This is a genomic window from Arthrobacter hankyongi, from assembly GCF_022012395.1.
Taxonomy (GTDB): Bacteria; Actinomycetota; Actinomycetes; order Actinomycetales; family Micrococcaceae; genus Crystallibacter; species Crystallibacter hankyongi.
Map to the genome: position 1 here is coordinate 1 of NZ_JAKLTQ010000030.1, position 44,923 is coordinate 44,923.

Annotated in this window: 43 protein-coding genes, 2 pseudogenes and 1 riboswitch; of the genes and pseudogenes, 14 read left to right on the forward strand and 31 right to left on the reverse strand. The window is 65.2% G+C overall.

Going from position 1 to position 44,923, the window contains the following annotated elements:
- The first annotated feature begins 364 nt into the window (after positions 1-364).
- From LVY72_RS22735 to LVY72_RS22750, 4 genes and pseudogenes are all read left to right on the forward strand, one after another.
- Positions 365-589, forward strand: coding sequence for a hypothetical protein (locus tag LVY72_RS22735; RefSeq protein ID WP_237826996.1), 225 nt, complete (start codon positions 365-367; stop codon positions 587-589).
- Positions 590-649: 60 nt separating this feature from the next.
- Positions 650-1,400: pseudogene (locus tag LVY72_RS22740) on the forward strand (thiolase family protein); the annotation flags it as partial.
- A 257-nt stretch (positions 1,401-1,657) separates the two neighbouring features.
- Entirely contained in the window at positions 1,658-1,933 is a 276-nt protein-coding gene (locus tag LVY72_RS22745) for a type II toxin-antitoxin system Phd/YefM family antitoxin (protein ID WP_237826999.1), read from the forward strand.
- Complete coding sequence (locus LVY72_RS22750; protein WP_237827002.1) at positions 1,930-2,223, forward strand: type II toxin-antitoxin system RelE family toxin; 294 nt, start codon at positions 1,930-1,932, stop codon at positions 2,221-2,223. Before LVY72_RS22745 ends, LVY72_RS22750 begins: the two co-directional genes overlap by 4 nt.
- 277 nt (positions 2,224-2,500) lie before the next feature.
- Here LVY72_RS22750 and LVY72_RS22755 read toward each other — a convergent pair whose 3' ends face one another.
- The 10 genes from LVY72_RS22755 to LVY72_RS22800 form a co-directional block, all read right to left on the reverse strand.
- The gene (locus LVY72_RS22755; RefSeq protein ID WP_237827005.1) at positions 2,501-3,895 is read right to left on the reverse strand and encodes an NAD-dependent succinate-semialdehyde dehydrogenase; all 1,395 of its coding nucleotides are present in this window, start codon (positions 3,893-3,895) and stop codon (positions 2,501-2,503) included.
- Positions 3,896-4,023: 128 nt separating this feature from the next.
- Positions 4,024-5,193: an NADH:flavin oxidoreductase/NADH oxidase gene (locus LVY72_RS22760; protein WP_308190865.1), complete on the reverse strand. Its 1,170-nt coding sequence runs from the start codon at positions 5,191-5,193 to the stop codon at positions 4,024-4,026.
- On the reverse strand, positions 5,190-6,107 hold the full coding sequence (locus LVY72_RS22765) for an NAD(P)-dependent oxidoreductase (protein WP_237827008.1): 918 nt from the start codon (positions 6,105-6,107) through the stop codon (positions 5,190-5,192). Before LVY72_RS22765 ends, LVY72_RS22760 begins: the two co-directional genes overlap by 4 nt.
- 65 nt (positions 6,108-6,172) lie before the next feature.
- On the reverse strand, positions 6,173-7,042 hold the full coding sequence (locus LVY72_RS22770) for an ABC transporter permease (protein ID WP_237827011.1): 870 nt from the start codon (positions 7,040-7,042) through the stop codon (positions 6,173-6,175).
- Positions 7,039-7,860 carry an ABC transporter ATP-binding protein gene (locus tag LVY72_RS22775; protein ID WP_237827014.1) on the reverse strand — a complete coding sequence of 274 codons (822 nt, stop codon included), beginning with the start codon at positions 7,858-7,860 and terminating at the stop codon, positions 7,039-7,041. Before LVY72_RS22775 ends, LVY72_RS22770 begins: the two co-directional genes overlap by 4 nt.
- A complete protein-coding gene (locus LVY72_RS22780) occupies positions 7,857-8,930 on the reverse strand; it encodes an ABC transporter substrate-binding protein (protein ID WP_237827016.1) in 1,074 nt (357 codons plus the stop codon). The genes LVY72_RS22775 and LVY72_RS22780 overlap by 4 nt, the downstream gene beginning before the upstream one ends.
- Positions 8,931-8,987: 57 nt before the next feature.
- On the reverse strand, positions 8,988-9,812 hold the full coding sequence (locus tag LVY72_RS22785) for an SDR family NAD(P)-dependent oxidoreductase (protein ID WP_237827019.1): 825 nt from the start codon (positions 9,810-9,812) through the stop codon (positions 8,988-8,990).
- A 10-nt stretch (positions 9,813-9,822) separates the two neighbouring features.
- On the reverse strand, positions 9,823-10,653 hold the full coding sequence (locus tag LVY72_RS22790) for an alpha/beta fold hydrolase (protein ID WP_237827021.1): 831 nt from the start codon (positions 10,651-10,653) through the stop codon (positions 9,823-9,825).
- Entirely contained in the window at positions 10,646-11,809 is a 1,164-nt protein-coding gene (locus LVY72_RS22795; RefSeq protein WP_237827023.1) for a flavin-containing monooxygenase, read from the reverse strand. The genes LVY72_RS22790 and LVY72_RS22795 overlap by 8 nt, the downstream gene beginning before the upstream one ends.
- Positions 11,691-12,590 (reverse strand): FAD-dependent oxidoreductase, encoded by a 900-nt coding sequence (locus LVY72_RS22800; RefSeq protein ID WP_237827025.1) that lies wholly within the window; start codon positions 12,588-12,590, stop codon positions 11,691-11,693. The genes LVY72_RS22795 and LVY72_RS22800 overlap by 119 nt, the downstream gene beginning before the upstream one ends.
- 81 nt (positions 12,591-12,671) lie before the next feature.
- On the opposite strand from LVY72_RS22800, the gene LVY72_RS22805 reads away from it, so the two are divergent.
- The 3 genes from LVY72_RS22805 (at position 12,672) to LVY72_RS22815 (ending at position 15,043) form a co-directional block, all read left to right on the forward strand.
- Positions 12,672-13,427, forward strand: coding sequence for an IclR family transcriptional regulator (locus LVY72_RS22805; protein ID WP_237827027.1), 756 nt, complete (start codon positions 12,672-12,674; stop codon positions 13,425-13,427).
- Positions 13,428-13,942: 515 nt separating this feature from the next.
- Positions 13,943-14,503, forward strand: coding sequence for a nuclear transport factor 2 family protein (locus LVY72_RS22810; protein WP_237827029.1), 561 nt, complete (start codon positions 13,943-13,945; stop codon positions 14,501-14,503).
- 372 nt (positions 14,504-14,875) lie between these two features.
- Positions 14,876-15,043: a hypothetical protein gene (locus LVY72_RS22815; RefSeq protein WP_237827031.1), complete on the forward strand. Its 168-nt coding sequence runs from the start codon at positions 14,876-14,878 to the stop codon at positions 15,041-15,043.
- Between the two features lie 439 nt (positions 15,044-15,482).
- Here LVY72_RS22815 and LVY72_RS22820 read toward each other — a convergent pair.
- From LVY72_RS22820 to LVY72_RS22865, 10 genes and pseudogenes are all read right to left on the reverse strand, one after another.
- Positions 15,483-15,864, reverse strand: a pseudogene (locus tag LVY72_RS22820) (transposase); the annotation flags it as partial.
- Positions 15,865-16,187: 323 nt separating this feature from the next.
- Positions 16,188-16,421 carry a hypothetical protein gene (locus tag LVY72_RS22825; protein ID WP_237827034.1) on the reverse strand — a complete coding sequence of 78 codons (234 nt, stop codon included), beginning with the start codon at positions 16,419-16,421 and terminating at the stop codon, positions 16,188-16,190.
- A 102-nt stretch (positions 16,422-16,523) separates the two neighbouring features.
- On the reverse strand, positions 16,524-17,342 hold the full coding sequence (locus tag LVY72_RS22830; protein WP_237827036.1) for a riboflavin kinase: 819 nt from the start codon (positions 17,340-17,342) through the stop codon (positions 16,524-16,526).
- The gene (locus LVY72_RS22835) at positions 17,339-17,881 is read right to left on the reverse strand and encodes an NUDIX domain-containing protein (protein WP_237827038.1); all 543 of its coding nucleotides are present in this window, start codon (positions 17,879-17,881) and stop codon (positions 17,339-17,341) included. The genes LVY72_RS22830 and LVY72_RS22835 overlap by 4 nt, the downstream gene beginning before the upstream one ends.
- Positions 17,882-17,998: 117 nt before the next feature.
- Entirely contained in the window at positions 17,999-18,748 is a 750-nt protein-coding gene (locus LVY72_RS22840) for an SDR family NAD(P)-dependent oxidoreductase (RefSeq protein WP_237827040.1), read from the reverse strand.
- Positions 18,749-19,035: 287 nt separating this feature from the next.
- Positions 19,036-19,962 (reverse strand): SDR family NAD(P)-dependent oxidoreductase, encoded by a 927-nt coding sequence (locus LVY72_RS22845; protein WP_237827042.1) that lies wholly within the window; start codon positions 19,960-19,962, stop codon positions 19,036-19,038.
- The gene (locus LVY72_RS22850) at positions 19,959-20,930 is read right to left on the reverse strand and encodes an isocitrate lyase/PEP mutase family protein (RefSeq protein WP_237827045.1); all 972 of its coding nucleotides are present in this window, start codon (positions 20,928-20,930) and stop codon (positions 19,959-19,961) included. Before LVY72_RS22850 ends, LVY72_RS22845 begins: the two co-directional genes overlap by 4 nt.
- Before the next feature lie 2 nt (positions 20,931-20,932).
- The gene (locus tag LVY72_RS22855; protein ID WP_237827048.1) at positions 20,933-21,451 is read right to left on the reverse strand and encodes a cupin domain-containing protein; all 519 of its coding nucleotides are present in this window, start codon (positions 21,449-21,451) and stop codon (positions 20,933-20,935) included.
- A gap of 264 nt (positions 21,452-21,715) precedes the next feature.
- Positions 21,716-22,912 carry an LLM class flavin-dependent oxidoreductase gene (locus LVY72_RS22860; RefSeq protein ID WP_237827050.1) on the reverse strand — a complete coding sequence of 399 codons (1,197 nt, stop codon included), beginning with the start codon at positions 22,910-22,912 and terminating at the stop codon, positions 21,716-21,718.
- A 198-nt stretch (positions 22,913-23,110) separates the two neighbouring features.
- Positions 23,111-23,689, reverse strand: coding sequence for a flavin reductase family protein (locus LVY72_RS22865; protein ID WP_308190866.1), 579 nt, complete (start codon positions 23,687-23,689; stop codon positions 23,111-23,113).
- 430 nt (positions 23,690-24,119) lie between these two features.
- On the opposite strand from LVY72_RS22865, the gene LVY72_RS22870 reads away from it, so the two are divergent.
- Both LVY72_RS22870 and LVY72_RS22875 read left to right on the forward strand, forming a co-directional pair.
- Positions 24,120-25,181: an AraC family transcriptional regulator gene (locus LVY72_RS22870; RefSeq protein ID WP_237827052.1), complete on the forward strand. Its 1,062-nt coding sequence runs from the start codon at positions 24,120-24,122 to the stop codon at positions 25,179-25,181.
- A gap of 704 nt (positions 25,182-25,885) precedes the next feature.
- Complete coding sequence (locus tag LVY72_RS22875) at positions 25,886-27,334, forward strand: MFS transporter (RefSeq protein ID WP_237827053.1); 1,449 nt, start codon at positions 25,886-25,888, stop codon at positions 27,332-27,334.
- Between the two features lie 245 nt (positions 27,335-27,579).
- On the opposite strand, the gene LVY72_RS22880 is transcribed toward LVY72_RS22875, so the two are convergent.
- Positions 27,580-28,143: a recombinase family protein gene (locus LVY72_RS22880; protein ID WP_237827055.1), complete on the reverse strand. Its 564-nt coding sequence runs from the start codon at positions 28,141-28,143 to the stop codon at positions 27,580-27,582.
- A 484-nt stretch (positions 28,144-28,627) separates the two neighbouring features.
- Here LVY72_RS22880 and LVY72_RS22885 point away from each other — a divergent pair, with 484 nt between their 5' ends.
- From LVY72_RS22885 to LVY72_RS22895, 3 genes are read left to right on the forward strand one after another with little or no spacing between them, the layout of a single operon-like run.
- Positions 28,628-29,014, forward strand: a complete 387-nt coding sequence (locus LVY72_RS22885) for an AAA family ATPase (protein WP_237827057.1) — start codon at positions 28,628-28,630, stop codon at positions 29,012-29,014.
- Positions 28,978-30,234 (forward strand): ATP-dependent nuclease, encoded by a 1,257-nt coding sequence (locus LVY72_RS22890; RefSeq protein ID WP_237827059.1) that lies wholly within the window; start codon positions 28,978-28,980, stop codon positions 30,232-30,234. The genes LVY72_RS22885 and LVY72_RS22890 overlap by 37 nt, the downstream gene beginning before the upstream one ends.
- Complete coding sequence (locus LVY72_RS22895) at positions 30,224-31,315, forward strand: UvrD-helicase domain-containing protein (RefSeq protein WP_237827061.1); 1,092 nt, start codon at positions 30,224-30,226, stop codon at positions 31,313-31,315. Before LVY72_RS22890 ends, LVY72_RS22895 begins: the two co-directional genes overlap by 11 nt.
- Positions 31,316-32,348: 1,033 nt before the next feature.
- Here LVY72_RS22895 and LVY72_RS22900 read toward each other — a convergent pair.
- The 4 genes from LVY72_RS22900 to LVY72_RS22915 all read right to left on the reverse strand — a co-directional run bounded on the left by LVY72_RS22900 (position 32,349) and on the right by LVY72_RS22915 (position 36,880).
- Positions 32,349-33,203: a pentapeptide repeat-containing protein gene (locus LVY72_RS22900; RefSeq protein ID WP_269092828.1), complete on the reverse strand. Its 855-nt coding sequence runs from the start codon at positions 33,201-33,203 to the stop codon at positions 32,349-32,351.
- Positions 33,204-33,389: 186 nt separating this feature from the next.
- Positions 33,390-34,784, reverse strand: coding sequence for an aldehyde dehydrogenase family protein (locus LVY72_RS22905; RefSeq protein WP_237827064.1), 1,395 nt, complete (start codon positions 34,782-34,784; stop codon positions 33,390-33,392).
- Between the two features lie 165 nt (positions 34,785-34,949).
- Positions 34,950-36,203 carry an acyl-CoA dehydrogenase family protein gene (locus LVY72_RS22910; protein WP_237827067.1) on the reverse strand — a complete coding sequence of 418 codons (1,254 nt, stop codon included), beginning with the start codon at positions 36,201-36,203 and terminating at the stop codon, positions 34,950-34,952.
- 38 nt (positions 36,204-36,241) lie between these two features.
- On the reverse strand, positions 36,242-36,880 hold the full coding sequence (locus LVY72_RS22915; protein ID WP_237827070.1) for an AmiS/UreI family transporter: 639 nt from the start codon (positions 36,878-36,880) through the stop codon (positions 36,242-36,244).
- 37 nt (positions 36,881-36,917) lie between these two features.
- A riboswitch (SAM riboswitch) is annotated at positions 36,918-37,032 on the reverse strand.
- A gap of 149 nt (positions 37,033-37,181) precedes the next feature.
- Here LVY72_RS22915 and LVY72_RS22920 point away from each other — a divergent pair.
- Entirely contained in the window at positions 37,182-38,507 is a 1,326-nt protein-coding gene (locus LVY72_RS22920) for a uracil-xanthine permease family protein (protein ID WP_237827073.1), read from the forward strand.
- Positions 38,508-38,602: 95 nt separating this feature from the next.
- The gene (locus LVY72_RS22925; RefSeq protein ID WP_237827076.1) at positions 38,603-38,812 is read left to right on the forward strand and encodes a dodecin; all 210 of its coding nucleotides are present in this window, start codon (positions 38,603-38,605) and stop codon (positions 38,810-38,812) included.
- Between the two features lie 32 nt (positions 38,813-38,844).
- Here LVY72_RS22925 and LVY72_RS22930 read toward each other — a convergent pair whose 3' ends face one another.
- From LVY72_RS22930 to LVY72_RS22955, 6 genes are all read right to left on the reverse strand, one after another.
- The gene (locus tag LVY72_RS22930; protein WP_237827079.1) at positions 38,845-39,966 is read right to left on the reverse strand and encodes a glycerate kinase; all 1,122 of its coding nucleotides are present in this window, start codon (positions 39,964-39,966) and stop codon (positions 38,845-38,847) included.
- A complete protein-coding gene (locus LVY72_RS22935; RefSeq protein WP_237827093.1) occupies positions 39,963-40,757 on the reverse strand; it encodes a glycerophosphodiester phosphodiesterase family protein in 795 nt (264 codons plus the stop codon). Before LVY72_RS22935 ends, LVY72_RS22930 begins: the two co-directional genes overlap by 4 nt.
- A gap of 125 nt (positions 40,758-40,882) precedes the next feature.
- Positions 40,883-41,686: an HAD family hydrolase gene (locus tag LVY72_RS22940; protein ID WP_237827081.1), complete on the reverse strand. Its 804-nt coding sequence runs from the start codon at positions 41,684-41,686 to the stop codon at positions 40,883-40,885.
- Between the two features lie 34 nt (positions 41,687-41,720).
- A complete protein-coding gene (locus LVY72_RS22945; RefSeq protein WP_237827083.1) occupies positions 41,721-42,638 on the reverse strand; it encodes a carbohydrate kinase family protein in 918 nt (305 codons plus the stop codon).
- A gap of 44 nt (positions 42,639-42,682) precedes the next feature.
- The gene (locus LVY72_RS22950) at positions 42,683-43,507 is read right to left on the reverse strand and encodes an alpha/beta hydrolase family protein (protein ID WP_308190867.1); all 825 of its coding nucleotides are present in this window, start codon (positions 43,505-43,507) and stop codon (positions 42,683-42,685) included.
- On the reverse strand, positions 43,456-44,448 hold the full coding sequence (locus tag LVY72_RS22955; RefSeq protein WP_237827084.1) for a LacI family DNA-binding transcriptional regulator: 993 nt from the start codon (positions 44,446-44,448) through the stop codon (positions 43,456-43,458). The genes LVY72_RS22950 and LVY72_RS22955 overlap by 52 nt, the downstream gene beginning before the upstream one ends.
- Positions 44,449-44,923 lie beyond the last annotated feature (475 nt).

The following is a 44,923-nucleotide window of genomic DNA, read 5'->3' on the forward strand; positions in this document are numbered from 1 at the left end:
AGCAATACCCGCCCTGCCATACTCGACAGACCTGGCGGCGCCCGGACGGCGCTGCCGGAGACGGATGCCTTCGCCACGGACGGCACCGGCCTTTGCCGGCTGCCGGTGCTTCGCGCATCCGTTCGCCGCTGCCGTATCAGCCGGTCCCCCGCCGCGGCACTTCGCACCGCTCCCCCGCCGGAATTCCACCCGGAGGTGGGATCGATCCGGCTGCCGCAGGGCCATGTTACCGGGCCTCTGCGGTTACCCCCCCTTGGGGCATGCCGGGCAGGCCGGACTTCCCCTCCGTCCAAAACCGGCCCCGCAGGCTTCCCTCAAGGCCGGAGCGCAGCCGGCACAACCACCGCCAGAAAGAACAGGTCTCATGTCCATACCATTGACGTCCATACCACCGGCCGGCGGGAAAATTCCGACCTCCGCGGCTGACCAGGCCGATATGCTGCTGGACCTCGTGGTCGAGGAACTCCGGCACCTGGCCCGGCAGGACCGCAGCTGCGGCATCCTGGTCACCAGGACAGCACCGGGACGGTTCTGCGTCGAGCTCAGCGACCAGGTCCCCTACGGCCTCACCTGGGAAACCGGCACCTGAAATCGGCGCTATCGGCACAGCCGGTTCCGCCGGCCCCGGCAGGACCACCAGGGATGGTGGAGGCTCAGCACATCGACCGCCGGCATTCCGCTGACCGCCCACGCCGCCACCGTCAACAAAGATCTGCCTCTCGGGGCTGGCCGCGGTCATCGAGGCCAGCCGGCTGCTGCGCCTGGGCGAGGCCCAGGTCGTGGTCGCCGGCGGCCAGGAGTCCATGGGCAACGTCCCGCACCTGCTGCCTGGCTCCCGCTCCGGCACGCCGTACGGCAATGCAACGCTGGTCGATTCGGCCGCGCACGACGGCCTAACCGATGCCTTCGACCATGAGTCGATGGGCCTGGTGCTGGCCGGGCTGAAGCCGGCCTTCGCCCCGGCCGGAATCGTCACCGCCGGCAACGCCTCCCCGCTGACCGACGGGGCGGCCGCCGTCGTGCTGACCACCCGGGGCCGCGCCGAGGCCCGCGGCCTGGACGTTCTGGCTACGGTCGGGGCCGCCGGACAGATTGCCGGGCCCGACACGTCCCTGCCCGTCCAGCCGGCCCGGGCCATCCGCAAGGCCCTGGACCGGGCCGGTTGGACGGTGCGGGACCTGGATTTCATCGAGATCAACGAGGCTTTCGCCTCGGTGGCCCTGCACTCGGCAGCCGAACCGGGCATCGGGCTGGACCGGACCAACATCCAAGGCGGGGCGGTCGCCCTTGGGCATCCCATCGGCGCCTCCGGCGCACGAGTCGTGGTGTCCGCCGTCCACGAACTGCTCCGCCTCGGCAGCGGCAAGGCCGCCGTGGCCCTGTGCGGCAGCGGAGGCTAGGGCGAAGCACTGCTGCTCTCACGCTTATATGCGATTGGCTGCGGTCACCTCCGAGTGCCCCAGAACCCGGCCGGACTGGCTATCCCCTGCCTCCCCGTCCCTGCCGGCGACGCATGCCCGCTGTCTCAAAGCCGGGGCTTGAGGGACATCAACGCGGGACACCCAATGCGAAGACCGTGTCCGGGACCGGACATATCGTCCGTTATCGGCCAAATATCTGGCTAGAGACTAGCCGAAATTCAGGCTAAAGTTGAGCCATGAGGACAGTACCGCTCAGTGAGGCCAAGGACAAGCTTTCGGCGTTGGTCGAGGAAGCAGACAAGACCCATGAGATTATCCAGATCACCCGGCACGGCCACCCGTCCGCGGTGCTGATGTCCGCTGATGACCTGGAATCGCTGCAGGAAACCATTCACTGGCTCTCACAACCGGGCATCCGGGAAGATCTGGAACAGGCCAGGCGTGATATTGCCACCGGCAACACGGTCAGCGGCGACGACCTTCGTCGTGAATTCGGTCTGCCGTCCCGGTGAATGAAGCACAGTCCGAAGACAAAGGACCCTGGAGAGTTGAAGTCACCAGCCCCGCACTGAAGGGATTCCGGCGCCTGCCGGAGAAGGCTGCCGCCGCAATCGTCGAGTTCGTCACCGGAGTTCTTGCCGCCAATCCCTACCGGCTCAGCAAGCCTTTGACCAACGAACTGCTGGGCCTGCGCACCGCCCGCCGCGGCGACTACCGGGTGCTGTTCACCCTCGATGTTGAAGAACGCACCTTGTATGTTCACCGCATCGAGCACCGCTCCGACGTCTACAAGCCGCGTTGACCCAACCCGTCAGCCCGCGAAGGCGTTCAGTTCCCCAAACAGCGCAGCCTGGCCCCGCAGGCTGACGGAATCACGGTTATCGGCGGCTAAAATGGGGTTGTTGGCTCGCCGTTCGTTGCGTGTGACGGCTGTGGGCAGACCAAACCGTGCTGATGTCTGGTCCGGGCAATAACATCAGCGTCCGTAAGCGAGGCCAGGAAATAACAATGAAGCGGCCCGGGAATCGATGCTGAATTCTAAACCACTTCATCGCTCACAATCCTTCGCTCGGTGTGCATTAGATGCCGGGGATGCGGACCAGTTTCTTGTTGGCGAACTCGCCCAGTCCGAACCGTGCCAGTTCCCGGCCGACGCCGGAGCGCTTGATCCCGCCGAACGGCAGGTCGGGTGCGCTGCGGCTGATGCTGTTGATCCAGACCATGCCGGCCTCGATCTGCTTTGCGAGTTCACGGGCCCGGTCGACGTCAGCGGTGTAGATCGAGCTTGCCAGCCCGAAGGGCGAGTCGTTCGCCAGCTCGATGGCTTCCTGTGTCGATGTCGCCGGGTAGACGACGGCGACGGGTCCGAAGAGTTCCTCCGTATAGGCACGCATGCCGGGCTTGACGCCGGTCAGGACGGTGGCGGGGAAGAAGGCACCCCTGCCGCCGGGCACGTTCCCACCCGTCGTTGCCGCCGCTCCCTGCGAGACCGCATCGTCGACCAGCTCCTGCAGTTCCTCGACGGAGGCGCGGGAGGCCAACGGTCCGAACGTGGTGGCCGGGTCGGTCGGATCACCGGGCTTCTGCCCGGCCATTGCCTGCAGGAAGCGCCGGGTGAATTCGTCGTAGACATCGTCCACGACGATGAAGCGCTTGGAGGCGGTGCAGGCCTGGCCGCCGTTGTACATGCGGCCCCGCACGGCGTCGGTTACCGCCTTGTCCAGGTCGGCGTCGGACAGGACGATGAAGGGATCGGCACCGCCGAGTTCCAGCACGTACTTTTTCAGGTTGCGGCCGGCCACTTCGGCGACCGCAGCGCCGGCCTTCTCCGAGCCGGTCAGCGAGACGCCCTGGGTGCGGCGGTCGGCAATCATGTCAGCGACCTGGCCGCTGGTGGCGAAGGCGTTGAGGTACGCGTCGCGGGGAAGTCCGGCGTCGTGCAGGACTGACTGGATGGCCAGCGCCGCCTGCGGGCAGTTCCGGGCGTGCTTGACGATGACGGTGTTTCCCAGCACGAGGTTGGGCGCGGCAAACCGGGCGACCTGGTAGTAGGGGAAGTTCCACGGCATGATGCCCACGACCGGACCGATCGGCTCGGTGCGCACGATCGCCTCGCCCTCGCCTTTGAAGTCGAGTTTCTCGTCCTCGAGGAATTGCTCCCCGTTTTGGGCGTAGTACTCGTAGATCGCCGCGACGAGGGCCACCTCTGCCCTGGCCTCTGAAATGGGCTTGCCCATTTCCAGTGTCAGGATGGCGGCAAGTTCCTCCGTGCGTTCGCGGTGGAGGTCGGCGGCCCGTTGGAGAACGGAGGCCCTCTCGCGTACGGGCGTCTGCTTCCAGGACGAGTAGGCCGCCGCGGAGTGTGCCAGGACGTCCTGGACCTCGGCGTCGGTCAGGGTGGGGAACTCGGCGATATGTTCCCCGGTCGCGGGATTGATGCTGGCGTAGGTGTTCACGGTAGGCCGTTCTCTCATGATGATTGGTCCGGTTGTCCCAATATCTATTGGGGCCGTAATTGATGAATTGCTTGGAATAGTTCAGCTGTTGTCCGCCATCCGCCGCCGGGGGCACAGGCAATGCGATGGTGCTCGGTACCGGAGCTTCAGTCCTGGGTCAGCGTGTTCGCGCCGCGTTTAGGGCGGCCCTGCCAGTTGGCCTGCCAGTATTGGCGTGCCTGCGGCAGCATCCTGTCCGGTTCACCCAGAGTCACCGCAGCGGCCACGGGCCAGTTGGGCTGGCAGAGGGCAGCACGTCCGATGTTCACACCATCTGCCTGCCCAGTTACCAGGATCTGTTCCGCCTGGGCGGCCTCCGTGACCATACCCACGGCGGTGACAAAGGCGTTGGTGTCCCGTAGCGCTTCCTTGACTGCTGCTGCCAGCGGGACCTGGTAACCGGGCCCGAAGGGCCCCTGATACCGCCCAATACCGGCGCTCGAGATGTCGAACAGGGTGACGCCAAGGCAGTGGGCCTCTTGCGCAAACCGGATCGTATCCGCCAGTTGCCAGCCGGCATCACCGTTCCAGTCCTCCCCGGAGAGGCGGATCCCGAGCGGTTTGCCTTCAGGCCACTCCGTCCGAACAGCGCGGATCACTTCAATTGCGTACCGGACGCGATTCTCGAAAGGTCCCCCGTAGCGGTCGCTCCGGTGGTTGGTCAGCGGAGACAGGAATTCGTGGATCAGGTAGCCGTGCGCCGCATGGATCTGCAGCACGTCAAAGCCTGCTTCGTGTGCGCGGCGGGTTGCGTGGACCCAGGACTGGATGGACGTATCGATCTGCTCAAGCGACATCTCCCGGGGCGGGACCAGTCCCAGCGCATCGGTGTCTGAGGGGCCGAGTGTCTGCCATCCCCCCTGGTCCAAGGGAATCGTTCCGACGAGGCCGGCATCGGCTTCCGACTCATGCCAGGCATACGTCGACGCCTTACCGCCGGCATGGGCGATCTGGATACCGGCCAGAGCGCCCTCTGCCTGGATGAACTGCACGATCGGTTTCCATGCGTCGCGCTGGGCATCGTTCCATAAGCCCGTGTCCCGATCCGAGATGCGCCCCTCGGCGGCCACGGCGGTGGCTTCGGCCATGACCAGGCCGAAGCCACCGGCCGCCCTCGCCCCAAGGTGCACCAACTGCCAGTTGCGGGGAACGCCGTCGCAGGCGTCCACCGAGTATTGGCACATTGGCGGAAGGATGGTGCGGTTGCGCATGACCGGTCCCGGGCCGGCGGCTGTTGGCAGTGCCACCGGGGCCATCATCCGGCTCATCGGTTTCATGAAGTACCGCTCCGCATGCCCAGGGCTTCGGTCCGGGCAGGGCGGGCGAGACCGCCTTCGAGGTGCGGCAGGATGATGCCGATGTCCTCCTGGCCCAGGCCGGCGGACAGGCAATCCAGGAACTGTCTGGTTGCGGCCTGGTTCACCTGCGCGGCGCCGTCGTCGTTGCTCCACAGGGAACCGGCCAATTCAAGGTCCTTGGCCAGGATCGAGACCTTGGCTCCGCTGCTGTAGTCCCCGTTGATGGCACCGGAGAACAGCCAGTCCAGTACGAACGAATTGGTGGAAGACGAGGACAGGATGTCGAACGCCCCCTGCTGGTTCACGCCAAGGCGGGTGCAGGCCGCCAACGCTTCGGCCGTCGCTGCCGCAATGCTGGCGAGCAGGGAGTTGTGGATCAGCTTCATCGTCTGCCCGGCGCCTGCGGAGCCCAGGTGGATCTGCCGCCGGCTCATGCTGCGGAGGATGGGGCCGGCGTGTTCCACCGCGTCCGGGTGGCCGCCGATAAGGGTGGTCAGGCGTCCCTCTTCGGCGGCTGCCTGTCCTCCGCCGATGACGGGGGCATCCACCATTTGGTGGCCCGCTTGCTCCAGTCGGCAGGCATTGGCCTGGCTGGCCTCGGGGCCGACGGTTCCGAGTTCGATGACGGTCAGGGGCAGCTGCACGTGTTCCAGCAGCGTTCCGACCACCGCGTTGCTGGCCTGCACCGTTGGAAGCATGAGGCACACGTGGGATGCCCCGGGGAGGGCCTCCTCAAGTGATTCGCTGGTGGACAGGCCGCGCCCGGCGGCCGCTTTCCTGGCCACCGGTGACAGGTCGACGGCGACCAGGCGGTGGTTGCGGTGGATCATCCCGGCGATGGGGGTCCCCATCACGCCGAGTCCGACGAAGACGACCTTGTCGGTTGTTGTCATTTTCAGCACTTCCCTGGGGTCCGGAGACCGGGCTCCCGCGCCTTCGAGCGGGAGCCCGAAGCTCATTACTCGGTTTCGGCGGCTTCCTGCCAGCGGAGCAGACGGCGCCGGATGGTCCGTAGCAGCCAGGAAAAGAGCATGGTGCCGGTCACCAGGATGATGAGGGTGGCGAAGTAGTCGTTCATTCGGAAGGAGTTGGCATAGAACTGCAACTGGACGCCAAGCCCGGCCCGACCGGCCAGCATCTCCCCGGCCACCGCTGCCAGCATGCCGAAAATGAAGCCGAGTTCCAGTCCGGTGAAGATGCCAGGGACGGCACCCGGCAGGACGAACTTGCGGAACGTTTGGATCTTTGAGGCACCCAGGACCCTGGCGAGCAGCCGGCGTTCGCTCTCGGCGCTCTGCACGCCGGCGAGGGTATTGGAGAACACAACGAAGAACGCCAGGCTGAAGGCCAGGGCGACCTTCGCCTCGACGCCAAGGCCGAACCACAGCAGGAACAGCGGCGCCAGGGCGACGCGGGGCAGGCTGTTGGCCATGGTGAAGTAGGGCTCGATGACCTTTAGCAGGTAGGGCGAGGCGCTTAGCGCCAGTGCCGCGGCGATCCCCAGTGCGGAGGCCAGCAGCCAGCCGAGGATGACGCCGGTGAAGGTGGCCACCGTGTGGACGTAGAGCAGCTCGCCGAACAGGTTCTGGAACAGGCTCTGGACGATCAGGCTCGGCTGCCCGAAGTACACCGGGTTCACCACCCCGGTAGTAGCGCAGATTTCCCAGATACCGATGAGCAGCAGGCCGAAGACCAGCCAGCCGAGGGGAACGGACCAGCGGAAATGCGCGTGCTTCCGCTTGGTCTTCAATTCTCCCGGAGGCGGGGCGCTGGGTGCGGGACGAGGTGTGGACATCGGCTCGGCCGGGGTTGCGGTGGGGGTGCTCATGCTGCTGCCAGCTCCTTCCGGAGGACGCTCCAGATTTCCTGGAAGTAGTGGTGGTATTGGTCGTTCTCCTGCAGCTCCAGCACATTGCGGGGCCGTTCCAGGTTGATCCGGTAGTCGGCAATGATCTTGCCCGGGCGTGCCCCGAAGACGAGGATGCGGTCAGCCATGACGATGGCCTCGGACAGGTCGTGTGTGACGAAGCAGACGGAGCTGCGATGGTGCTCCCACAGCTTCAGGAAGACCCCTTGGAGCCGAAGCCGGGTCTCGGCGTCCAGCGCGGAGAACGGTTCGTCCATCAGGATGGTGGTCGGTTCCACCACCAAGGTCCGGGACAGGGCGGTGCGCTGCCGCATGCCGTGGGAGAGCTGGCTGGGATAGGAGTGCAGGAACTTTCCCAGGCCCACGGTCTCCAGCATCCCGGCGGCACGGTGTTCCGCCTCGGCACGGGGTGTCCCCCTCAGTTCCATGGGGAGCATGACGTTGCCCAAGGCCGTCCGCCACGGCAGCAGGCCGTCCCGGGCCAGGAGGTATCCGACGTCGGGGCGCCCTTCCTTGGCGGTCTTGCCATCCAGCGTGACCGTTCCGCCGGTGGGCTTGACCAGGCCGGCGATCTGGTTCAGGACGGTGGTTTTGCCGCACCCGGAGGGGCCAACGAAACAGACGAATTCGCCGGGTTCGATGACCAGGGAGGTCGTGTCCACCGCAAGGACCGGCTCCTTGCCGGGAGAGGCGAAGTACTGGTAGACGTCTGAGACTTCGATCCGTGCCCCGCGGGGTGGGCCGAGGCGTTCCGGGGCGCTCATGGACGGGCTGCTCATGGGGTTTCCTTCCACACCATGTCGTCCGCGTTCTCGGTGAGGTCGAGCGAGCGGCTCTTCTTGGTGAACTCGATGTATTTCTGCAGGGCATCCATGTCGATATCCGCATCGATCATGTCCGCGTAGGTGTCGATGGAGTCCCTGAAGACCTTCTCGGCGTTGGGGACTTTGTCGGGGATGGTGATCTCCCCGCGCATGCTCCGGTAGAGCTCGTCCCGGTTGGCCTTGGACGCGATCCAGTCCGAGGCTGCACCGAGGGCCGCCACGAATTGCCGTGTCGCCTCGGGGTTCTTATTAATGAAGGACTCCTGGGCGGCCCACATCATTGAAGCCTTGCCGGTCCCCTTGAAGATGGGAGGCACGGGATTGCCGGGTCCCGCCGGCCGGCGGGGGTCGGAGACCATAACGCCGTACCCGCTGGCGACGGCGACGTCCTGGGTCGTGCCGAAGTAGACCACGGCGTCGACGGTCCCGTTTTCCAGGCCGGCCAGCATGGATGCGGGGGCTCCCATGCCGATCCAGGTCACCGCCTTCGGGTCCCCGCCCAGGCCGGAGATGAACTCCCGGCCGTGGAACTCATTGGATCCGCCAATGGTCGTGACTCCGACCACATGGAGGTTCCGCAGGGTTTCCTTCAGGTTGGCACCGACCTTGTCGTGGGCCACCACCAGTGAGTAGTAGGGGCGGGTGAGGTTGTTGGCGATGAACTTCACGTCGATGCCCCGCTTGCGGAACGGCGGGATGTTGTCCGTGCCGCTGTTAATGAAATTCACGTCTCCAGAGACCGTCCCCGAAATGGACGAAGGCGTGTTGTTGAAGCGCGAGGGCTCCGCCAGCAGGCACTGCCGGGCGAAGAAGCCCTGCTTATCTGCGACGATCGCCTGCATGTTGATGATGTTGCCGTCGTAGACCTGGTAGGTGACCTTGTGGACCGTCCTGCAATGGTCGTACTCGGGCCCGGGCGGGTCGACTTCGGCGGCTGTTGCACCGATGCCGCAACCAGTGGCGGCCAGGCCCAGCGTGAAGAGGACTGCCATCAGGCGGGCCCGCCGGAGGTGGAGTGGTTTCATAGGTATCACTTCTGTTCAGAGGGTCTTCTGCTGGAAGCGCGCGAACCGCTGAGGGACTCAGCTGGCCCCGCGCACGATGCCGCCGTCAACACAGATGGTCTGGCCGGTGATGAAGTCGGAACCGGGGCCGGCGAGGAAGTCGACGACGTTGATGACGTCCTCCGGGGTGCCCAGGCGGCGCAGTGCGGCCATGCTGCGCCACGTCTCGAGCCGCTCGGGATCCGCGGCCCCCAGACGCTCGGAGAACTGGCCGGTAGCAATGAACCCGGGAGCGATCGCATTGGCGGTGACGCCGTGAGGACCGAGCTCCTGCGCCAGATACCGGGTGTAGAAGCTGACCGCAGATTTCGCCGTCGCGTAGTCGGAGCCGTGTCCGTCGCCCAGAACGGTCATACCGGTGAAGGAGGAGACCGTGATGATCTTCCCCGACTGCCGCTGCTGCATCATCGGCCCGAAGGCCTTGACGGTATTGAAGACGGAGAACAGGTTGCGTTCGAAGGTGCTCTGCACGCCGTCCAGGTCCAGGTCGGTGGGCAGGTTCCGGCTGAAGTCGCCGCCGCCGCCGGCGTTGCAGATCAGGACGTCGGCCCGCCCCCACCGTTCCTGGACGCTGTTTGCGAACTTCTGGAGGGCGGAAGGGTCGGTAACGTCGACCTGTTGCAAGAGGTACTCAACGCCGTACGATGCCAGCGTGGCCTCCAGGCTGCCGTCCACGAGGTTGTCGGCCTCAGCCTGGTACTCATGAGCGGACTCGAGATTCAGATCGCAGATCGCGATGTTCGCACCGCGGTCTGCCAGCCGGCGGGCGTAGCCCAGGCCAAGGCCGCGTGCGGCACCGGTGACGACGGCGACTTTGCCGTGCAGGGGCTGATCGGACTTCATAGGTAAATCACTATCCTTCGTGGGTTGATGCGTCGACAAATGTTGCAGCGAGGGTTTCCTCAAGGGCGTCGATGGACGGTTGCGGCTGCTCGATGGTGGGCCAGTGGCCTGTTGCGGGGAGCCCGATGACACGGACGTTCCCGCCGGCCATTGCTGAGACGACCTGCTGGGCGACAGCCGGCGTCGAGATGGGATCGTCCAGTCCGTGCACAACCGTGGCGGTAGCCAGGGATAACGGCGGATTGGACGGCTCCCAGGCCTCGGACATCGCCTTGGATGCCTCGGCGTAGCGTTCGGGGATCTGGGACATCAGGAAGTTCCTCACGATCAGGGCTGGCAGCGAGGACCTGAGGCGGGTTTCCTGGCTGATCCCGCCGAGGCCGAACCGGTCTGCGACATGGACCATGCCTTCGGCCAGGGCATCGCCTGCCCGGTCCAGGAAAATGCCCCGCGTCGACTCGTCCGGTGCCAGCACCGGACCGTAGAGCACCAGCCCCCTGACCCGTGGATCTTCGGCGGCCAGATGGCGGGCTACCAGGCTGCCCATGGAATGTCCGACCACCAGCAGCCGCACCGCCTCGGCAGGAATGGCCTTCCGCGCATCGTCGATCCACTGGCCGAAGGAAGGCACGGCCCGTGCGGCACTCCGGCCCAGGCCGGAGAAGTCCACGCTCACCGTAGTGAACCGGTCCTTCACCTGCTGTTGGAGCAGGTAGTGGACCATGCCGTTTCCGCCCAAACCGTGCAGGAAGACCACCACATCGGTTGTTGCCCCGCAGACGGGATCGGTCCGCTCCACCGCGAGCGTGGCGGGTTCGGATCGGAGCGCAGTGCTAGGCATCGGCCATGGCCTTACGGGAGTCGTCGGCATGGTCCCGGATGGAGCCCCGCCGAGTGGTGTTGTAGTGGCTGAGGTCGGCCGTCCGGTTCATGTCCCAGTAGTCCTGTGACGTCCAAGGCATGTTCGCAACCACCCGGCCCTTGGAGTTCCGGTACCAGGTGGATCCGGTGGGCAGGGCCCAGATCATGGTGCTGAGGGCGGCGTCCAGGTCCTCGTTGTACCGGCGGTAGACCTCCTCGCGGACCTCGACCCGGGTGGCATCGGCCTGGATCGCGTCGCGGATGATCCGGGCGATGTGCTGGCTCTGGGCCTCGGCCTGGAAGAAGATACTGCCGCCCACGCCGATATTGGTGTTCGGTCCGTACAGGATGAACATGTTCGGGAATCCCGGGACGGAAATCCCCAGGTAGGCCCGGGGGTCGTCCTCTCCCCACGCGTCCCGCAGCGAGCCGTGGGATCCCTCGATGGACAGTGACCCCACCATGCGGGCGACTTTGAATCCGGTGGCGAAAATGACCAGATCGACGGCGGCATGATTGCCGTGGTCGTCCAGGACCCCGGTCTCGTCCATGGCAGCTGCACGGGAGGCAACCAACTCGACGTTGTCCCGTTGGAACATGCGGCACCAACCGTTGTCCCGCAGCATCCGCTTCATGCCCGGCGGGAAGTCCGGGACAAGGAGGGGCAGAAGATCCTGGCGGTGGCCCAGCTCCTGTCGCATGAACTCGGTGAGCCGCTCCTTGAGGGCCTCATTACCGGCGTTGACCATCCCGCGGGCCACGTACTCCGGATCCAGGGTGGCGTTGGGCCGCATTGCCTCGTTCATCGCCAGCATGGACCGCAGCCGGAACCAGCGCGCATAGGGCTCGATATTCTCCAAGGTCCAGATTTCCCCGGCGGAGAGATGTTCACCGTACTTCGGCGCCTTGGTGACCCACTGGGGGCTGCGGGTCATCACGGTCAGATGCTCGACGCGGTCAATGATGTTGGGACCAATCTGGTTGGCACTGGCGCCGTTGCCGACGAGGGCCACCCGCTTACCGGTGACATCGATAGCCGGGTCCCAGGCCGCCGAGTGGACGACCTGCCCCCGGAACCGGTCCATGCCGGGCAGGTCGGGGATGCTGGGGGCGCTCAGGGCGCCCACTGCGGACACGAAGAACTCGGCCTCTTCGAGCCGCTCCCCCCCCGCGGTCCTCGACGTGCACCATCCAGCGCTGGGTGCCCTCGTCGAACTTCGCGGACTTCACCGTGGTGCCGAAGCGGATGTGCTCTTCCAATCCAAACTCCGCGACGACCTCACGCAGGTACTGCAGGACCTCCGGCTGGGGGCTGTAATACGACGTCCAGTCATTCTTCCGGCGGAACGAATATGAGAAGTAGTGGCTCAGGATGTCCACCGCGCACCCCGGGTACGTGTTGACCAGCCACGTACCACCGGCGCCGTCGTAGCGGTCAAAAATGGTGAAGTTGATGCCCATCCGCTTTAGATGAATGGCGGTGGCGATCCCGGACAGGCCGGCACCGACGATGATGACTCGGTACTGGTCGGTTTGGGCGGGGCGCTCCCCGGCCCAGTCGACGAAGGCGTCCTCCAGAAGCCCCATCTCCTTGCGGAACAGATCCAGTTCGCGCTCTTCGACGTGGCGCTGTGCCGCCTCCTCGCTGAGGCGGCGAAAGCGGTCCGGGGCCGAGGTGATCGATTCACCCCGGAGACCGCCCCCAACGAAGCGCTCGGCAACCAACCGTGCAATCCGCTGCCGGGCCTCCTCCGAGAAGTCCTCGGAGAGCGTCAAGGGGTTGCTGATGTATGGGCGGTACTCCTCCAGCAGCACGTCGTCGCCGGTGTCCTCAACGAGGGCCAGGAGCAGAGCCGCGGTGTCGGCCTGCAGCAGGTTCTGTTCGATTGAGCCGCGGTCCAATGGGTTGGTATTCATGAGTCTCCTTGATGGTTCCGTTGCAGTGAGGCTAGTCACAGATTCCTTTTTATAGAATCCCTTGTGTGATTAAATTCCTCTATGTCGAATTCAGAAGGCCGGCGCACCTCGTCCGAGAGCGTCCTGCAGGTTCTCTGGCTCCTCCACCGGCAGCCGGACGTGGGGGTGTCGGATGTCGCTGCAGCCCTAGGGGTCGGCCAATCCACGGCACACCGCCTCCTGAGCGCTCTGGTCAACGAGCAGATGGCGGTCCAAACGAGACAGCGCCGGTACCAGATCAGCCCGGGGTATTTGCGGCAATTCGGGGGCCGGGTATCGGTGGAGCACCAAGCCGACACAATTCACAGTGCTCTGGAGTTACTGGCCGAACTGACCGGTGAAACGACCCACTTGATGGTGCTCAAGTACAACAACATCCAGTGCCTGGACAGTGTCGAATCGAAGCAGGACCTGAGGGTCAGCAGCCGCAAGGGCAATATCTGGCCCGCCCATCGAACGGCCAGCGGGCGGCTATTGCTTCGCGCATTGTCGGCGGAGGCCTTCGAAAGGGCCTATCCGGACGGTCCGCCCGAGGACTCCGGGTTCGGACGGGATCAGCTTGCTGAGTTCCGCCAGAGCATCCTCCAGTGGCGGGAGGACTACGCCTTTACTCTGGGAGGCGGCGAGACCGGGATTACGGGCATCGCCATGGCCATCAAGGATGACCGGGGCCGGCCGATGGCTGCCATGGCCGTCAATGGGCCAAGCGTCAGGATCGGCCGCCCCCAGGTCACGGGCATCGCCACCACTATGCGCGGCGTCATCGATGACCTCGAGGCACGGCTCCGTGCCTCCTGACTCCGGCAGAGCGAAACACAGCACGGTTGACCACAGCGCGATTATTCCCACTAAGGCGCCCAAACCTGGCCCATGAAGTCGAGCAAACAGGACGTCTTGACCCTAATCCGCGCATAAAGAGCGAATTACCGTGCGACCTGTCCCACTTGCCGGTCCTTGACCGCAGCATTCCCCGGCCACATCCGGACAGTTAATTAGGTGCGGATTTCCGGGCTCTTGAGATTCGCATATGACCGGCCCGCAAAAATGCCCTCCCGGGTTCCCTAATCGCAACAGTCGCAGCGGCCAGGACGGGGATTAGGTAGAGCGGGCAACCCTGAGCAGAGGCGTGCTCGTTGGAAGCATCCCATTTCGAGTGGCCTGCGTGCGCAATGATGTCAATGGCCTGATTTCTAAGGGTGTCGGCCCACTTTGCTCTATTGCCCAGATCGCTAATGTTCCTAGAGTTGGGGCTCAACGGGCCAGCACTGAAGCTAGCGCGCCACGCCACCAATTCCTATGACAGGAGACCAGAGATGTCGCTGACCGAAGCTCAGCTCTTAAAACTGTGGGACGAGAAGTCTCTCCACGACAACCTCATGATGTACTGCAGGGCCGCAGACCGGATGGACATCCAAGGCATCAAGGACACGTACTGGCCGGACGCGACCGACGACCACGGCGGCTATATCGGCACCGGACACGGGTGGGCCGAGGCCGTCGATGGTTGGAGGGACCGTCAGTACTCGAGCAGCCACTACGTCAGCAACGTGCTGTGTGAGATCGATGGTAATCGAGCCCAACGCGAGAGCGCCTTCATCTGCGTGTCCAAGATGGTTGATCCCGGTGTGACGATGTTCCATGGCGGCCGTTACCGCGATCTGTGCGAGAAGCGCGACGGAGTGTGGAAGGTCTTGGTGCGCACCTGCGTCTGGGACTGGTCCGACGTCCGGGAAATGGCCACGGACTGGCGCGTTTCCGACGTCCCCGAAATGTCCAATTGGGGCCTGCGCTTCCCGGATGACCCGATCTATAAGGACTGGTCCTCCAGCGCGCCCACACCCCGACCTGCTCACCAGGATCCGGTCGTCATGTGACGCATGGGCCCGGCCGGTGAGGCGTTCCTAGCCCGGCCGGGCCCTTGCCGCTATCGCGTCAACCGAGCTTGACCAAGTCTGCGCGGAGCCAGCCTCGAATCCAACAAATAGTTGCAGGCACCACTTGAATTCACCCTCCCGATTCAAGCAGAAGGCTTCAAGATATCGAATTGTCGGATGCTGCTGGCTTGCACTTCTAATATTGGATTCGTTCGCGTCACCAGTAGGACGACTTCGAGCAGTTGGTGCTACGCCGAATAGGGCGTGCTCGTCCCCCACATCAGGACCCCTGGCTTAACGACTGGTGGTCGTGGCGCCAGGACGAACACCTCGAGGCCGGCGCCGTCTCCCTCGCCATCATCCCGCCCCCCTGTGCACACGACAGCAGCCCTCTGGCCCAACGTGAACCCGCTGTTCGACATCTTCGCCGGGCCGCGCGAGGACTTCTCGAACAAGCCAGGCTGGGTGGTGAATGCAGATGACTCCTGGTCCGGGATTGAAAGCCGCCCTCGTTCCGGCTCCCGGATGGAAAATTCGTAGAATATGACCAGAACCGCCCTGGAGCATGGCAAGTTCAGAACAACTCGGCCTTTAGAGATTGTCTATATCGTCCAATGGCGAAAGGAGAGGACGCTGCTTCATGCCTGAAACACAGGGCATTATTGCGCTGGCAGATTTTGCGCCGGGATGTCGGAGACCGGTGTCACTAACGACATGGCCGGGCTTAAAGGCACAGATTTCGGGCGCTTCAGCGCTGGCATGCTGCCTGTATACGGCGAGGGAAGTGCGGCCCTCCGCATTGTTTATCCTGACCGACGACTGAATTGTCAGAGGCACTTCCGCAAGTGCGCCCAGCCTTTTTCTTGAGTGAGAAGGGCTGGGCGGCACTCGCGAACGCGGCGGAACCGTTCTTACTCGGCCAGGCGTCCGCCGTCGACGACCAGCTCGCTGCCGGTCATGTACGAGGCCTCGTCGGATGCACGACCTCGTCGACCCCGTTCAGCCGGCGCTGACGCTTCTTCACGATCACCGGCTCGAACGACCCGTCCCGGTCCCGCGGGACCTCGATCTCCACGGGACCGGTCGTCTCGGTCAGCACCGTCTTGGCCCGGGTCCCGTTGCGGCAGTTCCCGGGTGCCATTGGCCACGGCGTCATGCTTTTCGTAGCCAAGGTGTTCGGTTATCTCTTCATCGAGTGCGGTCTCGATGACTGTCTTGGTCAGTTGTTTGAGCAGACCGTCAGGACCGGCCAATGCCAGACCCTGCTCCCTGGCCATCCGCACGAGTTCGCAGGCGGCTCCTGCCTCGGACAGATCCTTCAGATTCTCGCTGTTCGGCACAGCCTCAAGTGTCGTGGCCATATCCGGATCCTCCCCGCTAGGCTCACTGCCCGGCGTGTCGAGCCGAATACACCGTTATTTACAGAGTCCCCCCGGGCCGGATGCACGCGCACAGTCACACGGCAAGGGCTTTGGTGGTAGCAACGATTCGGCCGGCGCCGGACCCGAACCTCTCAAGGGGAACGAGGTCGGGATCCGACGCATGGCCCGCCGGCAATAATCGGCGGAACGGACGCCGGGGAGCGCGGGCAAGAGGTCAGGCCGGTACTGCTGTGGCGGAGGCATCCGTCTCCGGCTGCGCCATTCCGGTCGCGGCCAGGTCTTGGTGGGCGGGAGTGCGGTACTCATTGAGGAGTTTCCGGGCAGTCCCGTTCAAAGGTCATGCCATAAGGAACTTGAGGACTCAGGGCGACGGTATACGCATCGTAGCGATGCCGGGTGATCAGAACCCCGTACCGGCGGTCGGATATGGCCAGGGATTTGACTGTTTGATGTGCCGTGTCCAGTTGTTCTTGGAGGGCATTCCAGCCGGTGCCGGCAGCAGCTGTGAGAGTGACTTCATAATTGTCGTGTGTCATGGATCGCTGTTTCCAGGTCAGAGGAGTTGAGGAGGCCGGGCTAGGTCTTCCAAGTGGTATCGGCGACGGTTGAAGCTCCCCGCGGTCTTACCTTGGGGTTCCCTATGCGTTCGGCGCGGAGGTGGCCTCGTACATCTGCTTCGTTGTCATGCGGTAGCGGAGGTCGCCGGGCAGTTCCTGGGGGGTGACCCATACTTGGTGGCCTTGGGATGCTTCGAACATTTGGCGCGGGCCGTTGGCGTCGGCGGCAATCCAGAGTGCCGTGGAGTCGGGCATGGCGTCTTCGACGAAGCCGGTTCTGATGACGCGGCCGTCGTGTCGGATTTCCACCCAAGCGTTGATTAGCAGGCTCCATTCGAGGTGGTTCCGCGGTGTTGGTCGGTGCAGTCTCTTGTCGCTTTCGGGTGTCAGGGCGTCAGCGGCGGCCCCGTTGGGGCCGGTACCGGCCGCGCCTGCCTGGGCCGTGGTGGCCCAGGAGCGCACGGATGCCACGTCGTCGCGGATTTGTGCTGCGAGTTCATCGGTTCCACGGAAGCGGCGCTGGGGGCGAATGTACTCGTGCAGACTCACCTGAACGCTGCGGCCGTACAGGTCCCCGTTGAAGTCCAACAGGTGGGCTTCCAGCAGCCGTGTCCCTTTGCGGTAGTAGGTCGGGCGGCGCCCGACAGAGACGGCGGCCGCGTAGGTCCTGCCTTCACCGTCCGGCCCAAGCCGGACGGTGCCGGCCCAGACACCGTCCCGGATGTCCCCTTCCGGTATGGCGATGTTGGCCGTGGGAAAACCGAGCTCCCGCCCGCGGGCATCACCATGCTCAACGACACCCTCCAGTCTGATGGCACCACTGATTGGGTCACCTGCCGTGGCACCCGACTGTAGTCGACTGGTACCCGAAGGTGCGTTGGCGTTGGTCAGGGCTTTCATGGACTCACTCGCTGATCTGGCAGGTTTGGGATCGTGGTGGCCGCCCTCGGTTGGCGTCCTCGGAGGGTAGCGGGGTAGTGGCCGGTTGCCTCGAGCACGTTGTCGAGCCAGCTGACCCGGTTGGCGAAGCGCTTCGCCTTATGCGGGGCGGTCCACCGGTAGGAATCGTGTTCCCAGTCGATTCTCAGCCGCCGCTGGGAGGTGAGGGCAGTGAACGTGTGCACCAGCCAGAGCGTTCCCGACCTATCGGGGACCATCAGGTCCGGTCCTGGCCGCAGGTCCAGGAGGTCTGTGGCGTGCAGCCCTGTTTCTTCAAACAACTCTTCTAGGGCCTGTTGTTCGGGTGTTGCACCGGCTTCCACATATCCGGTGATGCAGTGCCAACGGCCGCTGTCATGGCCAAGGCTGCGGCTCCTTCTGAACAGGGCAATCCTGCCCCGCCATTCGACCACAGCAGCGATAACAACGCGGTCTGGGCGAATGTTTGACACAGCGTCAGAGGGAAGCCTGACGCAAGGAGATGCGTTTATCGTACTCATTATCCTATCCTTACAACCTGCTCTCAGGGGCCGAGGCTGCTGCTGCTTTCAGGTGAGCGCCCCGTCCTTCTTTTGATTCAGAAGGGCAGGGCGCTCATGAAGGAGGCGTGAGCGTTCTTACTCGGCCAGGCGTCCGCCGTCGACGACCAGTTCGCTGCCGGTCATGTACGAGGCCTCGTCGGATGCGAGGAACAGCACCGTGTACGACACCTCGCGTGGATCGGCGAACCGGCGGATGGGGAGTGTCTGAGCAAACGCTTCGATCGTCTCGGGGTCCATCAGGTTCTTCGCCATCGGAGTGAGGATCGCGCCCGGATGCACCGAGTTAACGCGCACATTGTGCGGTCCGTACTCGATCGCGGTGGCCTTGGTCATGCCCCTGACGGCGGCCTTGGCGCCCGTGTACGCCACGCTGGGGCTGCCTGCGAGGTGGGCCATCGCCGCTGCCGACGAGATGTTGACGATCGAGCCCCCGCCTGCCTCAACCATCCCGGGCAGCACGGCGCGCATGCCCAGGAACACCCCGGTCTGATCGACCGCGACGACCTTGTTGAACGTCTCGAGATCGAGGTCCGCGGTGAACGCTTCGGGGCCAGAGAGCCCCGCGTTGTTCACGAGTACCGTGACCGGGCCGAACTTTTCGACAGCCGCCGCCACGACGTCCGCCCAGGAGTCTGCGTCGGAGACGTCATGCTTCACGAAGAGGGCGTTCTCGCCGAGTTCCTTCGCGAGCACGGCGCCGTCCGTCTCGTTGAGGTCGGTGATGACGACCTTCGCGCCCTCCTCGACGAACAGGCGTGCGTGCTCGGCACCCATGCCGACTGCTGCGCCGGTGATGATGGCAACCTTGTTGGTCAAACGTCCCATGAGGACCTCTTTCGTCCAATTGTGCGCCGGCGATGCGGCGCAGAGTTGATCTGATCTATTCAGTTAGGCGGCTATTCGCCGTTGAGCATGAAGCTCCTGTTGGTGTGGGAACCTGCGACCGGCGCCTCTGATCACGGCCCTGGGTCTCCGGCGATTTCTGCACCCCACACCGCAGAGGAAGCACGGACCTGTTGCAGGACCACCATCGGGGCATCACTCAGAGCGGTGACCTCGGGCCCTGTCCGTGGGTTCAGTTGTGACGTCACTTCCTTGTTTGGAGTATGTGCCTATTTGGTCGACAGGTCCGCCGCGTCGGCGGGGATCTCCGACTCCATCTCCGGAGCGAGGAAAACGAGCTGCTCGCGGAAGGATTCGCTCGCGCTGCGCAGCGGGGAGAGCGCACCCTCCTGCATGAGGGTCTCCGCGTTCTTCGCCCACACTTCGGGCGTCGTGTCGGGCACCGTGATGCGCGGCATGGCGGTGATGACCGTTCTTGCTGCAGAGACACCGCCGATCTCGAACGCCTCTCCGTAGACTGTGGTGTCCTGGTGCGCCAGCCAGGTGGCGAACGCGGCGACCGCGTCGGCAGGGAACTTCTCCTGCATCACCTTCTGGATGGCGGGGTTGGGGAAGGCGTCTTCAGTCATTGGTGTCCAGGCGACGGGCAGGATGGTGGAGATTTGCACTCCGGCCTGGCGGCCCTCGGGGATGAGGGCGTTGCCGAAGCCCCAGATCGCCGCCTTCGCGGCGCTGTAGGCCGTGTCGTGCGGCGCACCCATCAGCGCGTTCGATGACACGTTGATGAGCCGGCCGGTGCCTGAGGTGATCAGGTGTGGCATCGCGGCGCGTGACACCTCGACCAGGCCGCGGAAGCTCGTGTTGAACACGCGCCACCACACCTCACTGTCCATCTCCCAGAACAGGCCGAACCGGTTGATCCCGGCATTGTTGATCACGATGTCGAGACCGCCGAAGCTCTCGATGGCCGTCTGCACGACCTGGGCGGCTTCTTCCACAATGTCGTGGCTGTCGACGACCGCGGTGCCGCCGGCGTCGGTGATCAGTGTCACCGTCTCACCGGCGCGCTCGGCGTTGATGTCATTGGCCACGACCCGCGCGCCTCGGGAAGCGAGCATGATGGCATGCTCCCGGCCCATCCCCTGGCCTGCTCCCGTCACGATCGCCACTCGGCCGTTGAACCGCAGCTCACTCATGACACGTTCCTGTCTCCGACGTTGACGCTGTTCTCGTAGTCGCGGCGCAGCTCCTCTGGAAGGAATTTCTCCTCCAGCTCGCGCACGTCCGCCATCAGCGGCAGTCCCCACTTCGCGCCCCAGCCCACGTCGTACTTGGTGTCGCGCTCGGCGTTCATCCGGTCAAGGTACTCGGCGAACGGCGTGGCCTCGCCTGACTCCTTCATATCGGTCAGCAGTCGCCACACCTCGTGGATGCCGGGCACCGCGAACGGTGTCGGCATGATCGCCTGGCCGACCGCGGTCATCTCGGCGACCGTGCGGCGCCCGATGAGGGAGATCCCGTTGGCGTAATTCACGCCTGCGGTCTCCTTCAGCGCGAGTTCGGTCTGCTCCCAGGTATGGAAACCCTCGAAGAAGATGTAGTCGATGTCCGTCTCGGCACGGTAGAGCTGGGCACGACGGATTGCTTCCTCGACGCCGCCGCCGGCAGCACCGTACCCGTCGGTTCGGGCGACGATCACGAAGTCCTTGTCGTATTTGTCCCGCGCTTCGACGGCGGCGTTCAGCCGCCCGATCGCTTCCGCGTCGGAAACGAGCTCGATGCCCGTCTCCCCGCCTGACTTCTTCGGCTCCCGCTGGTCCTCGATGTGGATGCCCGCGACACCGGCGTCGATGAACTCGGCGACCGTGCGCTGCACATTCAGCGGTGACGGGCCGAAGCCGGTGTCGGCGTCGCAGTAGACGGGGATGTCCACACTGCGCGCCACGCGCTTGGCATGGGCGACGACCTCCGTCAAGGTCAGCCACCCGGTATCGGAGGCGCCCTCGGCCCACCACGCCGACATGCCGCCCGAAACCTCGAACGCGTCATAGCCGGCAGCCTGCGCCATCTGCGCGTGGACCGGCAACGCGGCGAACGGAAGGATCGACGTCTTCTCGCTTTCGAAGACCGCGCGAAGTGCCTTGCCCGGTGATGTCACAGCCATGCTTACAGCTCCTCTTTCGAATTGAATCCGACGGTCACGACGATGTAGACGCAGTCCTCGTCGTACGGGTTTCTCCAGGCGTGGGGAACGCCGGCCATGACAAGCAGGTCCCCCGGGACGAGAGTTCGTACCTTTCCACCCGGGAGTTCGAGATCGACTTTGCCCGAGATCACGACCTCGTAATCGATGGTGTCGCTGGCGTGCATGGCTGGATCACCGTCATGCCCGACGTCCATCGTGGGATCAATCTTGTTGATATCGATGTCTTTGCCGGCCGAACGCGCCGGGAAACTGTTGACCCCAAAGGTCGAACCGTTCGGCCCCGCGAGTTGAACGCTGGCGGGCGGCCGGCCGAAGTTCTCCTTACTGTGCCCGCCCTCGACGGCCCAGTAAAACGCCCCGTTGGCGACGTCCGGCACATCGATGACGGCTGGACCGTCAACATCGAGAAAATCGGCCTCTCCTGACTCGGTCGGCCCCGCAACTACCAGACGGAATTTAGCTGGGTGTGGAAAGGTCATTTACCTTCACTCCTTAGTAAAACGATGTGCTTGAAATTTTGCGACCGCTCACGTTAATCCCCCCGCCCGGTTTGAGCGGTGGATGGAAAAAGGTCGGCCAGTGAACATGACGTTGTTTCTGGCGGGCAGTGAGGGCCAGGGCCTAAAGTGCCCCCGCTCGGCCGCATACTGCCGTGACGTCTGCAGTATGCGGCCGAGCCGGAGGGTTCGCGCTTCCGGGGACCGCGTCAGTGCCGGCTGCCGCAGCGAGCACGCGGTCCTGTGTCAGGCGCGGAGTCCGGCGCTGCGCATCAGCGGGAAGATCTGCTCGTTCAGGCGGTCCAGGCCCTCGTTGTAGTCGACCGTCCCAATGCAGGTACCGGCGATACCTGCGTCGGATAGCTTCTGAAGCCCGTCGACGATCATCTCCGGCGTGCCTACCAGCGGAACAAGACCCGCTCTCAGGTAGGCTCGGACAGCTTCGTCCTTCTTGAGATCCTCGGACCGCTTGTAGTCATCCCAGTTCATGCTGCGGGCGTCACCGGATTCAACGATTGCCTGGTAGCGTGCAGCGCTTTGCCAGTCTCCCATTTCATCTTCGACGTACTTCACATAGTCCAGCGCTTCCTTCTCCGTGTCCTTGCACACGATGTGGACGCCCGCCCACAGCGCAAGATCTTCCCGGCCCGCCTCGTCTGCGTTCTTCCGGAGTTTCGAAACGGCCTGCTTACTGTGGTCCACGTCGGTGACCTGGGCAAACAGGATGTTGGCATGGTCGAACGCGAATTTCTGGCCCGCCGGACTCGAGCCGGCGCTCATCACCACGGGGCCCGGCGATTGAACGGGCTTGGGATAGGCCTCCACTGCCTCCATCTTGAAGAAGTCGCCTTCGAAGTCGAACCTGTATTCATCACCCTCGTCGGACCAGAGTCGCTCGACGATCGTCATCCACTCGTCCGCCAGCTCGTACCGCTTATCATGCTCCGGCAGGTCGAGACCGAACATCTTGTACTCCGGCTGGTGGTAGCCCGCGACGGCATTCAAGCCCATCCGGCCGCCACTGATGTGATCGATCGTCGCAGTCATCTTCGCAGCCGTGAGCGGATGGAAGAACGGCATGTGGCAGGTGGCAAAAACCTGGATGTTCTGGGTCGCTGCCGCCAGCCCGGCCGCCCACGTGAGCGTCTCGAACTGGCGACCCCAGGGCCGGTCGGGGCCCGAAAGCCCCTGCCAACGGGCGATCGGGATAAATCCTTCGACGCCATACCTGTCCGCTTTTTGGGCAAGGCCTTCAACCTCGCCCCAGTTACCGAGCTTGATCGTATTCTCGGCCAGCGTGAGGCCGCCCTGGCCGGTCGAGACGTTCGCCCCGAACATTGCAACTTTGAACTTGTTCGGGCCGTCCATGATCGGCCGCCGGGCACGTTCAACCGTGTGATCAGCGATAAAGTCACGGTCAACGTCGCTCGATGTAATGGTCATGATTGTCAGTCATCCTTTCGTGGAGATGCAGGTTTGGGTGGGTTTGGTTCAGTGCCAGTCGGTGATTTCTTCCGGCCAAAGCGTGGGCGCCGAAGAGCACCGGTTTCAGGCCCGGATTGCCGACACGTATTCAAAGAGTTGACAGAGGGCAGGACGCGTATCTGTCCGCCATTGATGCTTGCCTATTACCGGCCTTGTTCAGATTTGCGACGCATCTCCGAGGGCGTGCCAGGACCGGTTGTGGTAAACCAGTGGCCTTCCGGGCAACCCGCCACCGGACAGGCCTGGTGAGGCTTCAAGCGCCTCAACGGCGACGATGGCGGACCCGCCAGCAGCCATAGAGCTCACGATCCTGCCCCGGATCCAGGCCCCGGCCGTGAGGAAGTAGGGTTCCCCGGTCTCAAGCCACGACCACAGGGAGGTGTCCGCGAACCGATCGATTCCGCTGGTCGCACAGAGTTGCGCGAGGTGCACTTCTTCCGCGCTCAGCAGATGCACAACGACCGTATCTGCCCGGCGAATGGTCGGGGTGCTGGACGAGAACTCCGAGACGGAGAAGGCCAGAATATTGGGGTCCACGCTGGCCGAAATCACAGAAGTTGCAGTCAGGCCGACCGGCCCGTCGCCGGCATCGGCGGTGACGACAGCGACGCCACCGGGATGATTGCGGAATGCGGACTTGAATTCCTCGGCCGTAATCGCCGGCCTGTCGATTTCCATGAGTTGAGTCCCCCCTGAAGCGGTGCGGACGGCCGAGGCATTGCTGCTCATGCTCATCGGATCTCCTCTTGATGTAGTTGCGCCGGCTTCAGAACCGGCCCGTTGAGCACCAACTCTAGGAACATTCGTGACCCACCTGACACGGAAAAGCAGGCCAACACCATTGAAAAGAAGGCCAATCTTGCGCAATCTTGTTGGATGACGTGAAATGGCAGCTCCCACCAGGCCCCGGTGCCACCTGCTCCTCCTGCAACGCCGCATCGCTGCCGGGCTAGCAGCAGATCGACTCGAGGAAGAAGACACATGCATACCCGAACCTTTCCTCCCGACAGCCGGACGGAAACGCCCTGGGCAGCAACGGTTTCCGGCCCGGCTTCCCGGGACCCGTTGGCCGGCCGGCTCCCCTACGAAGCAGGTGGACGCGGCTACGCTGGGGTTCTGAACAATCCGCCCCGACTCCATACGTCGGCGGCGTAAGGGGGCAGCGGTGAAATTAAGCACGTATCAGAACCTGCGGCTGCCGAATTTCAGTGTTCACGCACTGCGTGGACTGCTCGAAGAAGCCGGCCTCGATTGGCGGACTGCACTCGAGAATGCGGAAATTGACCCCGACGCGGTGAACCGCCCGGGAGGCACTATTCCTGCACGAAAGGAACTGGCCTTTCAGCTGCAGTTCGTCGCGCTCACCAAGGATCGGCTCGATCTTTGGGTGAAGGCCGCGCAAACCTACACCCTGGGCTCTTTCGGCGTGCGAGGACTGGCATTCCTAACGGCGCCGACCGTCGAAGCATGGGTAGAAGTCGCAACCGGAATGGACTACGGCCCCGGCCTCATGGAGATTGCGCCGCTGCGGACACCCGATGGCGCGGTGACCGGGATGGAGATGACCTACCCCGAGGCTCCAAAAGAGTTGATCCCGTTCAGCGTCTACCGTGACTTCTGTTCCGTCGCCCGTAACCTCACGTGGCAGTACGGCGGCCCTTTCCCCTTCACCAAGGTGGAACTCCCTCTCGTAGAAGCCTCCCCCGAAGTTTTGACCTACGCCCCCGGCAACATCGACTGCGGCGCCGAAACCCTGCGGCTCTGGTGGGACCCCGCCGTATCAACACACCAGCTGCCCTTCGGTGACGCTTTCCAGCACGCGGCATGGATCAAAGCAGACAGGCAGATTCTCGACACCCTCAGGGCGACCGGCGACTGGCCCGGTGCCGTTGAGAAGGCCATCAAAGCCGCCCCCGAGCTCAACCGCAAACTGGCCAATGTGGCCGCAACACTGCAGGTCTCCCCACGCACCCTGCGGCGCAAGCTCGAACTCACGGGCCATGAATTCGCCCAGCTTCGGGATGCAGCCCTGAATGACCTCGCCACCGATCTGCTCTCGAATACCAATCACTCCGTCGCACGAATATCCCGCACCCTGGGCTACACCGATCCAGCCAGCTTCACCATCGCCTTCAAACGGTGGAGGGGAATGCCGCCGACGGCATTCAGGGAGGCTTCCCGCTACAGAAACAACACCACTAGGCCTGCCCCGCCAACGCTCGTCTGAAGAAGAGAGCGCTGACGGCTTCCTCGCCCGGCCAATCCGCCTCACCGTGAACCTGCTGGTCAAGCTCTTCAAGGGAACACTGTCTCCCAGCCAACAGCCGGACCTGGCAGCCCATCACGAGCAGATCCGCGGAGCTCCCGGGACGCCCCATTCCCCCGGGGATCCCGGTTCCGACTGCTGCGCAAAGTCGTGGACGAAACCGCCGGAGGAAGATTCGGCTGGCAGCCAACGGCAGCGCGATGACGACAACATTCGTGTCCTGCGCGTCATGGGATTGGGCAGACTGGCCTCGTTTTTAAGCTTGTTGGCCTGATTTTCCGTGTCAGGTGAATCACGATTGTTCCTAGAGTTGGTGCTCGACGGGGCCGGCACTGAAGCCGCGCACTACATCAAAGGGAGGACCCGTGAGCATGAGCAAGCAATGCCTCGGCCGTCCACACCGCTTCAGGGGACTCAACTCGCGGAAATCGACTGGCCGGCGATTACGGCCGAGGAATTCAAGGCCGCATTCCGAAATCATCCTGGCGGAGTCGCTGTCACCACAGCCGATGCCGGCGGCGGGCTGGTCGGCCTGACTTCATACTGAGGCCGCCGCCACTGGCGCGGTCCCCGAATTCGCAAGCCCTCCCCTCTGGCGCTATGCGCCACTCGCAATCAAAAACGAAGCCCAGCCGCTGCTGGGTCCACAACAAAGGCGGTCAAAGATGACGCAATCCACTCTCGTCGGGGCTCGCACCGACCGAATCACACCGATAGTCGCAATACTTCTGCTCGGCGGCGTGATCATCGACATCCACTTCGCCAGCCTCTCCCCGCTGGTCGGTGTGATTGCGAAAGAATCAGGCCTGTCAGGATCGGAGATCGGTTGGATCCTTAACGCGACGATGGTTGGCAGTGCCATCTCCGTCAGCCTCACCGCACGCATTGGCGATATCTACGGGCATCGCAAGGTCCTCCTGGCCCTCATCGTCCTGGCACTGATGGGAGCTGCCCTGGGTGCGACCGCGAATGACTTTTGGCCTCTGGTTGCCGGCCGATTCCTCCTGGGCATCGCTATCTCCGTCCCGCTGAGCTGGGGGCTCCTGCGTCCGCGGGCCACTGCGCAGCAGATCCGACTTGTCTCGCTAGCGTTCGCGATGCTGGCGGCCATGTTCGCACCGCTTGCCGTAATCCTTGGCGGCATCATGGTTGGACTAGGGTTGCCGTGGCAAAGCGTCTTTTGGGTGAGTTTCGTTCTGTACGCGGTGATGCTGATCCTCGCCCTCCTCTCACCTGAGACGCCCGCATCCGCCCGCGCGGACGTTCGGCTGGACTGGTTCGGTGGACTGGGTCTGGGGGTTTGGGTCACAGCATTGCTGGTCGGAATCAGTGGAGGCCCGGGCCTGGGCTGGACCTCCCCCACCGTGCTCGGCTCGTTTGTCTTGAGCGGGGTGGTGTTGGCTGTGTGGATCGTTCAGCAGCGGCGCACGCAGGAGCCACTGGTGTCGTTCCGCAACATGGACGTCCGCCAGGCCCTCATCGGGTTCTCCGGGCTCTTGGCGGTTACTATCGTCGGCAACGGCATATTTTTCGTGCTACCAGCACTGCTTCAGACACCAACATCCTCCGGGTTCGGCCACGGCCTTTCTGCCCTCGACTCCACATACGTACTGCTCGCGATGATTCCCGGCGCCGCACTTGGATATGTTTGGACACGGTGGGGACTAAAGCGCTTTGGTCCGAAGACCGTCCTGGTCGTTTCCGGAACCGGGGCGATCATGGTCTATCTCGGCCTCGCGTTTGTGCATGGCCCAGTCTGGACGTCCTGGGTGTGGGTGTTCGGCTATGCCCTCACGATCCTAAGCTGTAGCTCTGTGGGATACGCACTGGTTGCCTCGGCCGGCCGTCAGGACAATATGGCGGTGACGATTAGCATGCAAAACATCGTCCAGTTCGTCGGGTCACCAGTAACGGTCGCGATTCTATTGAATGTGTTGGTGCCCGGCGCCGGCGGATTCATTCCGGAGGCGACGTTCGCCGGTATCTTTATCGCTTTTGCCCTGATCATCGCCGTATTAGTCATCGTGTGGGCTGTCCTTGCCCCGGCGCGCGTCATTGACCGGCACGCCATCGACACGGAGACCGACACGATGCTCCAACCTGCCCGCCACTAAGGCTTGTCTCTTATTGCCTTGGGCTAGGCAGGGGAAGCACTGATGGGCAGGGGAAATGCGGACATACCTAACTGAGCTGGTCCTCGAAACTTGGACTGGCTAAATCAGAACCTAGGACGCGGGGGCTTGAGCACGGTATTGCACCGGGCACAAGCCCCCGAGCTTTGCTGCCGGCTCCCAGATACGCGGATACCCCGCCCGTTAAAGGGCCTGCCGGGGTGCCTCTAACGCTTCACCCTCGTCAGTTAGTCTGAGTCCAACCCCAGGTACCGATAGACAGTGGCGCGGCTGGCGCCAATGATCCTGCCGATGTCGGCCAGCTTGAGGCCCTGGGCCTTCAGCTCACGGGCGCGCTTCACCTTCCAGTCCCCTGCGGTGACTTCGCGTCGTCCCGCTTTGCGCCCGTTGGCGGCAGCTGCCGCCATCCCGGCCCTGGTCCGCTCGACCAGCTGGTCACGTTCGAGCTGGGCGAACGCGGACATGACCGTGAGCATGGCCTTGCCCATGGCACCCGTGGTGGTGATGCCCTCGGTCAGTGAACGGAAGTGGACCCCGCGTCCTTCAAGGTCATCGATGAGCTCCAGCAGGTTCCGTGTGTTGCGGCCGAGCCGGTCCAGCTTCCATACCACCACCTCGTCACCTTCCCGGAGGTGTTCGAGCATCTTGTCCAGCTCCGGCCGGCTGGCTCTGGTGCCGCTGACACCGTGGTCGGTGAAGATCCGTTTGCAACCGGCGGCCTTCAGTGCCGTATGCTGCAGGTCCGCGTTCTGGTCCACCGTGCTGACCCGGGCGTACCCGATGCTGGCCATGGCGCTCCCCTTGGTCCCATCAAAGGTTGTCTTCCTCGTTGTTGAGAATACTCCGAGTGAGACATATTGATGAGACAAGTCGTGGCCCGGAAATCCGGGCCGGACGGCCCGGAGCCGAACCGCCCGCCCTTGTCCTGGCAAAGGGTCCTTTGCTGAGACAACGTTCCGAAGCTAGCCCGATGCCCAGTTGGAAATCCATAGTTTCAACCTGACAATCTCGTGTTGAAGGCTTAGTGGTCCGGTTGGATGCTTCAAGCGCGCCGCGAAATGCTGTCGCTGCTCCCACGTCCTTGGCACGTGCGGCACCCTAAGGGCCCAGCTGCGTCTCACTGTGGGCGCATATGATGTCTTTTTCACTCAACACTCCGGACATTCCAACTATCCATGTGTGTCGCCAAAGGTGCGAGACACTTGTTGTGGTTGCGGCTCAGAGTGTTCGGACGGAACATTCGCGCCGCGTGATTGCAACGCATCTTGGAGTGGAATGATCGAGAGAATCAGGATCCGCGGCTACCGCAAATACGTGGATTTCATGCTGAAGCCAAACCCAGGTATGAACATCATTGTGGGAGGCAACGAGAGCGGAAAGTCCACTCTCCTTGAGGCGATCAGTCTGGCACTGACAGGCAGGGTTAACGGCCGAAGCGCTCAGGACGAACTGAACCCTCACTGGTTCAACACCACTCTGGTGTCCGACTTTTTTGAAGCACGAAAATCGGGGCAGAACCCTACGCCGCCCGAGATATGTATCGAGATTTTTCTGGCAGACGACGATGACTTACAGCGTCTGTCGGGCGCCGCCAACTCAGACGTGCCGCCTATGCATGTCCAGGTGTGTCGATCGTCGTCGCACCGAATCCCGACTATGTGATCGAGATCGAGGCCTACCTGACTAATGGTGAACCGAAGCTGCTTCCTGTCGAGTACTACAGTGTGGAGTGGCGATCGTTCGCTGACGAGGTCATTACGAGTCGCCCTAAGGGGCTGGCTTCTGCTCTGATTGACTCGCGAACAGTACGCTCTTCGAGCGGAGTGGACTTTCATCTGCGCCAAATTCTTAGCGACCATCTAGATGGTGCGGAAAAAGCGGAAATTTCCCTGGCCTACAGAAGGATCAAAGGCGAGATGTCGGACACGACGCTCAAGAACATCAACGCCAAGATGTCTGCTGTACATGCTGAACTTCACGATGGCTTGATCGGCCTCTCGATGGACCAGACTTCTCGGACATCCTGGGAATCATCCATTATGCCCCACGTGGATGAGATTCCCTTCGCCATGACTGGCCAGGGCCAACAGGCGGCGATCAAGATTGCCTTAGCCATGAATCGAACGGCCAAGTCAACGAACATCGTCATGATCGAAGAGCCCGAGAACCACCTGTCTCATACATCGTTGAATAAGCTGGTGGGTCGAATCAAGGAGCTGTCCGGTGAACATCAGCAGCTTTTCATTACGACGCACAGTTCCTTTGTCCTCAACAGATTGGGGCTGGATGCATTGCTGTTGGTTTCTGGAGGCCGCCACACCCGCTTAGGTGCACTCGACCCAAACACGGTGGCTTACTTCGAGAAACTGCCTGGCTATGACACGCTGCGGATGGCCTTGGCTGACAAAGTCGTGCTGGTCGAAGGCCCATCCGATGAGATCCTCTTCGAGCGCTTCTATGTAGACATGTTCGGCCATCGACCAATCGAGGATGGCATTGACGTCGTCAGCATGCGCGGATTGTCACTGGCCCGATGCCTAGAACTCTGTGCCGCTCTTGATAAGCCGGTTGCCGCGACAAGGGACAACGACGGTGAGGATCCTACTTCACTGTCCGACGGACTCACTGCATGGCTCACCGAAGACAGGCGCCGGCTCTTTATTGGTGCTGTGGAAATGGGAACGACATTGGAACCTCAGTTGATCAGCCAGAACGACGAAGGGCTACTTCGCTCGGTGCTTGGGATTTCAGACAGGGCGACGTTGGGAACCTGGATGTCCAACAACAAGACGGAAGCGGCAATAAGGATAGCCAAGTCTGCTGAGACAGTAACAGCGCCGCTGTATTTCCAAGAAGCCGCCAAGTTCATACATGATGCATAAGAACCACTTGACATTAGCCGTTGCCGGATCCCGGAAGACGCAGAGCATCATCGATGCCTGCATAGCAGCGAGTAAGGCCGAAAAGGTCCTAGTCCTTACTTACACCACCACAAATCAAATTGAGATCCGCCAGCGCATGAGTCGGCAACTGGGCGGAGCGGTGCAGGTTGAGGTTCTCGGTTGGTTTACGTTCTTGATCAAGCACTGGGTGCGTCCATTTGTTCCATTTCTCGATCCCCATCGGAGAGTTCGCGGATTCGATTTTGAGAGCGATCCGCAGCGCTACATGTCAAGCGCGAGTGAGGACCGTTACTTTGACAACGGCGGGCGTGTTCGGAAGGTACACCTCCCGCAACTGGCGTGCCTGGTCGAACGTGCAAGCCGAGGTGCGCTGCTGTCACGGCTCGAGCGAATCTACGACACCATCTACATCGACGAGGTACAGGACCTCGGCGGGTACGACCTGGAGATTCTGAAGCTCTTGATGAAGTCGTCCATTAAACTGCGAATGGTAGGCGACGTACGTCAGGCGGTTCTAACCACCAACGAACGCGAACGGAAGAACAAGCAGTACATGTTCACCGGCGTCTGGAAATGGTTCAAGGCTCAAGCGGAGAGTGGCAAACTTGACATAAGCCAGCGCCACACAACATGGCGATGCCACCCAGAAATCGCAGCGTTTGCAGACTCGGTGTTCGGTGAGAGCTGGGGTTTTACGGCTACCAAATCCATGAATGAACGGAAGACCGAGCACGACGGGATGTTCCTCGTAAAAAGTGAAGACGTTCCTGCCTATGTAGAAGAGTTCAAGCCACTATGCCTGCGCTATATGTCGTCGTCGGCTCAGAAATTCTACTTGCCGTTCATGAACTACCGAGCCTCAAAAGGGTTGACGCGTGAACGCGTTCTCATCGCACCCACCACCAACGTCGAAAGATTCATCAAGACCGGCAAGCCGCTCGAAGCCATGGCAGCGGCAACATTCTATGTCGCTATTACAAGGGCTGAGCAGAGCGTTGCCATAATCCTCGACACTCCGGGCACATCAGGGCTGCCATACTGGAATCCGCAATCAGGGTGACGCAGCACCGACCAGCCCGACATGTTTGCGCCCTAGGCATGACATATTATCCGCTGGCTGTTCCTGAAAGCGGCGAGCACCATTCCGGTGGACGCCATCCTCATCATCACGGAAACGCCGATAACAGCGCATATGACAAAAGTGGGTGGACGCATCGGGCATTCCCCGGATCCCATCGACCCCTCCGGACGCGCAATACGACTGCGGACCCGGGGCTTCATACTCCTGCTGCAGCACCGGAAACAGTACGGACAAGCTGACTTCGGTTCCGCTCCGATCCCAGCCCCGGAGGGAACAGCGTCTCCCCCGGCAGGTGCCGCTCGCTCCACACCGTTGCATGCAGCGAGCGGGCGGATGAGCGAGTTGGAGTCCTGCCGTTCATGGTCTCCGATTGAGACCTTGAGTGGGCGGCAAGGCCGTCAAGGATTCCGGGAGAAAGTTCACAGGACCGGCACAGGTGCCGCAGGCAACTATGTCGTACGCTGGGGCTTGGGGAAGGGCCCCGGCCGCAGCCAGGGGATGCTGATCGGGGGAATCGGCCGGGGTCCTTCTGGGGTTCGTCGGCCCGGCATTTGGGGGGCATGCCGGCCCGGAGAACAGAGGACAGTTTGTCAGCGATCCGCCAAATAATCACATTCGTGTAACTGAAGTTACAGCGTTCCGTAACACGCCGGTGCTGCGGGGGGATAACGCCCGCGTCCGGCACGAACGGACCGGGGGCATCCCGCCAGGGCAGGACAGCCTCCAGGCACCTGCGGTCCGCTCTTCGGGCTTGCCGCCGGCAGTATCCGGACAAGGCGGAACGGCCGCTGCCTGCCGGACGAAATCCGGCTGATCCGGTCGGGCATGGCCGGTTCTGCCGCCAAAGGCCCGCTGCCGAGCTACCGCCGGTAAACCCCCTTATCGGCGGTGCCGGTCCAGGGCCTTGAAGTGACCGTGCGGCGCCGGAAAACGAAATCGGCGACCTTCCGGGAGAGACAGAACGTTCAACGCGGCATCCCCTGACCGGCACCTGCCGGAGGCCCGGCCCCGCTCAGCCGCCGGTCCAGTGCGGCGGAACCGACAATCCCGGCGGCAGCTGCGTGGCCGGGTTTCCCCGGGCGGCATTGATCTGGGGCTGGGTCAGGTAGAGGGCCGCCGATAGGTCGGCGCCCTCCAGCCGGGCATCGCGCAGGTCGGCCCCGAGCAGATCGGCGCCGGCCAGGTCGCTGCCGCGCAGGTCCGCCGCAATCAGGCAGGCACCGCGCAGGTCCGTCCCGCAAAGCCGGCGCCTTCCAAGATTCCGTCCCATGAGGTCGGCACCCGGCGCCAGGTCTGGCTCCAGGTGGTCGTCGCCAGCGGCAAAGTAGCCGGCCCGCACTTCCTCGCTGAGCTGCATCAGGACCGTCCTGACCTCGGCATGAAGCGCCGCGATGTCATGGCCGAGCAGTCCGGGCACGTCCATCTGCGTGAGCGTGGCAATCGTGTCCGTGAGCCGGTGCACGCCGGCCGCGGTGTCAGGATCAAGGGTGCGTTCCCTGGCCTCGGCCAGGTACCAGAGCAGTTCGTGCAGCTGGCGCACGGCTTTGAAGGCGGCGAACATTTCCCGTGTGGTGTCCGGGCTGTCGCGCCAGCTGACTCCGCCGAACAGCCGCTGGGAAACGACCTGTCCGGCGCCAAAGCAGTCGAAGACCGTGCAGCCGCGGAAGCCCCGGGGGCGCAGCCGGTCGTGGATTCCGCAGGAGAAGTCGGGGCCGAGATGTTCGCAGGGCAAGCCGGCGGGCTTGTCAGCGGCGAAATCCGCAGAACGGCAGAAGCCGAGGGCTGTGCAGCACAGGGCGAAGCAGTCGCCGCAGGCAGGGCGCAAGGCGTCCCTGTCGACGGCAGGGCGCAGGGCAGTGATGGTCAAGGTGTTCTCCAAATGGTGACGTCGGTATCGATCGGCGGGGCGGGGAACCCGTTGCCGGGGTTCCCCCTCCGGGGCACACCGAATCACCGCTCCACGGCGGTGCGTCAGACGCTCATGCAGGGGCGCTTGGGTCACAGAGAAAATTGATGAATCACTGTGGGCCAGCCTAGCAGCCCGGCAGCTGCCTCAAAGCAGCCGCTTGAGCAGTTCCGCCTTGCTCCACGAATACGGCGGGTACGCCACCCTCAGCGTGTCCACCAGCGCACTCTTGGACAGCACCGGGCGCAGCTGGCTGAAGGTGTCGAACGAGTGCCTGCCGTGGTAGGCCCCCATCCCGCTGGCCCCGACCCCGCCGAACGGCAGCCCGGGCACCATCGGGTGGGCGTTGCAGATGTTGTGGCCGACCGCCCCGGCCCGCACGGTCTCCTCGAAGATCCGCTGGTACTTCGGCCGCTCGCTGAACAGGTAGGCGGCCAGCGGGGCCGGCCGCTCGTTCACGAAGGCCACCGCCTCCGCCAGGCTGGGCACCTCCAGCACCGGCAGGATGGGCCCGAAGATCTCCTCCTGCATCACCGGCGCGTCCGGGTCCACGTCCACCAGCACCGTGGGTTCGATGTAGCGGCCGCTTGGCTCGCTGCCGCCGCCGCTGAGCACCGTGCCCTGGCCAAGGTAGCCGGTGAGCCGGTTGAAATGGTGTTCGTTGACGATCCTGCCGTAGTCCCGGCTGCGCGCCGGCCGCTTGCCGAAGAACTCGCGGATGGCCTCGGGCAGGTGCGTGCGCAGCGGGGCGGCGGCCTTGCCGACGACGAGCACGTAGTCGGGGGCCACGCAGGTCTGCCCGGCATTGAGGAATTTCCCGTGCGCGATGCGCCGGGCGATGTTCCCCCAGTGTCCGTCGACGACGACGGCGGGAGACTTGCCGCCGAGCTCCAGGGTCACCGGGGTCAGGTGGCGGGAGGCCGCCTGCAGCACCTGGCGGCCCACCTGCTCCCCGCCGGTGAAGAAAATATGGTCGAAGCGTTCCCGCAGCAGTTCGGCGGCGGTCTCCGGGCCGCCGTCGACAATCGCCACCACCTGCGGGTCCAGGTACTGCGGCACCAGCCGGCACAGCAGCCGTGCCGTGGCCGGGGCCAGCTCGCTGGGCTTGAGCACCGCGCAGTTGCCGGCGGCGAGCGCGCCGATGAGCGGGGACAGCAGCAGCTGGACCGGGTAGTTCCACGGCGCCAGGATCAGCACCACGCCCAGCGGCTGCGGCTGGACCCTGGCCTGGGCCGGCTGCAGGGCCAGCGGCACCTTGACGGAGGTCTCCTCCATCCAAGCGGGCAGGTGCAGCAGCACGTGGGAAATCTCGTGCTCCAGCAGGGCGAATTCGGACAGCCGGCTTTCCAGCGGATGCTTGCCCAGGTCCTCGGCCAGCGCCTGGGCGAGGTCCTTCTCGTTCTCGGCGAGGAGCCGGCGCAGGGCCTTCAGCTGCCCCACGCGGAAGCGCCGCGGCACGGTGGCCCGGGTGCGGAATCCCTCGCGCACCCGGGCCACCGCCGCGGCGGGCGGCGTACGTTCGAATGACCCCATTTCATCCATCAACGTGCCGCTCCCCCTTGATGTGTTCCCGGCCTGTGCCTGCCTGGGCAGGTGCCGTCCCCACGGCGGCTTCCACACAGTCTAGCGGCGAGGGTCCCGTCCTGAGCGAAGCGAAGGACGGGGAGCCGCTGGACGCTGGCATGCACTACCCCGGCCGGGGACACATCAGGCTTTGGACGCGCCGGGCTGCTGCCCGGCCTGCTGTCCGGGGCCGGTGCCGATGGCCCAGACCCGCGGCGGGACGGCGCCGTTGACCGCGTGGTCCCCGACGATCCGCGCCTTGAACACCCACGGATTGTGGCTGGCCGCGGTGCGGGCGTTGCGCCAGTGCCGGTCCAGGTTCTTGGCGGTGCTGGTGCCGGAGGCGCCGAGGGCGTCGAAGATGTCCGAGGTGGCGCGGGTGGCCAGCTCGGTCAGCACCACCTGGGCCTGGGCGGATTCCAGCTCGGCGTCGTCGTTGCGGCGCTCCTCCTCTGCCAGGTCGTCCAGGAAGGCGGCCTCGTAGGCGCGCTGCAGGGCGCCGGCGGCCCGCTCGAGGACGGCCTCGGCGGCGTAGGCGCGGGCGGTCACCTCGCCGACCACCTGCAGGATCTGCGGGTCCGCGGCAAAGGAATCGGCGTTGCCGTGCGAGAAGATGCGCGTGCGCCGGGCCACCTCGGCGGCGATCTCGCGGCTGGCGGTCCGGACGGTCCCGGCCAGCACCGCCAGCAGCACGGCCTGGTAGAACGCCGTCTGGTACTTGAAGCGGGTCTCGAAATCGATCACGTGCTCCGCCTCGACCACGGCGTCCGTAAAGGTGCTGGTCCCCGAGCCGGTGGTCTGCTGGCCGAAGCCGTCCCAGTCATCGCCGTGGGTGACGCCGGGCTGGTGCGCATCGACGACGGCGATGACCTTGGTGCCGTCGTCGGTGCGCTGCGCGAAGGTGTCGATCCAGTCCGCGAAGATGCTGCCGGTGGAGTAGTACTTGGTCCCGTTGATCCGGAAGGTTCCATCCGGCTGCGGCTCGACCTTGGTGACCACGTCGCCGATCTTCACCGCGCCCACCTCGGTCCAGGAGTTGCCGGCGATCTCGCCGTCGACGAACCGCTTGAGCCAGACGGCGCGCTGGGCCCCGGTGGAGACCAGCCGGTCCTCGACGAATGCAAAGTGGCCGCGCAGCGCCTGCGGGATGTTCGAGTCCGCGGCAGCCAGCTCGGCCAGCAGGCGGAACAGCTGCGGCAGCGAGGCGCCGAGGCCGCCGTCGGCCACCGGCACGCGCAGTGCCCCGAAGCCGGCCGCGGCCAGCTCCTTGATCTCGGCATAGGGCAGCCGGTGGTCCTTTTCGCGCGCCGAGGCGCCTTCGGCGATGCGCTCGAAGATCGGCCGGAAGCGGGCAGCCAAGGTTTCATAGTCGGCCTGGTGGATGGTGGCTGAAGTCATGACGGTACCTTTCGGACGGCAGGGCTGGGCAGGAAGGGTCAGACGGATACGGATTCGCGAGTTTCGACGGCGGCCGGGGCTGCCGCAGCCCCGGCGGGGCGGGCCTTGGCCAGCCCGCGGGCCAGGGCGAACAGGGCGGTTATGACGGCGGCGGATACGCCGGCCGCGTCCCAGCCGGCCGGCCACGCGCCGGACAGGCCCAGCAGCGCCGGCACCGCCGTCGTCAGCGGCCCGGTCAGCAGCGTGGTCCAGCCGGTGAACGCGGCCAGTGCGGTCCGGCCCAGCGCCAGCAGCTGGAAAAACAGGTACCACAGCACGGCCCAGGCCAGCCACAGCACGGCCAGCAGCGGATCCTGGGCGAGGTTCGAGGCGGCGTAGAACAGCGCCAGCAGCGCCACCAGGCCGCAGAACCAGCCCAGCCCGGCCGAGCCAAGGCCGAGCAGGGCATCCAAGCCCGCATACGCGTAGGTCAGGCCGAAGAGGAAGACGCCGCTGACACCCAGCAGCACGGCAGGGTCGCCGCCGGCGGCCGCGGCGGACACCGCGGCGAGGACCAGTTGGACGGTGCCGATCAGCAGGCTGAAAGCGCCGGCGTCCCGGCCCGGAATGCGTCCGAGCAGGCCCAGCCCATTGACCAGCAGCGCGGCGCCGGACAGGATCAGGCAGATAAAGGACATGACAGGGTTCCCCAGATTCTCGGGACGCCGCAGGACGGCGCCGTGCTTGCCCCGGCGCTGCTGCGCCGCGGCCAGATCGTCACCTGGGGCACCCCGCCACGGAAGAGGGTTGCCGTCCAACCAGCCAGGGCTTTGCATTGGAACTCGTAATCTGGCACCGAGCCTAGGACCGGGCCCGGCGGGCGCCCAAGTGTGTGACTTCGGGCGACTTTATGACAGGCCGGTGACGTAACAATGCCGACACGCTCTGGACGTAGGATTTTGCTGAGCCAACTTCCCCGCCCCCGTTGAAAGGCCCCCCATGAGCATGCCCGGCAAGTCATCAGCGTTCCACTGGAACATCCACGGGGACGGCAAGACCATCACCCCCGGCTCGGTGGTATCGCCGCAGGAACGGCTCAGCTGGCCGCGCACCATCGGCATCGGCGCCCAGCACGTGGTGGCGATGTTCGGCGCCACCTTCCTGGTGCCGCTGCTGACCGGTTTCCCGCCCGCCACCACCCTGCTCTTCTCCGGCGTCGGAACCATCCTGTTCCTGATCATCACCGCCGGCAGGATCCCCAGCTACCTCGGCTCCAGCTTCGCGTTCATTGCGCCGATCGGGGCGGCGACGAACCAGTACGGCATGGGCGGGGCGCTCGGCGGACTGATCATGGCCGGGGCGGTGCTCTTCCTGGTCGGCCTGGTGGTCCAAAAGGCCGGGGCCCACTGGATCCAGGTGGTCATGCCGCCGGTGGTCACCGGTGCCATCGTGGCCCTGATCGGCCTGAACCTGGCGCCCGCGGCCAAGGCGAACTTCGAAGCGGGCCCGGTCACCGGGCTGGTCACGGTGGTGGCCATCCTGCTGGCCACCGTGCTGTTCCGCGGACTGCTGGGCCGACTGTCCATCCTGATCGGCGTGCTGGCCGGCTACCTGACCGCGGTACTCCTCGGTGAGGTGGACTTCTCCGTCATCGGTGACGCCGCATGGGTCGGTCTGCCGCCGTTCCAGCTGCCTTCCTTCCACCTGTCCGTGGCCGGACTGTTCGTGCCGGTGGTGGTGGTGCTGGTGGCCGAGAACATCGGGCACGTGAAGTCGGTGGCGGCCATGACCGGGCAGAACCTGGACCCTTACGCCGGCCGGGCGCTGATGGCCGACGGCCTGGCCACCGTGCTGGCCGGTACCGGCGGCGGTTCCGGCACCACCACGTACGCGGAGAACATCGGCGTGATGGCCGCGTCCAAGGTCTACTCCACCGCCGCCTACTGGGTGGCCGGCATCGTCGCGGTGCTGCTGAGCCTGTTCCCCAAGTTCGGCGCCCTGATTGCCACCGTGCCCCCGGGGGTGCTCGGCGGTGCGGGCGTGGTGCTGTACGGCATGATCGGCATCCTGGGCGTGCGGATCTGGGTGCAGAACCGGGTGAATTTCGGCAACCCGATCAACCTTTCGGTCGCCGGCGTCTCCCTGGTGGTTGCGATCGCCAACTTCACCTGGACCGTGGGCGAGCTGCGTTTCGAAGGCATTGCGCTGGGTACCGCGGCCGCGCTGATCATCTACCACGGCATGAACCTGATCGCCCGCTGGCGCGGGACCGAGCCGCTGGACGCCGCCGAGGACGAGGGCGTCCGGCCGTCCAAGCTCGGCTGATCCCGATCCGGACCCTAGCGTGGACCCGGCATTGCCATTAGCCTTGCAGGCACGTGCCCCGGGGCCGGTCCCGGGGCCATCTTCGAGGAGGAAGCATGGCCAACCATGTCTACAGCGTCTCTGAAATCGTCGGCACCTCCCCGGACGGCATCGACGCGGCGGTCAAAAACGCCGTGGCACAGGCCAGCAAGACGCTGCGCAACCTGGACTGGTTCGAGGTCACGAACGTGCGCGGCCATCTGGTGGACGGCGCCGTCGCCGACTGGCAGGTGACCATCAAGCTCGGCTTCCGGATCGAGGAGTAGCCGGGCCGCAGGCGCACCGGCCGCCCGGCGGTTCAGGCTCCTTCCAAGGCCTGCTGGGTGGCCAGCGCGAGGTATTCCGCCGGGCGGGCAAAGGCCTCCTGTGGCGTGCGCGCCACGTCCAGCACGCTGACCGCTGCGGCGACCCCGCGTCCGGCCAGCTCCTGTAGAGGCAGCGTGATGCTACCGGCCACGACGACGGCGGGGACCCCGTGTGCCTGTGCCCGCTCCACCACCCCGAGCGGCGCCTTGCCGCGCAGGGACTGCCCGTCCAGCGCCCCCTCCCCGGTGATCACCAGGTCCGCAGCGGCAAGCGCCTCGTCCAGCCCCACCAGCTCCGCCACCAGGTCGAAGCCGCGCTGCAGGCGCGCGTTGGTGAAGGCCAGGAACGCCGCCGGGTACCCGCCGGCCGCCCCCGCGCCGGGAACATCCACGGCGGAGCCGGTGACGTCCTCGAGCAGGTCGGCCCAGTGCCGCAGCGCCTCGTCCAGCAGGTTCCGCGCCGTGGCGTCGGCACCCTTCTGGGCCCCGAACAGCTGGGCGGCGCCCTCCGGGCCCGTCAGCGGGCTGTCCACGTCCGCGGCGATCCGCAGCACGGTGGACTGCAGCCGGGCATCGAGCCGGGAATCCTCCGCCCAGCGGGCCGACAGCAGCGCCGCGCCGCCAAGGGGCACCTCCGCGCCGCCGTCGTCGTAAACCTTCAGGCCCAAGGCGCGCAGCGCGCCGGAACCGCCGTCGGTCATCGCTGAGCCGCCGAGGCCGAGCACAATCTCGGAGGCACCGGCCTCCAGCGCGGCGGCGATGAGCTGGCCGCTGCCGTAGGAGTGCGCGGCCAGGGCGGTCTGCACCGAAGGCTCCACCAGCAGCAGTCCGCAAGCCCGGGCAATCTCGATCACGGCGGTGCGCCGTCCGGGCCGTTCCAGCAGCGCCCAGGAGGCGTTCACGTCCTTGTCCAGCGGACCGCGGACCCGCTCCGTGCGCTGCTCGGCCCCGGCGGCGAGCGCAGCCTCCAGGGTTCCCTCGCCTCCGTCGGCCACCGGCAGCAGCCTGACCTGGGCGTCCGGGTATACCCGCAGCACGCCCTGGGCCATGGCCGCGGCGGCCTCTGCGGCGGACAGTGTGCCCTTGAACTTGTCCGGGGCGACCAGCACCCTCACGGCCGCACCCGCTGGGGCCAGAAGCCGCGCTCCCGCATGACATCGGCCAGCAGGTCCGCCCGGTCCGTCATCAGTCCGTCCACGCCCAGGTCCAGCAGACGCTCCATTTCCGTCCTTTCGTTGATGGTCCATACATGCACGGCCAGCCCGGCCCGGTGGCAGCGGCGCACAAAACCGGGGGTGACCACCGGGTACCGGCCGTAGCGGACCGGCACCTGGACCGCCTGCATCCGGGCCGCCCGGCCCAGCGTCCGGGTCAGGCCCAGCCGGCCCAGCGCGGCCAGCGCCGTCAGCGACACCACGCCCCCGGAGCTGGCTGCGGGCCGGGTCAGGGTCCGGAAGACCCCCAGCCGGCGCCGGTCCGAGAAAGAGGTCACGAGCACCCGGTCGTGCGCCGAGTACTTCTCAATCAGTTCCGCCAGCAGAGGCATGCCCGCCTTGTCCTTGACGTCCACGTTGAGCTTGACGTCGGGCCACTCGGCGAGCAGTTCCTCCAGCGTGGGGATGGGCTCGACGCCGCCGATCCGCACCTGCCGCAGCTGGCCGGCAGTGCACTGGGCGAGCGGGCCGTGGCCGTCGGTGACCCGGTCCAGGGTTTCGTCGTGAAAAACCATCAGCACGCCGTCGGCGCTGGTGCGCACGTCCGTTTCCAGGTACCCGTAGCCCATGGCGACGGCGGCCCGGAACGCGGCCATGGAATTCTCGTGTCCGGCCGGGGAGAACCCGCGGTGCGCGAAGGCCGCAGGTGCCCGGCGCGCCGGCCCCGGCAGCATATTCTCCAGGTACGGCATGCGGGTGCTCACCCTCGGTACTCTACCGCCGGCCGCGCAAACGCAGCCAAAGTGGGAGCGTCTAGAGTGGGACGCGAGGGCCCCGCTGTGGCGGCGAAGCCGACACTGAGGGAGCGTCCCAATCTCTAGAGCCGCGCGAGCCGGGATTCGATGATCCGGGCCACGCCGTCGTCCTCGAAGGCCGGCGCCTTGAAGCGGGCGGCCCCGATCGCCAGCGGATGCCCGGAGGCCATGGCATAGCCGTGCCCGGCCCACTCGAGCATCTCGATGTCATTGGGCATGTCCCCGAAGGCCACCACGTCCCCGGCGTCGATGCCCAGGGAGTCCGCGTAGCCGGCCAGCGTGACGGCCTTGTTGATGCCCGGCCGGGCCATTTCCAGCAGCGCGACTGTGGGCGCCGAATGGGTGACCGCCACCAGATGCGACACCGCGGGCAGCACCTCGGCCAGGAAGGCGTCCGGCTCCAGCTCCCCGACCCGGGCCAGGAACTTCACCACCGAGTCCCCGGCAACCAGGGATTCGCGCAGCGGCCGCGGCATGATCTTACCCAGCAGTTCCACCGAACTGGACTCGGCAAACCCGGGTTCAAGCTGGAACCCCTCGGTGGTCTCGGCAGCGAAGGTCGCTCGTGGATGCAGTCCCAGGATGATTTCGCGCGCTGCGAAGAGGTCCGGGTGCGGCACCGTCTGTGCCGAGAGCACGCGGTCCTCGGCCAGGTCGTAGAGTACCGCCCCGTTGGAGCAGATCACCATGCCCTCGTGGCCGATCTGCTCGCGCAGCGGAGTCAGCCAGCGCGGGGGCCGGCCGGTGACGAAGACGATCTGCACCCCGGCGTCCGCGGCATCATGGAAGGCACGCACCGTGCGCGGGCTGATCTTCCCGTCACGGCCGACAATGGTGCCGTCCAGATCGCTGGCTATCAAACGCATGAGTCTAGTTTAGGGGCCCCGACGGCCCGGCGGGTCAGTACTCCAGCTCGTCCCGGCTGGGCGGGTTGGCGCCGGCCCGGGAGACGGTGATCGCGGCCGCCCGGGTGGCGTACTCGAGGACCTCCTGCAGCTGCGTGCGGCCGATGTCCCGCAGCCGTTCCCGCCAGCCGGATCCGGCCAGACCCCGGTCCACCAGGACGCCGATGAGCGCGGCGGTGAAGGAGTCCCCGGCGCCGACGGTATCCACCACCTCCACATCCGGCGCGGCCACCTCGCAGCTGCCGCAGCGGGCCACCGCCCACGGGCCGCCGGCACCGCGCGTCACCACCACGAAGGCCGGCCCCAAGGCCAGCCAGGCCTGCGCGGTCTGCTCGGGGGAACGCTCCGGGTACAGCCAGCGCAGGTCCTCGTCGGAGGCGCGGACCAAGTCGCTGAGCCGGACGAACTTTTCGGCTTGCCGCCGGGCGAATTCCCGGTCCGTAATCAGCGTGGGCCGGCAGTTCGGATCGTAGCTGATGAGCGCGCGCGGGTGGGCGTGTTCGACGACGGCCAGCACCGTATGGGCGCCCGGCTCCAGCATTGCGGCCACCGAGCCGGTGTGCAGCCAGGTGGTGCCATCCAGCAGCCGCGGCAGGGCCTTCTCCAGCGGCGGCAGCTCCCAGAGCAGGTCGAAGGTGTAGTGGGCCGCGCCGGTGGAATCAAGCCGGGCCGTGGCCACGCTCGTGGGCCGGTCATCGGGCTCCAGCGGGACCAGCACCGCGTTGCGGCGCAGGTGGTGCAGGATCATCGCGCCGTACTCGTCCTGGCCGTAGCGGCCGACGAATTGGACCGGATGGCCGAGCCGGGCCAGGCCCACGGCCACATTCATGGGGCTGCCGCCCACATGCGTGCGCGGGGCGGACGCGTCGCCCTTGACCACATCCACCAGGGTTTCCCCGATCACAGTGAGCACAGAGCCAACCTAACAGAGCGCGCCCGAATCCGGCAGGCCCTGTCCTAATCCAGTCCGGCCAGCACGTGGCGGACCGCGGCCATGGCGGCCGAGCACGGATCGATCAGGGTGTAGTGGTCCCCCGGCACCAGGATAAGTTCGGCCCGTCCGCCCGCGGCCCGGTCCGCGGCCACATAGGATTCGGCCAGCTCCACCGGCACCGTGTCGTCGCCGGTGCCGTGGAAGGCATAGACCGGAACGTCCAGCGGCACGTGGCTGAGCGGATCCGCCAGCCGATGCGGCTCCGGCGCCGCCCCCAGGAAGTTGTCCACCGCGCCGTCGCTCAGACCCAGCTCGCGCGCCCGGCGCAGGTCCAGCACTCCGGATTGGCTGAGCACCGCGTCCAGCCGCAGTCTGGGCGCGCTCCCCGGTGTGCCCGGGGGCAGCCGGTGGCGTCCGGCGGCCCAGACCGCCAGCTGGCCGCCGGCCGAATGGCCCAAGGCGGCCACCCGGTCCAAGGCCAGGCCCCGGCCGGCGACGGCAGCGGCCAGCGCGTCGATGCCCGCGGCCACGTCCTCGAAGGTCTGCGGCCACCCGCCGCCGTTGCCGGCGCGGCGGTACTCGAGGTTCCAGCACAGCCAGCCCCGCGCGGCCAGGTCCCAGGCCAGCGGCTCGCCGAGTTCCGCCCCGTAGGCGGCGCGCCAGTAACCGCCGTGGATAATAACGACGGCGGTGCGCCGGGTCCGCGGCCGCGGCAGGTACAGCTCGGCGTACTGGCTCGGGTCCGGCCCGTACGCATGGTGTTCCCTCTCGACGGCCGCGGCCGGAGCCTGCCGGCTCAGTCGGCGTCGCCGCCGCGGGCGGTAGTGCCGCGGAAATGCAGCTTCCACGGGGCTGGCACGTGCCGGCCCCCGGGCTGGTTTTCCAAGCCGCCATGCTGCCGCGCCTCGAGGCGGGACAGCAGCAGCCGGACAATGTCGTCCTGGACGGGATCCGGACCCACCGTGCTCAGCGCCGGCTCGGCATCCTGGCCAATGTCCGAATTGCCTACGCCGATGATTTCCAGCTCCTGCGGGACCTTGATGCCCAGCCGTTCGGCGGCGATCCCAACGCACACGGCGTCCAGGTCCGTGGTGGCGAAGACCGCCGTGGGCGGTTCCTTGCCCGAAAGCAGTTCGAGCGCGTCCGTGTAGGTGGTCCGCCAGGAGCCTGGCGACGACCGTACCAGGGCCGGGTCCAGTTCCACGCCGTGGCGCTCCAGCCCGCTGCGGAAGAGCTCCAGCCGGCTCGGGCCGGACCTGGCATGCGCCCCGGTCCGCTCGATGACGCCGATCCGCCGGTGCCCGGAGGCCAGGTATTGGGCGGCCTCGGCGATGCCGCCGCCTTCGCCCATCGAGACGACGTCGAATCCCTTGGGCTCCAGCGTCTGCGACACCACCACCTGGGCGGCGCCGCGCGTGGCAAGGTCCGCGATGGTCCGCAGTTCCTCGGTGGATCCCGTGCTGAAGCCCAGGATGGCCCCGTCGGCACCACCGGAGAGCATGAAGTTGCGCCATGCCTCCTGACCCAGCAGGATCACCACCCGGTAGCCATGGCCGGGCAGGATCCGGTACGCCGCCTCAGCCAGCGAACGGTCCCATGGCGAATCGAGGTTCTCCACCACCACGGCCACGGTATCGGTACGGCCGCGCCGCATCCCTCGGGCCGCGTGGTTGGCCACGTAGCCCAGCGATTGCGCAGCCTGAAGTACCCGCTCCTTGGTCGGTTCGCTGATCCGGGTGGATCCGCCGTTGCGGCCGGACAAGACGTAGGAAACGGTTGCCAATGACACACCGGCCTGCTCCGCGACATCGCGAATGGTCGGCTTTAATGAACTCCCCATGTTCACTGCTTTCTTCCCCAAGAATCAGTAGAAGCCCCTGAAGTACAGCGTAACGTTATCCACAGGAATTGATAGGCCGTGGACGAAGAAAGTTAAACCTTTCCAAGAGTTCCATAGGGTCCGGTCCTTGATCCGGGGCTCCTCGCCGTTTCGCGGGTGTGTCCGCCGGCCGCGGAGCGGCGGCCGGGGGACTGCCGTGGTTCCTGTCCGTCCGGGTGGCTTGGATTTCAGCCAGCGGTCCCTGAGGCGACCGCCACGCGGCCTGCAGCGGCCGTCCCTCCATCGTCCTCGGCCGGCTACCGCCGGCGCCGTGGAGCCGGAGCGTTTCACGTGGATCCGGGCCGCCACCATGGGACTGCCGATCTTCTGGCAGTAGCTGGGGATGCGCCCCCCGGGGACGGCTTGTGCTGACCGGCTTGTGTCG

What these genes read in the sequence shown, in the direction of transcription:
- LVY72_RS22935 (WP_237827093.1), bottom strand. Translation starts at nt 40,757, where the DNA reads ATGCCGTACCTGGAGAATATGCTGCCGGGGCCGGCGCGCCGGGCACCT.
- LVY72_RS22735 (WP_237826996.1), top strand. Translation starts at nt 365, where the DNA reads ATGTCCATACCATTGACGTCCATACCACCGGCCGGCGGGAAAATTCCG.
- LVY72_RS22835 (WP_237827038.1), bottom strand. Translation starts at nt 17,881, where the DNA reads ATGAGTACGATAAACGCATCTCCTTGCGTCAGGCTTCCCTCTGACGCT.
- LVY72_RS22855 (WP_237827048.1), bottom strand. Translation starts at nt 21,451, where the DNA reads ATGACCTTTCCACACCCAGCTAAATTCCGTCTGGTAGTTGCGGGGCCG.
- LVY72_RS22800 (WP_237827025.1), bottom strand. Translation starts at nt 12,590, where the DNA reads ATGAATACCAACCCATTGGACCGCGGCTCAATCGAACAGAACCTGCTG.
- LVY72_RS22865 (WP_308190866.1), bottom strand. Translation starts at nt 23,689, where the DNA reads ATGAGCATGAGCAGCAATGCCTCGGCCGTCCGCACCGCTTCAGGGGGG.
- LVY72_RS22905 (WP_237827064.1), bottom strand. Translation starts at nt 34,784, where the DNA reads ATGGATGAAATGGGGTCATTCGAACGTACGCCGCCCGCCGCGGCGGTG.
- LVY72_RS22785 (WP_237827019.1), bottom strand. Translation starts at nt 9,812, where the DNA reads ATGAAGTCCGATCAGCCCCTGCACGGCAAAGTCGCCGTCGTCACCGGT.
- LVY72_RS22825 (WP_237827034.1), bottom strand. Translation starts at nt 16,421, where the DNA reads ATGACACACGACAATTATGAAGTCACTCTCACAGCTGCTGCCGGCACC.
- LVY72_RS22830 (WP_237827036.1), bottom strand. Translation starts at nt 17,342, where the DNA reads ATGAAAGCCCTGACCAACGCCAACGCACCTTCGGGTACCAGTCGACTA.
- LVY72_RS22860 (WP_237827050.1), bottom strand. Translation starts at nt 22,912, where the DNA reads ATGACCATTACATCGAGCGACGTTGACCGTGACTTTATCGCTGATCAC.
- LVY72_RS22925 (WP_237827076.1), top strand. Translation starts at nt 38,603, where the DNA reads ATGGCCAACCATGTCTACAGCGTCTCTGAAATCGTCGGCACCTCCCCG.
- LVY72_RS22805 (WP_237827027.1), top strand. Translation starts at nt 12,672, where the DNA reads ATGTCGAATTCAGAAGGCCGGCGCACCTCGTCCGAGAGCGTCCTGCAG.
- LVY72_RS22910 (WP_237827067.1), bottom strand. Translation starts at nt 36,203, where the DNA reads ATGACTTCAGCCACCATCCACCAGGCCGACTATGAAACCTTGGCTGCC.
- LVY72_RS22780 (WP_237827016.1), bottom strand. Translation starts at nt 8,930, where the DNA reads ATGAAACCACTCCACCTCCGGCGGGCCCGCCTGATGGCAGTCCTCTTC.
- LVY72_RS22885 (WP_237827057.1), top strand. Translation starts at nt 28,628, where the DNA reads ATGATCGAGAGAATCAGGATCCGCGGCTACCGCAAATACGTGGATTTC.
- LVY72_RS22770 (WP_237827011.1), bottom strand. Translation starts at nt 7,042, where the DNA reads ATGAGCACCCCCACCGCAACCCCGGCCGAGCCGATGTCCACACCTCGT.
- LVY72_RS22765 (WP_237827008.1), bottom strand. Translation starts at nt 6,107, where the DNA reads ATGACAACAACCGACAAGGTCGTCTTCGTCGGACTCGGCGTGATGGGG.
- LVY72_RS22775 (WP_237827014.1), bottom strand. Translation starts at nt 7,860, where the DNA reads ATGAGCAGCCCGTCCATGAGCGCCCCGGAACGCCTCGGCCCACCCCGC.
- LVY72_RS22915 (WP_237827070.1), bottom strand. Translation starts at nt 36,880, where the DNA reads ATGTCCTTTATCTGCCTGATCCTGTCCGGCGCCGCGCTGCTGGTCAAT.
- LVY72_RS22850 (WP_237827045.1), bottom strand. Translation starts at nt 20,930, where the DNA reads ATGGCTGTGACATCACCGGGCAAGGCACTTCGCGCGGTCTTCGAAAGC.
- LVY72_RS22810 (WP_237827029.1), top strand. Translation starts at nt 13,943, where the DNA reads ATGTCGCTGACCGAAGCTCAGCTCTTAAAACTGTGGGACGAGAAGTCT.
- LVY72_RS22875 (WP_237827053.1), top strand. Translation starts at nt 25,886, where the DNA reads ATGACGCAATCCACTCTCGTCGGGGCTCGCACCGACCGAATCACACCG.
- LVY72_RS22940 (WP_237827081.1), bottom strand. Translation starts at nt 41,686, where the DNA reads ATGCGTTTGATAGCCAGCGATCTGGACGGCACCATTGTCGGCCGTGAC.
- LVY72_RS22760 (WP_308190865.1), bottom strand. Translation starts at nt 5,193, where the DNA reads ATGAAACCGATGAGCCGGATGATGGCCCCGGTGGCACTGCCAACAGCC.
- LVY72_RS22790 (WP_237827021.1), bottom strand. Translation starts at nt 10,653, where the DNA reads ATGCCTAGCACTGCGCTCCGATCCGAACCCGCCACGCTCGCGGTGGAG.
- LVY72_RS22920 (WP_237827073.1), top strand. Translation starts at nt 37,182, where the DNA reads ATGAGCATGCCCGGCAAGTCATCAGCGTTCCACTGGAACATCCACGGG.
- LVY72_RS22845 (WP_237827042.1), bottom strand. Translation starts at nt 19,962, where the DNA reads ATGAGTGAGCTGCGGTTCAACGGCCGAGTGGCGATCGTGACGGGAGCA.
- LVY72_RS22755 (WP_237827005.1), bottom strand. Translation starts at nt 3,895, where the DNA reads ATGAGAGAACGGCCTACCGTGAACACCTACGCCAGCATCAATCCCGCG.
- LVY72_RS22745 (WP_237826999.1), top strand. Translation starts at nt 1,658, where the DNA reads ATGAGGACAGTACCGCTCAGTGAGGCCAAGGACAAGCTTTCGGCGTTG.
- LVY72_RS22880 (WP_237827055.1), bottom strand. Translation starts at nt 28,143, where the DNA reads ATGGCCAGCATCGGGTACGCCCGGGTCAGCACGGTGGACCAGAACGCG.
- LVY72_RS22895 (WP_237827061.1), top strand. Translation starts at nt 30,224, where the DNA reads ATGATGCATAAGAACCACTTGACATTAGCCGTTGCCGGATCCCGGAAG.
- LVY72_RS22840 (WP_237827040.1), bottom strand. Translation starts at nt 18,748, where the DNA reads ATGGGACGTTTGACCAACAAGGTTGCCATCATCACCGGCGCAGCAGTC.